This is a genomic window from Psychrobacter immobilis (assembly GCF_904846285.1).
In the GTDB taxonomy this organism is placed as follows: Bacteria; Pseudomonadota; Gammaproteobacteria; order Pseudomonadales; family Moraxellaceae; genus Psychrobacter; species Psychrobacter immobilis_D.
Window position 1 is genome coordinate 1 of sequence record NZ_CAJHAD010000022.1, and the last position, 44,940, is coordinate 44,940.

Below are 44,940 nucleotides of genomic sequence, written 5' to 3' on the forward strand. Positions count from 1 at the left end.
CTCATATATTATGTAAATATTTTAGAGAAAATAGGAGAATCATCATATTTATAGAGTAAATTGAGTGTTTTCTAGGTTTTTTAGTGAAAATTAGACGAATATAATAAAAAAAGAAATATTAGTAATTATTTAAACACTTCATCAATACAATATTAGAAAAATTTATTAGAATATGTTATTACAATAAAGCATTCTCGTCATAGCAATTTGTCTCCCTGAATAGATATATAATTGCGGATCAGATTGTATACATATATTTTAGTCAAGCTATAATCAGAAAACTAGTAATATAGATTAAAATATGTTCATTATTTTTATATATTAAATCGTAGCCTTAAATTATATCGACATTAATTTTACCAATTTTTGTCTTATAAAATTATTTTAATTTACATTTTAGTCAGTTTTTCTACTATGCTTTTATAGAATTTTTATGAATATAAGGATTTAGAAAACAAAAAAGCGCCCTAAGGCGCTTTTTTATATTGAAGTATTTAGTTTTAATTTGTCTATTGCTTCTCGGCACCAAAAGTACCTTGGAAGGTTGTGCCTTCACCTGGTTGACTACCCTTACCACCTTTTTCTAATGCTTGTTGATAGACACCGCCTAAGAAGTTGGCATCCTCGCCGTAGAATCCACCGGTAGTATCGATGTTATTTACATTACCAGCAAAGGTATTGCCGCTGATATCTGCATTGATATTAATTTCATTACCAGTAGGCATATACTGATAATCGCCATCTGCAAATGTCAATTTACCTTCTAGTTTACTATTAACAAAATCAACATCGAACTTAGAGGTACCATTAACTACCGGACCACCGCGAGCGCCTTCTTTTAGATGTAGGTTTTCCATATAGGTAGCGACACCAGCATAAGCTACCATGCCATCATTGATGTTGTTATCAATATTATACTGTGCCAAGTCTTTCATATACTGCATATCTTCAAGGTTTGTACCATTACCTTGTACATAGACAGTAGATACACGTGCTAAGTCTGTTGTACCTAACTTTGGATCTCCATATACATGTCCAATTTGCATCTGCGTTTTCATTTGTGTATCAAAGTTCTTATAAACAGATGAATAGTTGAGATCTAATGCTACAGGACCTTGAACTTTTGTGTTTTCAGTATGCAGACTAAATCCATTACCATAATCTGAATCGTCAGTTCCACTTATATTAACAAGAACCTTCTGTTTTACAGAGTCAGGCTTGGTCATGTCAGCACGAGCAAAGAATTTATCGTAACCAGTAAAGTTATCTCCTAATTGATTGTCTACAGGAACCTTAGATCCATCTACAGTCACAGTCTCTGTAAAGTCAGATTTGTCATTACGTATCTCTGCATAACCAATCGCATCTTCCGTAAGAGTTAAGAACTTTTTACTACTTAGCGTATTACTCTGGAAACCAGTAAGTTCAATATCTACTTTAGCATCTGGATTAACTGGCGGCGTTGGAGTCGGCGTTAAAACTGCATTTTTCTCTGCTCCATAAGTACCTTGAGCACCATTACCTTCATAGATACCACCTAGATATTCAGCACTACCACCATAGAATCCACCTTCGGTGTTATAGCCTGAATTGTCTACAGCTGCACCTGAGAACTTGTTGCCTGTGATAGCAGCAGTTAAGCTGATGTCATCAGCGTTAGCGAACGTTAAGTTACCCGTCAAGTTTTGGTTGACAAAATCAGCAGTAAATACGGATTGACCATATTCAATGCTCTGACCTGCGCCCAGTAGACGATAGGTTGCATCACCTTCATATTGTACATTACCTTCACTCGGTATGTTCTCAGCTAAGGTGGCGTTACCAACAACGCCAACTCCATCTACAGGGGCTGTTAATGGTCCAGCTCCTAGTCCAGAGGCATCTGCAACACCGTCAATGTGAGCAATGCGCATGCTATCACCAAAGTCTTTATAGACTGAGGTATAGGCTAATGGCAATACGCCTATGTTGGTTGTGATGTCAGTGTTGTCATCGTGAGATTTGAAGCCGTTTTGAGTATCACTATCGTTAGCGCCAGAAAGGTTGACTGGGACTACAGGTAATAAGCTATCTGAAGCTAAATCAGCACGAGCATCAATCTGTGAGCCGTCTGCGTTGACAGTAAAGTCACGTGTGGTAGTTGTAAATATAGCCTCTACTAGCTGATTAGCGTCAACATTGAGTGACTGCACACCTGTTTTATTAGCTTCAGGCTCTGGTGTTGGAGTCGGTGTTGGAGTCGGTGTTGGAGTCGGTGTTGGAGTCGGTGTTGGTGTTGGCGTTGGCGTTGGCGTAGGCGTTGGAGTCGGCGTTGGCGTTGGCGTAGGCGTAGGCGTAGGCGTTGGCGTAGGCGTAGGCGTAGGCGTAGGCGTTGGCGTAGGCGTTGGCGTTGGCGTTGGCGTTGGCGTTGGCGTTGGCGTTGGCGTTGGCGTTGGCGTAGGCGTAGGCGTAGGCGTTGGCGTTGGAGTCGGCGTAGGCGTAGGCGTAGGCGTAGGCGTTGGCGTTGGCGTTGGCGTTGGCGTTGGCGTTGGCGTAGGCGTAGGCGTTGGCGTTAAAGGAATGTATGGATAATCACCACTATCGCTACCACATGCTGATAACATAATAGCAGTGATTAACAATACACTTGCCTTTAAGGGGGTATTTAATTTTTTTGCTGTTGATACAGCTGAGATTGAATGACGGTTAGGTGACATTCGTCTTCCTCCATGAAGAGTTTATAATATTCCATTGGATAAGGCTTAAAACATAGTACTGCTATAGATAATCAAAATTGTCAAATAAAGTCAACTAAAATTAAGAAACTGCCTATTCACTTCAATTGATAGTAGATGATACATTTATATAGTTAATGGCAAGCGATATTACATGCGAGCAATAAAAAAGCGCTATAGAGCGCTTTTTTATTAATTTATATTATTATATAGCTTTATTTCTTTTCAGCTCCAAAGGTACCTTGTGCATTATTACCTGAGAATATACCTCCTATATATTTAGCATTATCACCATAAAAAGCACCTTCTGTAGCATAGCCGCCTTTCGCACCTGAAAACTCACTACCGCTGATAGTACCAGATATACCAATATTACCAACTTGACTGAAAGTTAAAGTACCATCAACTTTTTTGGCAGCGAAATCAGCTGTAAACACAGAACTACCATATTCTATAGCCTTACCCAAACCGATTGCTCGATAAGTTGCATCACCACCATACGATACACTGCCTTCTGTAGGTAAAGTGAGTGTTTTATTACCATATACTGCTACACCATTTACTGGAAGTTTAGCTTCTCCAAAATTAGCTGGGCCATCAATATGACCAATACGCATCTGAGTACCAAAATCTTTATATACTGAGCTATAATTCAGAGGTAGCTCACCTAATGATGTCGGGATTACAACGCTATCATCATGACGTTTAAAACCGTTTGAAGTACTGGAATCACTACCTCCTGACGTTGTAACTGTGACTTTAGGTAACAAACCTCCAGATGCTAAATCTGCTCTTGCTACTAAACTATTTGAGTTAATATCAAAATCACGAGTTGTTATTTTAAACACGGTCCCTGGTAACGCAGCAGAAGCATCGATATTCAGGGCCTGCGCACCTTTCTTAATAGTTTCAGAGCCAGATTGATAGGTTGGCGTTGGCGTAGGCGTTGGCGTTGGCGTTGGCGTTGGCGTTGGCGTTGGCGTTGGCGTTGGCGTTGGCGTTGGCGTTGGCGTAGGCGTTGGCGTAGGCGTAGGCGTTGGCGTAGGCGTTGGCGTTGGCGTTGGCGTAGGCGTAGGCGTTGGCGTTGGACTACCGTCAAATATATCGCCAAGATTATATGAATTATTGTTATCACTTCCACAGGCAGATAACATAATGGCGGTAATCAATACCACGCTAGCTTTTAGAGGGGTATTGAAAGATTTTAACGACAAATTATTAAGACTTGAATGATTATTAGGAAACATTCTTATTCCTCCATGAATATTTAAATGATATTTCTCTGTATAGCAGTAAAGAAAGTTATATAACTATATTTAAAACCGTTTATAACAATATATGAATATGATAATTAGTCTTATTAAAGATGATAACCATAAACAATACAGAGCTTTTACTTATTTCGATTTTAAAAGCTTATCCCGTTTATTAGATAAGCTTTTTAATTCTATCCAATATAATATTTATTAGAATAAGTTATTGACTCTGATATGAAAGCTTTACACCAGCGATGTAACCGTCATTGTCTTCAGCTTTACTAACGATACTACCATTAGGTAATTGTCCTGTGGCGTCACCAAATTTAAGATATTTGCCACCAACCGATACTGCCCATTCAGGTGTTACGTTATATTTGACACCGCCACCAATACTATAAAAACCTTCAATAGTACCCAGTGAGCTCACAGGGTCGCCCGCACCAGAATCATAACCAACAACGACTGAGCCAGCCAGCTTTTCATTAAAACGTTTGGCTAAGCCAACATCAACTTTCCATTGGTCTTTTTCGTAAGACAATAACGGAAGCCCTTCTGGCGCTGCAGCTTTAGAGTAGGCATTATAAAGAGGCGGTACAATACTAAAATCACTCCAAGGTACCCAGCGTACATCTAAGGTACCTAATAACTGATACTTTGCACTAAGACCAGTTTCGATATTTAAGTTCACTGATTCAGGCGTAGTAACAGTAGCTTCAGTGTTCGCATATTCACCAATAGACTGGCCAAGTGCAGAATTCGGATCAATTCCAAGCTTTCTTAATGCGACACCTTTTAGAGGTGAACCTAGCAACGGAACTCTTTCGCCTATATCAGTCTTATGTTCAATCTCAGAGCGATAAGTTAAGGCTGCTTTTAACGCTATTTCAGGTTTACTATAAGCAAGACCTGCTACCCAACCATAGTCCGTATCTGCATTGACATTCGCATCATATCCTGTGAGAGGACCATATGCTTGACCGCGCAGATGCACATCCGCTTTAGCTTTTTGCATAACGGGGCCACCATATACTTGGAACCCATTAGATTTGAAGCCCAATAAACCGGTCCAAGTTTCTGTATGAACGCTTACATTGGTGTTTTTATTATAGTCAGGATCTAAAACTGAGGAGTTAATCAATTCATTTGGAACAGAGGTCCCAGTAGACGAATCAGCGATTGTTTGTTTTCCTGCTTTAGATACAAACGTACTATCACCTGAGTACTCTACTTCTGCACCAAATGGTTCATCGTAGAATACACCAATACTGATATTGTCGTTGATATCAGTTTTGACACCGTAACGCATAAAGCTATAGGAATCTGGAGTAGCGTTTCCGGTTGATACGCCTTTTTCGTATGCCGCTTCCGTGGAAGTAATACCATTACGAATCTCTCCAGTTGGAGTGACGATAGCACCCGCATTATCATGAGCAGACACATCGGTATCGATATAAGCAAAATCAACTTCTGCATAAGTACCAGGATTAAAGAAACCTTTAATATCTTGACCCGAACGATCAAGACCAGCCGCTTGCGTAAGCGAGGCAGCAGATAAGGCAAATAAAGCTAAAGCAAGCTTAGAGATAGGGAATTTTTGAGACACTTAACATCCTCCATGAATAAAATAACTGGCAAATAGCTGAATTACTTAGGCAACCTATATAAGTAATCGAAGCTTATGCTGTGCAATCCTTTGCCAAACGACTTAAAAAATAAATGAGTGAATGTGACAATCGCTTACTCGATTTTACATTTCCTTATTATCAGACATTACCACTATGTAAGTTAAGGTAACCGACTTAAGTATCATAATTAAAGTTTAGCGCGATAGCAATACTCTTTTAAGATTATTTAGGAATAAGCTAAAGTTTACAAAATACACCTTAAATTTATACTCGGTATTTTAAAAATGGATACTTTTACAGCACTAACTTCTCTTCATTAGTGATTTTTTTACGGAAATTAGTTATAAAAAAGCAGCCTCTAGGGCTGCTTTATTTTAATAAACATTCATCTTTAATATTACCAATACAGCAATATCATTACTTACCTTGGTAAGAAAGTTTCACACCAACAATATATCCATCATTATCTTGGAAATCTCCGACAATTTGTTGTGTTGGCAACTGACCTTTAGCATCACCAAACCATAAGTATTTACCACCAGCTGATACAGCCCACTCAGGGGTGACATTATACTTAGCTCCTAGACCAACGCTATAATAGCCATCAATCGGACCTAATGATGTCGTTGGATCGCCTGAACCACTATCCCAACCAACCGTACCACTGACCGCCAAAGCAGGCATGATACGTTTAGCCAAACCAAGCTCTACCTGCCATTGATCATCACTATATTCTACTAAAGCTAAACCATCTGGACCGTATGCAGGGTTATTTTTACTAACGGCATTATATAATGGCGGTACGATAGAAAAATCACCCCAAGGTACCCAGCGTACTTTTGCTGTGGCTAATGTCGTAGGATTAATACCCGTTTGAAAATCAAAGTTTACTGATTTTGGCGTGGTGATTTCCATATTATTGGTTTGGGTAGCTGCCGCTGGATTACCCGCTAAAAGACCTGCTAATGGATACGTTTCAGTAATGTCCATGCTATGGTCAATCTCTGAGCGATACGTCAAAGCTGCTTTTAAAGCGATTTCAGGTTTACTATATGCTACACCCGCTAGCCAGCCGTAATCTTGGTCTGGGCTAATATGGGAAGTGTAGCCTGTAGCAGGTCCGTATGCACTACCACGTAGCTTTACATCAGCCTGAACGCGCTGAGCGACTGGACCACCGTAAATTTGGAAGTTTTTATTTGCACCAAGCTTCATACCTATTATGGCAGTGATATTTTCAGAGCGCACCTCAACTTTAGTACCTTCAGTGTTAGCAAGTTGACTAGCTGCATAGCCATTCAGCCCTTGTAAAGGAGCCAATTGTGCTTCCCCCGCTGCGATTTGTGCTTTCCCACCTACAATCTGTGGGCGTAAAGTAGCTTCAAGTGCTGGATTTGCGGCAATGGCTGCTTCAGCCTGTTTAACTTGTTCTCTACCAGCTGCGAGCTGTTGTTGAGCACCTTTAACATAGGTATCTAAACCTTGGGCAGTCGTAACTCCCGGTAACTTTCCAGCTAATTGTGAGGCAATCAATCCATCAATCGCTGCCGTTGGCGCACCGACAAAATTGCTATCACCATTATAAGCCGCAGCCGCACCAAAAGGTTCATCGTATAAGATACCGACACTAAAGGTATCATTGATATCAGTTTTTACACCATAACGGAAGAAATCGTAAGACTCAGCAACTTCCCCTGTACTCTTACCTTGAACATAACCGGCATCATCAGTGGCAACGCGTTGATTATCATAACCACTAACATCAGCATCGATATAGGTATAAACAGCTTCGGCATAAGTGCCATCTTGTAAGAATGCTGTGATATCTTGACCTGAACGATCAAGACCGGCCGCGCTAGACATGCTCGCGACAGAAAGAGTAGCTATCGCTACAGCAAGAGTTTTTAAATGAAAAGTAGCGCGCATTGTATATCTCCAAACATCCTCGTTGTTTAATCGTTGCAATAATTCCAATTTAGCATTGTTACGCAAAATATAAGATTATGTAAACGATGTCCTGAAAATGATAGTAATCACTTTTTGACACTAAAACAACACTTAAAACACCTTATTTGCTATTAATGACTGAATAGTACAAACAACTAAATTTCTTTCATAAACAATAGTTTAATTAAAATATTTATTAATGTTTTATAATTAGCATTATAATTAAACTTAAATCGGTAAATAAACATTATTACTCTTTGAGCAGAAGGTTTTTGGCATTTCATGTTTTATCATAAACATAAAAAAAACGACCTATTGAAGGTCGTTTTTTATTTATAAAATATAATTTATATAAATATTAGCAATTTCCAGTTTACTTAGCTTGATAAGACAGCTTCACACCAAGTGCAAAACCATCATTATCTTCAAAGTTACTAACGACGGCTTTAGTCGGAATTTGACCTTCTGCATCACCGAACCATAAGTATTTACCACCGGCAGAAATAGCCCAGTTTTCAGTGAAGTTATACTTTGCACCTAGACCAGCACTGTAATAACCTTCGATAGGACCTAAAGATGTAACTGGATTACCTGCACCGCTATCCCAACCGACAGTACCTGTCACTGCCAATGCGGGTGTCAAACGTTTAGCTAGACCTAATTCTACTAACCATTGGTCTTTATCATAGCTAACCAACGCTAAACCTTCATCATCTTTAGTTGAAATTTTACTAACGTCATTATACAGTGACGGTACGATGGCAAATTCACTCCAAGGTACCCAACGAACTTTAGCAGTAACTAATGTCGTTGGATTGACGCCAGTCTGAAAATCAAAGTTAACAGATTCTGGGGTGTTGATTTCTATGTCACCATCTCTGCTGGTCGGTAATGCTAATCCAGCAGTAGCACCGGCGGCAGTAGCAATTGGGAAAGTCTCAAAAGCTTTTGCATCATGTTTGATTTCAGAACGATAAGTCAATGCAGCTTTAAGCGCGATTTCTGGTTTGCTATACGCCATACCAGCGATCCAACCATAGTCTTGATCATTGCTGATATGTGTCGTATATCCAGTTGCTGAACTATACGCTGTACCACGCAGTTTCACATCTGCTGTGACACGCTGAGCTACTGGGCCGCCATATGCTTGAAATTCTTTGTTAGGACCGAACTTCGCACCAAGAATACCGGTAATGCTTTCAGTACGCACTTCTACTTGAGTCGCTTGACCTGCAGTCGCAGCCAAACCTTTTGCAGCTTCAAGACCGATAAGCTGACCTTTGGCTTGTTGTAATTGCTCAGCAGTCAAGTTGCCTGGGTTGCCTGGAGTAAGCGCACCCTTTAGTTGAGCGATACTTTTATCAACTAAAGCTTCATTTAAATTAGGATTCTTTGTAAAACCTTGAATAAGCGCATCTGCATTGCTATTAGTTATAAAGTCGTTTTTACCGGTGTAATCAGCGGCCGCACCAAAAGGCTCGTCATATAAGATACCAACGCTGAAAGTATCGTTGATATCCGCTTTTACGCCATAACGGAAAAAGTCATAAGACTCTGCAATATCATCAATTTCATTGCCTGAAATATCTTTGCCGCTCACATCAGCATCTAGATAAGTATAAACCGTTTCAGCATAGGTACCATCTTGCAAAAACGCCGTGATATCTTGACCTGAACGATCAAGACCTGCTGCACTAGCGAGACTAGCTGCAGAAAGAGCAGCCAAAGCTACCGTAAGAGTCTTTAGATTGAAATTTGCGCCCATTGTCTATCTCCAAACATCCACATTGTTTTACCGCTACACCGAACTTTGTTAGGTAGACAGTATCTAAGGTGAAGGATACTAATGTTTTTTTTACATTAAGACAACCTAAAAACACATTATTTCTCTAATATGACTGAATAGTCATCAGACAGTATATTTATACAAAAATGTGCATATAAATCTATAATGAATAGTGGTTATTATTTCTCGCTTGATGCCAAGTACTTTAATACTTAATAATGTGGTGGTCTATCTGCCATAACATCAAACGGCGCCACACCGCCCTCTGTATCTTGGCTTTGAACTTGCTTATAGATAAACTGCACTTGACGCTGCAGGGTCTGGATATCTTTGTCTTGGCGCGTAATAACCTCATCAAGCCGTTCTACCGTAACCTCAAGGTGAGAGAGGTTCATCTGTAATTCAATAACCTGTGCTTGTAAATCCACATAGATATCTGACAGCTCAGCTTGACGATTAGAGGCGTTTTTTTCTATCGAATTTGGTTCATTCATATTTTTCTCAATACTAGATAATATAGTTATGGTCTTTATCAAATATCAGACACAACCATTTAAAGTAGACTTTATAAAATAGTGTTTATAAAGGCATTTACGCATACTACAGTTAGGTGGCAGCATGTTATACTGCTGGGAATTTTGCAACAACCTCTATCTCACTATTATATAAGCTTAAGATACTCTATGGCACTGATACATTTAAAAGATATTCACCTCGCTTTTGGCGTCGCTCCTGTCCTTGACGGCATTGATTTTGCTATCGATGCAGGCGAGCGCGTGTGTTTAATAGGCCGCAATGGCGAAGGCAAATCTACTTTATTTAAACTGATTAATGGCACATTATTGCCTGATAGCGGCGAAGTCATTATTAATAACAGTGTGCGCGTCGCCATGCTCGAGCAGGACGTGCCCGAGACCAGCGGTAGGATTTTAGATATTGTCATGGGTGGCAGCAAACGTACTGCCGAACTGCTGATTAACTATAATGCACAAACTGATTTATGTGCCAACGGTGATATGGACGCCTGCGAGCGTATGGCGGACTTGCAGCATGATATTGATGCAGTGCATGGTTGGGATTTAGAGCGAGAAGCGACGCGCCTAATTACTACTATGGGATTGGATCCAGAAGATGACTTGTCTTCACTCTCTGGTGGTCGTAAGCGACGTGTTTTATTAGCGCGCTCTTTAGTGACTAAACCTGATGTATTACTCCTTGATGAGCCAACCAACCATTTAGACGTTGATAGTATTGAGTGGCTTGAGCGTTTCTTATTAGACTGGCAAGGTCTGACATTATTATTCGTCACCCATGATAGAGCGTTCGTTAATAAACTGTCCACTCGCATTATTGAGCTTGATCGTGGTCAATTGACCAGTTATGACGTCACTCAAGGCGAAGGTGGCTATGCCCGCTACCAAGAACTAAAAGAGCTACAGTTATTGGCAGAAGAAAAGAACAATGCCAATTTTGATAAAAAGCTAGCGCAAGAAGAAGTATGGATTCGCCAAGGTATCAAAGCACGCCGTACCCGTAATGAAGGTCGTGTCCGTGATCTAAAAGCATTGCGTGAAGAACGTGGCGAGCGACGTGAGCAAGTGGGTAACGTTAACATTACCATGGGTCAAGGCGAGAAAAGCGGCAAGCTGGTTTGTAAAGTTAAAAATCTACATCTGCAGTACGATGACCATGTATTGGTCGATAACTTTAGCACCACTATCATGCGCGGTGACAAGATCGGTATCGTTGGTCCGAATGGCGCGGGTAAAACCACGCTTATTAAAGCCCTACTCGATATGTCTGACGATGATGTCATCAAAACCGGCAGCGTTGAATTAGGGACTAACCTAAAAATTGCATTTTTTGATCAGCTGCGTGATCAGTTAGATCTTGAAGCCAGTGTGGCGCATAACGTCTCAGAAGGTTCAGACTTCGTTGAAGTCGGTGGCCGTAAAACGCACATTATGAGCTATCTGCAAGATTTCTTATTTGCGCCAGAACGTGCCCGTACGCCTGTTAAAGCGTTATCAGGTGGTGAACGTAATCGTGTACTTCTTGCTAAGCAGCTATTAAAACCTGCCAACATTCTGGTACTTGATGAGCCGACCAACGACTTGGATATGGCAACGCTTGAGCTACTAGAAGAATCAGTCGCAAGTTTTGGTGGTACGATTTTGCTCATTAGTCATGACCGCTCATTTATGGATAACGTCGTCACCTCTACTTGGGTGTTTGATACGGATGAAGATGGCAAAGGAACCGTCAGTGAGTATGTCGGTGGCTATCAAGAGTATTTGGTACAAAAAACTCGTGAAGAAGCTTCGAAAGCAGCTAAAACTTCTAGTAATAATACGGCTAATAGCAAATCTACTAATAAGTCAGCGACAGCTGTAAAACCTAATAATGCCGCTAAAAAGCTCAACTTTAACGACCAGCGCGAACTTGATAATTTACCCAAAGAAATCGCCGCGTTAGAAGCTGAGCAAACGCAACTACAAGAGAAGCTGGCTGACGGTTCGTGGTTTACAAAAGATATTGACGCCGCTACCGCTGCCAGTGAGCGTTTATTGGTCATCGAAGATGAGATGATGACTAAGCTTGAGCGCTGGCATACCCTTGAGAGTTAGTAGGTAGTATTTAAGAGCTGATATGAAACATAGGATTATTTATTACCCTTCTACTCTAGCGTATATAGAAATCGCTACCGTTAGAGTGGTAATAAATAGCTTATGCTTATTTACAAGGGTGTGATGTGCTGAAAGTTAGTGAACATTGTCTTGATTTCAAGTATCATTCCCTATTGCTGAATACCCTTATTTTTTATAAGGTCATCATTTATAACAGCCTTGCAAGTACAAAGACCCATGTTAAACATTGATAATTAAGGTGTTTTATACCTTTTATTTTGTTTAACCATCTGTCGTGCCCTATCAAGGTTGCTTTATTTTTAACACAATAATTTATTTTATGACCAAAATAGCTTAGAATAGCAACAATTAGCAAAATTAGGCACAGCTAACGTGGCTTGATAATTGTAATTTTTCTAAGCCACAAACCCAGTGTGGGATAATCCCATTTCATTCACCTGGAGGAAGTATTAATGAGCCATGCCGAAGGCGTTAATGTACAACGTCGTAGAGTTCTGATTGCCTCGACTGCCGTAATTGGTGCAGCTGGGGTAGCTGCTGTGGCAACACCTTTTGTCCGCTCTTGGACCCCAAGTGCTAAAGCTGAAGCTGCTGGTGCGGCGGTGACCCAAGATATTGGTTCTATCGAAGCAGGACAAATGATTGTCGTTAAATATCGCGGCAAACCTATCTTTGTGGTTAAGCGCACTGAAGAGATGCTCACGACACTTGATTCTGTAAAGTCGTTATTGTCTGACCCCGATTCTGATGCATCTTTACAACCTGAATATTGTAAAAATCCTGAGCGCTCTATCTCACCAGAAATACTGGTGGTAGAAGGCGTTTGTACGCATTTAGGCTGTGCACCAAACTATCGTCCTGATGTTGGCGCTGCTGACTTAGGTGGTAATGATTGGTATGGTGGATTTTTCTGCCCCTGTCATGGCTCTAAATATGACTTATCAGGTCGTGTTTATAGTGGTGTCCCTGCGCCGCTTAACTTACCCATCCCAGATTACAACATGGATGGTACCATCTTGACGATTGGGGAGGCTTAATATGAGCATGGGTAAAAAATTAATGCATTGGGTAGACGCGCGCTTTCCTGCGACCGAAACCTATGAATATCACATGTCAAAGTACTATGCACCAAAGAACTTTAACTTTTGGTACTTCTTTGGTGTGCTATCAATGGTGGTATTGGTCAACCAGTTAGTGACTGGTATTTGGCTGACGATGATGTATAACCCAAGTGCCGAAGGGGCATTTGCGTCTGTTGAATATATCATGCGTGATGTCAAAGGTGGCTGGCTCATCCGTTATATGCACTCGACTGGGGCGTCTGCGTTCTTCGTCGTCGTATATTTGCATATGTTCCGCGCCTTGCTATACGGTTCATACCAAAAACCACGTGAGCTTATTTGGCTCATCGGTATGGGTATTTACCTAGCATTGATGGCAGAAGGTTTCTTCGGTTACCTACTTCCTTGGGGCAACATGTCATTCTGGGGTGCACAGGTTATCTTAAACCTACCTGCTGCTCTACCTGTGATTGGCGATGGTCTTGCTGAATGGGTACGTGGTGATTATATTATCTCAGGTATTACCCTAAACCGCTTCTTTGCCTTGCATGTCGTCGCTATTCCACTAGTACTTGTGGGCTTAGTGTTTATGCATCTAGTCGCACTACATCATGTGGGTTCGAACAACCCTGATGGTATTGATATCAAGAAGCTAAAAGATAAAAACGGTGTGCCATTAGACGGTATTGAATTCCATCCGTACTACACTGTGCATGACATGGTTGGTATTGTTGTCTTCTTTATCTTGTTCTTTGCCGTGGTATTCTTCTTCCCAGAAGGCGGCGGCTTCTTCCTTGAGCCACCAAACTTTGAGACAGCGAACTCACTAAAAACACCTGCACATATTGCGCCAGTATGGTACTACACTCCTTTCTACGCCATTCTACGAGCCGTTCCTAATAAGCTTGGTGGTGTTATTGCAATGGGCGGTGCGATTGCATTCTTGTTCTTAATTCCATGGCTCGATAGATCACCTGTACGTTCTATACGTTATAAAGGTATTTTGTCGAAAATTGCATTGACTGTGTTTGCGATTAGCTTTGTGGTCTTGGGTTATTTGGGTGCGACACCGGCCTCACCAACAGCAACCATTATGGCGCGTATATTCACTGTATTGTATTTCTTGTTTTTCTTATTGATGCCGTTCTACACTGCTATTGAGAAGTGTAAACAGCCACCAGAACGCGTTACCGGAGGTCACTAATGAACACGCTAATTAAATCCCTAGCTGGTCTAGGCTTAGGCGCGGCATTGACCTTGACTGCTGGCACAGCAAGCGCATCAGGTGGTGGATGTGGTACTTTTACCAATGCAGATGGTGTGGTTGAACACTTAGCTTGTAGTACAGCTCCTATTGATTTTACCAATAAGGGTTCGCTACAAAACGGTGCGAAAATCTTCATGAACTACTGTGCTGGTTGCCATTCTGCACAGTACGTTCGTCACTCGCGCATTGCTAAAGATTTAGAGATACCACCTGAGTTGGTTGAAAAGTATTTGATGGTGACCACGGATCAAATCGGTGAGCACATCAATGCTGAGATTGACCCTGAAGTACAAGCATCATGGTTTGGCGCGGCACCTCCAGACTTGTCTCTTGAGACCCGTCTGCGCGGTGATGACTGGGTATACACTTACTTATTGTCGTTTTATGAAGATCCGAGTCGTCCTTGGGGCGCTAATAACCTAGTGCTTGCAAATGCTGCTATGCCGCACGTCTTGCATAATATGCAAGAAACCTTGAGTGAAGAAGAGTTTGAATCTGAGGTTGGTGACTTGGTTAACTTTATGGCGTGGATGGCTGAGCCTGTTCGTCATGACCGTAAAGTGATTGGTTTCTTTGTGATTTTATTCTTATTAGTACTACTAATTCCAGTTTATTTATTAAATAAAGAATTCTGGAAAGACGTAAAATAATTAAGCAATAAAAGCCAAGATTTTATCTAAAAAAAAGCACTACTTCGGTAGTGCTTTTTTATGTTTGAAAAGATTATCAAGCGGCAAATTAACTGTTAAGTGGTCGCCCTACGTGCAATGTTTACGTACGCTGCCTTGATAAACGGAGCGACATTGTTTACGATAACAGGCTTTACTAATACATTAGGCTTTCATGATTGATGCGAATGACATTCCAAGTAGTCAGCTGATTTTATACGCTGATGATGGCTACGACAGTCATGTGGTGCGCCTATTGCTTGAAGAAAAGAAGCTGGCTTATTACTTGTCACGTTTGCATTCTGAACGTCCCGAAGATTTAACAGAGCTTAATCCATATCATACTTTGCCAGTGCTACAGCAGCGTGAAATTGCGCTGTATGAGATTAACGTTATTTTTGAATATCTTGAAGAGCGTTATCATGCCAATAAGCTCTTACCCGATACGCCGCAAGAGCGTGCACAGTTTCGCCAGTTGGCCTGGCGTATCCAGCGCGATTGGCTGGTACTCGGTAAGCGTCTACTGATGCATCCAGACAGTTTTAATAAAGCCCAAGCTGCTATGGCAAAAAAACAGCTGAGCGATTCACTAATTACTATATCACCACTGTTTGCGCATAAGCCTTATTTTATGGCAGATGAATTTGGTTGGTGTGATGTGCTGTTAGCGCCTCTGCTATGGCGGTTGGAAGAAATGGGTATTGAGCTACCGCGTGCTATTAGCCGACCCCTATTTGACTATCAAAAACGTATCTTTGAGCGTGATAGCTTTCAAAAAAGTGTACGTTAATTAGACAACCGTCTACTGCTACCTTAGAATAGAAGAATGCTAAAATGTGAGCAATTATTCTATAAATCCCCCTTTGTCGCTAAAATTTTTTAATCATTATTTAATATCATGAGTATAGGAAACCAACGATGAGCGAAGAAACCACCTCTATTACCCCAACACGCCCTTATATGGTGCGCGCGCTATATCAATGGATAGAAGATAATGCACTGACACCTTATCTAATGGTGGACGCTACTGCCGACAACGTACAGATTCCTAGAGAACATGTACAGGATGGTCGTATTGTGCTCAATATTGCTAGCCGTGCAACCGGTAATATGAGTATGGAAAATGATTATATTCATTTTAGTGCGCGCTTTGGCGGCGTCTCCCAAGAGATTTGGGTACCATTGACGGCGGTAATGGGCATCTATGCCAAAGAAAATTCACAAGGTATGTTTTTTGATCCTAATGAATATGATGACTATGAACCTGAAGATGATGCCGTTGCGAGTAGCAGCTCTAAAACAAACATTGTAGTTCCTAAGCCTAAACGCGACAATAAAGCTGGCTTAAAAGTCTTAAAATAAGATCAGTATTAAAAATAGTACAAACAAAAAAGCTGGTCGTATTCAATACGACCAGCTTTCTTGTTTTTGGTCTACAAGGCTCTGCGTTTAAACTATTAAGTTCTTCGCGCTTACCTTCTCGTGATTAAGTCCGCGGTAAAGTTACGCCGCGCTGGCCTTGGTATTTACCACCGCGATCTTTGTAACTGGTCTCGCAGACATCATCAGCATCACTTTGGAAAAACAGCATTTGTGCCACGCCCTCGCCTGCATAAATACGTGCTGGTAAATTGGTGGTATTACTAAATTCTAACGTCACATGTCCCTCCCACTCAGGCTCAAGTGGTGTGACGTTGACGATGATACCGCAGCGCGCATAAGTTGATTTACCAAGGCAAATCGTCAATACATCACGTGGAATGCGGAAATATTCCATCGTACGCGCCAAGGCAAAAGAGTTTGGCGGAATGATGCATTCGTCACCGATAACATCAATAAAACTTTTTTCATCAAAGTTTTTAGGATCTACAATCACTGAATGTACGTTGGTAAAGACTTTAAATTCAGGCGCACAGCGTACGTCATAACCATAGCTTGAAGTACCGTAACTGACTAAACGTTCGCCGGCATCATTAAAGCGTACTTGACCCGCTTCGAATGGCTCAATCATGCCGTGTTCTTGAGCCATTTTACGAATCCAGCGGTCAGATTTGATAGACATTGTTATTCCTTAGCAGATATATAATAAAACTTATAATATGAATGGTATTTTGATAGCGACGATTATACGGAATTGAGCGCTCAATTTATAGGCTTGCCTACGTTTAAAATAAATCTCTAGTCAAAATGATACTCGCCTACCATTTAGCAAAATGATCTTCTGCCAATCCCATCACATTATCAAGCTTAATCACTTCATCTCCTAGCCGTATCTCACCACTATAAAAACCAAGCCATTGCTCAAAGATACTGGCAAGCACACCGAAGTTATCAGTCTTTTTATAGGCAGTAATTGGCGTAAAGGTTAAATCAATATTAACCTTGCTCCAGCCGAGGTTTTGATGATAAACACGCCAAGTATTCTGCGCGGATGCATCCAATTCTTGACGTATAAACATCACAGGCGGTAAATACACTATCCGGTCATCGAGCCAGCACGCATTTTCACTGGCTCCGGTTTCATTGACACCCATCGATAAGTTCAATGTGAAATGACGACCGTCTGGTAAATATGTGTTAATACATGTCCAGAACCAATTGGTCTTGTGGCGCATAAAACCAAGCGTCCAGTCTAGATTGGCAATAGTCGTATCAGTAAAGCCTATTTGCTTAGCTTGGACATCTAAAGTACTAAGAGCATCAGTACTAAATTTTGAATTGGTTTTAATGGTTAAATGACCTGTAACCGCTGTGAGCGGCTCTTTTTGTGTGAATGTCCAACCGCGCCTACCTGTCGGTGTACAGATAGCAAGTGGCTCTGATCGCCGCGCTAATGTCGCATCTATAGCAATATACTGACTGTCTAACATTACTTTGATTTGTGTAGGCGTAAAATCCAATGTCACTGTCAGCTTATCATGAGTAAATGCCATTTGACCTTGGTAGCAATCGCCTTCTAATAGCGTCTGCCGAGTGAAAGGCTGCAAGGCTTCGCAAACCTCTAGCTCATTAGTTTCATCATTATAAAGATAAACGAAGGCACTGGTCGCAAGCTTAATCGTCGCCAGTGCTAGGCAAACTCGATAAGGCGGCTGGATAATTTGGATAAAACAGAATTGGTTGGCTTTTAACTCTTTACGCCAATTTGGCAGCGCTTTTTGCGATATAAGATGACTATGATAGTCAAGATAGTTGATGCGCTTAACTTTACCAAATACGCCAAAGATAGGTTGACCGTTTGGAATAAGCTGGTCAATCTCAACTGTTCTAAAGTGATTAACAATAGGTTGATTATTATCATTTTGCTTCATTTTTACGGCATCCTAGCCAAAATTCATTACGAGACTACCTGCCCTTGGTAGCTAATTGTGATACTTATAGTTCTTCTCTTTGCTTGTCCTGATGCGGCCCAAACTGCTTCTCTAATGGCTTTAATCTCTATCATCGTCAAACCATCTACAAGCTCTTCTGTCATATTAACTATTGCAAAAGAGCTTATTCCAAATGGATACTTAGGAAATTTAAGCAATAAATCAGTGATGGCTTGTACTGCTAGCAAAAAATCAGCAATCACCATTCGGCGGTTGCTAAAACCCGCATTGACCTGATGGCGTTTGCTGCTACCATCTTTATAGTAGCAAACGGCGGTCACTTTATTGTTTGAAAGTTCAATCAAGTATATCGGCGGGCGCAATAACTTTAAGAATTGATACTGTTTGGGAATATTATCTAAATGACTTTGATAAATCGATAAGCTCACAATACTTCCTTTTTAAAAATCAAAGCCACTTAGAGTTTAAGAGTTTATATACTTAGGCTATTTTACTATCTCTAGAAGCCATTAAAAACCATTAAAAAATCCGCTTATCATCGACAGGTTTGGCAAACTTATTGATATTGGCTTCGATATTTTTAGCAATGCTTAAATAATACGGCGCAAATTCATCATCCGCCAACACGCTCGGCTCACCTTTATCTACTTGGGCACGAATACCGCTAGCAAGCGGCAACTGCCCTAATAGTGGCACATGGTATTGCTCAGCGATTTTTTCGCCGCCACCCGTACCAAAGATAGCTTCAGTATGGTTACAGTTGCTACACGTATGCAGCGCCATATTTTCAACCACCCCAAGTACCGGAATATTGGTCTTGTTGAACATCTCGATGCCTTTTTGCGCATCAAGTAAGGCAATATGCTGCGGCGTCGTCACAATCACCGCGCCGGTCACCGGAATGCGCTGCGCTAAGGTCAGCTGAATATCGCCAGTTCCAGGCGGCATATCAATTACTAAATAATCTAGCTGCGGCCAATTGGTCTGGTTATAAAGCTGCATCAAGGCACCAGTGGCTTTTGGTCCGCGCCATGCCACAGGTGTATTATCGCCATCGAGCAAGCTACCAATCGATAGCATTGCCAAACCATGTGCATCGATAGGAACAAACTGCTCATTTTCCAGCTCAGGTTTCACCTTATCCACGCCCAGCATCGTCGGCATACTCGGGCCATAGATATCAGCGTCTAGCACGCCAACACGATTGCCTAACTTCTGTAATGCTAAGGCGATATTAACGGTGGTGGTTGATTTACCAACGCCGCCTTTACCCGAAGCGACGACGATAATGTGGCGAATATGAGGATGTGGCGGGAGCGATGCTTGTGTTGGCGCCGCCTTAGTGATAGGTGGTTCTGCATTTGGACTGGGCTTCGATGTTGCTTTGCCATTATTACCCATGGCATCGATGGTTTTAGGCATCTGCTTTGGCAAGGTTTTAGAATCCCCTTTAGCTGGAGCAGATAGTCGCACATTCATATGAATCGTCTGGATACCATGCGGCTGCAGTAGCTGACCAAGTTCTTGTTGAACCGTTTCGGGATCGCTGTCATGCGGTAAACGCAAATCTAAGGTGAGTTGATCGCCATCACGATTCAGCCCAGTTACCATTTGGGCAATACTCGTATTACCAACATGATAACCTAGCAATACCTTGTCAACAGCGCTATCACGTGCGGCTTGTTGCTGTGGAGTTTCGGATTTCGAAGATGCTCTTTTTTTTATAAAATTAAACATAGCTACCTCTACTACCTATATCGATGGTTAAATTTGGCAAAAACGGCTAATCTTTTTTAAATAATAATTGTTTGAAAAAGATTCTTAGCTAAAACGTTAGCTCATAAAGCTTTTGCCAAATGCTTTTATATAGACACAGTGTAGCTCAATAGGCGCTATAAAAAAACCACACTGTCAGTAGGTATGAAGGCCGTATGAAGGTCAAAGGCGATAAGGCATTTTTACTTAAGCCGCACTTCATTACATAGACTAACCAATCGGTAGAAATTTAGAAGCGATGAATAAATAAATCAGCACGCCAGACGCATCACTTATCGAAGTAATTAAAGGCGCACTGGCGGTCGCAGGGTCAAAACCGAGCTTATTAAGTACAAAAGGCAGACTCATGCCAATCACACTACCAATCATAACGACGCACAGCATACTCAGTGCCAGCACCAAAGAGACGATCGCATCACCGCGCACATAGCCAATAAGTGCAATGGCAACTGCCATCGTGCCACCTAACATCAATGCAACCAAGGCTTCGCGGCCAAGTAGCGAAAACCAATCACGCATCACGACATCACCAGTCGCTAAAGCCCGTACCATCAAAGTCGCTGATTGCGAGCCAGCGTTACCGCCACTATCAACCAGCAAAGGCAAGAAAAACACCAATACTAAGTTTGCCGCAATGACGTCTTCAAAGTTGGCAATACTCAGCCCCGACAGCAAGTTGCCAAATACTAAAAATACCAGCCAAAAAACCCGCTTACGATAGAGGACGGTAATACTGACATCTTTTAAGCGCCCGACCATGGTCGAGACACCGCCCGACTTATGGAAATCGTCGGTGGCCTCATCACTGGCGACATCCATGGCGTCATCATGGGTGACGATACCGACTAAAGCTCCACTGGCATCAGTAATTGGCAAGGCAATTAAGTCATAGCGAGCAACGGTTTTGGCGACATCTTCTTGATCGTCGTTTACATCAGAAGAGATAACCGAGCTGACCATAATATCCTTAATCAGCTGCTCAGGTGACGCTAAAATAAGCACTCTTAATGACACGACACCTAACAGCTTACGGACATCATCGATGACGTAAGCATGGTAAATGGTCTCGGCATCGGGTGCTTCTAGTCTAAGAGCGTCTAAGGCTTCAGCAACAGTCATCTCGGCAGCTAATGTCGCATAATCGGACGTCATCAACGCGCCAGCAGTACGTTCTTCATATGCAGACAATCTGCGAATATCTTCACGTTTTGCCTGTGCAAGTGCGGGTAGCAATGCATCGCGCTGTTCCTGATTCAAGCGCTTATATAAGTCGGTACGCTCATCAGACGGCATCTCCCCGACTATCTTCGCTAAAACAGCTCGTGGAAATACGTAAGCGAGTGCAACCTGAATATCCGCGTCTAAATAAGCAAATATCGTCGAGCGATTGGGCAGATGCTCTAGTAGCTGCCAAGCAAGTTTGGGTTCAATCATCGCCAGCACATCAGCAACATCGATAGGTCGTAGCGCTTTCACCTCATCAATCGCTTGCTCAAACTGCTGCTGCTCGATAGCACGGCTTAATTTTGCAGCAAAGGTCAACGCTAAGTCTTCATTATTCATTATTTTTACTCCGTGCAGCGCAACATTATGCAACAGGCGCTCATAAAAAAGAGCAAATATAATTGGCTCAAGTTAACATAGAATCGAATCCTAATGGATTGGTCTTTTATTAGCAAGCTAATGATTCTTAAACCAATCAAACAACCAGCAGACCAGTTAATTCATAAACCAACCATGACTGGCAACGATAGATTGACCGGTGAATACATTACTTGGGAACGCTGCTAAGAATAATGCCAATTGGGCAATATCATCAACGGTCGTAAATTCTTTGTCAACTGTATTAACCAACATGATGTCATTCACTACCGATTCTTCACTGATGCCTTTTTCAGCTGCTTGTTGCGGGATTTGTTTTTCGACCAACGGGGTTTTGACAAATCCTGGGCAAATCACATGCGCGCGTACATTATGCTCAGCGCCTTCTTTTGCCAACACACGGCACAGTCCAAGTAACCCGTGTTTGGCGGTCACATAAGGCGCTTTGTAAAGTGACGCTTCATGCGAATGTACCGAGCCCATATAGATGACGGTACCACCTTTATCGCCTTTATACATATGTTTTACAGCAGCTTTGGTGGTCAAAAATGCCCCATCTAAATGGATAGCGAGCATTTTCTTCCAGTCATCAAATGCCATCTTATGAATCGGGTCAATGATTTGAATACCGGCATTGGAGACAAGAATATCTATACCGCCAAAGGTATCCACTAACTGCTGCACGCCATCGTTTACGGCATCCTCTGAGGTCACATCCATAGCAATTGCAAGTGCGCGTCCGCCAGCGGCTTCGATAGCATCCACCGTTTGCTGTGCAGCTGCAAGATTAATATCAGCAATACCAACTGCAGCGCCTGCCTTGGCATAAGTCTCAGCGATGTCACGTCCAATGCCACTGGCAGCGCCAGTGACTAACGCCACCTTGCCGGTCAAATCTTGTTGTAATGTGGTTGCCATATTTTATAGTCCATTATAAATAGGTTTTTTTGGATGCCTGTCTCAAACAGTCTTATCTATTAAACAGGTTTACTGAGCAATGTTCACTGGCATCTTTTCTTGTAGCTCATCAAAGCTAACGCCATCTGCCAGCTCAACCAGTTTCAATCCATTGTCTGTGACATCTAATACGGCAAGTTCGGTGATTATACGATCAACCACCCCTTTACCCGTTAATGGCAGCTCGCAGTTGGGCAGGATTTTTGGCTCGCCGTGTTTATTGACTTGTTCCATGAGCACAATCACCCGTTGCACGCCCGCAACCAAGTCCATAGCGCCGCCCATGCCTTTAACCATTTTTTTGGGAATCATCCAGTTGGCCAAATCCCCTTTTTCTGACACTTCCATCGCGCCTAGTATCGCTAAATTTACATGACCGCCACGAATCATCGCAAATGACTCTGAGCTACTAAAGTAACTGGCGCCCGGCTCTGCGGTTACGGTTTGCTTGCCAGCATTAATCAAATCAGCGTCGACATTATCTGCGGTTGGAAACTCGCCAATACCTAATAAACCATTTTCTGATTGCAACCAAACATCCACATCTTCAGGAATATAGTTGGCGACTAAGGTTGGTAGACCAATGCCTAGGTTGACATAATAACCGTCTTGTAGCTCTTGTGCGGCACGCTGTGCCATCTGTTCTCTTGTCCATGCCATGGTGATTTCCTTATTGTCACGATATTTTATTTTTAAATACTTTATTATCATTGCCCTAAGTATTTAATCATTATGTTGATAAGCTCTTTATCTAACCACCTTCAACGGCTTTAGTGGTTGTCTTCTCAATACGCTTTTCAGGATTGCTATTTAAGACGATACGCTGCACAAAGATACCCGGCAGATGCACTTCATCCGGATCGAAGGTGCCCGTTTCTACGATTTCTTCAACTTCGACAATGGTAATCTTGCCTGCCATAGCGCAATCTGGGTTGAAGTTACGCGCCGTCTTGTTAAATATTAAGTTACCCGCTTTGTCTGCTTTTTGCGCTTTGATTAATGCCACATCAGCACGTAATGAGTGCTCAAGTACATAGGTGCGTCCATCAAAATCACGCGTCTCTTTACCCTCAGCCACTTGCGTGCCGACGCCCGTCGCCGTATAAAACGCTGGAATACCTGCACCACCTGACCGTAGCTTTTCTGCCAATGTCCCTTGCGGCGTCAGCTCAACTTCTAACTCACCTGCTAAATATTGACGTTCAAACTCTTTGTTTTCACCGACATACGATGAGATCATTTTTTTAATTTGGCGGGTTTGTAATAGCAGACCTAAACCAAACTCATCAACGCCTGCGTTGTTACTTATGCAAGTCAAATCCTTGACCCCACTATCACGTAAAGCTTCGATGAGCGCTTCAGGGATACCGCACAGACCAAAACCGCCGATAGCGAGTGTTTGTCCGTCACTAACGATATCTTTTAACGCATCTTCGGCACTGCTATATACTTTTGAACGACTCATGCTTATCTCCTTGCAAGTCTGGTTTTTGTTATTAATACCCATCATCAAGTGAAATTATAATAATACATTTTCTATCGATATATTAGGTATAGCTCTTATACTAACTTAACATATTATTCTGATAGCGAGAAGAGAATAACCGTAAGAACTTACCAGCCAGCGCAGTATCTCAGTACATACTAAATCGATACGGCATTAGTCTAGATTTATGTTTAATAAAACCTTATCCCTCCTATATTTTGATTAATTTTATTGACCCATGTCAATATGCCCTGCATACTCGGGGCTTGAACTTTGCCAAGGAGGGCGATCATGATGAGCACATTTGCTATTGTCATCACTTTGTTACTATTGATGTTTTTTGCTTATCGCGGCTATTCGGTGCTGATTTTAGCACCGATTATGGCGATATTAGCCGTATTACTTTCAGGTGATTTTTTAAGCAGTATTCCCGCCTACACCGATGTATTTATGGGCGCGCTAAGTGGATTTTTACTGAAGTTCTTCCCTATTTTCTTATTGGGCGCGCTATTTGGGCGCTTGATGGCGGACTCTGGCGCAGCGACAGCGATTGCCAAAACGGTGGTCGAAAAGCTTGGTGCTAGTAAAGCCGTTTTAGCGGTTATCTTGGTTTGTGCTATCTTAACTTATGGTGGCGTTTCGTTATTTGTGGTGGCATTTGCTATCTATCCAATTGCCAAAGATTTGTTTAAAGCCGCGGATATTCCTAAGCGCTTGATTCCAGCAGCGATTGCGTTGGGTTCATTCACCTTTACGATGACAGCGCTACCGGGCACCCCTGCCATTCAGAATGCTATTCCCATTCCTTATTACAATACCAACGTATTTGCCGCGCCTATCTTGGGTCTTATTGGCGGTGCGATTATGTTTGTCTGTGGTTGGTTGTGGCTACAGTCACGTGCCAGAAAAGCCAGTGCTGCGGGCGAAGGTTATGGTCTGCATGATGAAAGCGATGTAGGCGGCGTTGGTGGAGGAGTGGCAGAGACCAATTTGCTCAGCACTCATCACACCTCATTTACCGTTGCGATGATTCCATTATTTTTGGTCATCGGATTGAACGCTTTATTAACTTACGTTATCTTCCCATCAATGGATTTTAGTGGTTTGCAAACTCAATTTCCTGACTTAAATATCGCAGGCTCACTTGGTCTATGGTCAATTATCATCTCATTGGTCGTTGCTTGTACCGTGCTCATTGTGCTGCGTATTGGCCATTGGAAAAATCTACAAAAAACCATTAACCGTGGCACTTACGATTCGATGTTACCGATTTTCAATACCGCATCAGAAGTTGGTTATGGGGCGGTTATTGCCTCGCTGGCAGGCTTTCTTATCATTCGTGACAGTATCTTAAACCTAACACCAGGTAATCCACTCATCTCAGAAGCCGTCGCGATGACCACGCTGGCGGGTATCACTGGCTCATCGTCTGGTGGTTTGAGTATTGCGCTATCGACGTTGGGTGAAGACTATTTAAGAATGGCCGTCGCCGCTGGTATTGATCCAGAACTGATGCACCGTGTTGCCGTAATGGCAGCAGGTGGTTTAGATACCTTGCCACACAGTGGTGCGGTCATTACCTTACTCGCGATTTGTGGTTTGACCCATAAGCAGTCGTATCTAAACATCGCCATGGTCACAATAATCATTCCACTCATCGCTGTGGTCGCCGTTATTATCTTAGGCACGATGTTTGGTTCTTTTTAAGAAATATCTAGGTGTTCAAGAAAGACTCTGGCTATCAAATAAACATACCTTTTATCAAACCCACTTAGCCAATCGCTTGGTGGGTTTTTTATGGTCACATTATTATCAACCTATCTAAATAAAATCAATTATTTATACCTAATGAGTGAATAACAATCTATATGTGATATAGAGTTAATTACCATATGAGTTATCGTATTAATTACTGAGGAATGTCACAAAATTGGCCGAATTACGGTATCATAGGCACACTTTTTTAATTTTTCGCTTTCTTATAAGTTTTTAGACGTTTTTAGCATTGATAATCTAATGTTGATAATATCGCGCCTGCTCATCATAAAGCGCTTGAGACGTTTGATAACCAACCCGTTTATATAAAAATATAGGTGATTTTGTGCGTGAGATTCTAGTAACCAGTGCGCTGCCCTACGCCAATGGCCATATCCATTTGGGGCATCTTGTAGAATACATTCAAACCGACATTTGGGTACGCGCTATGAAAGCGCAAGGTCATCAGGTTACCTATGTTTGCGCAGATGACGCTCATGGTACTGCGATTATGCTCAAAGCAGAAGCCAATGGCGTTACCCCAGAAGAGCAAATCGCCTCGGTAAAAGCCTCACATGAAGCTGACTTTGCCAAATTTTTGATTAACTTTGATAATTATCATTCAACGCATTCAGAAGAAAACAGGCATTTCTCTGAGCTGATTTATCGCAGGCTGAGCAGTGCTGGACATATCTCAACCCGCGACGTCAAACAACTTTTCGACCCTGAAAAGCAGCTGTTTTTAGCCGATCGTTTTGTTAAAGGAACTTGCCCTGAGTGTGATTCCCCTGACCAATACGGTGATAACTGCGAAGTTTGCGGTACCACCTATGATGCGACCGATCTTAAAGACCCGCACTCAACGTTATCTGATGCCACGCCAATTCTGAAAACTTCAAAGCATTATTTCTTTGATTTGCCTGAGTTTGAGCAATTCTTAAAAGATTGGACGCGTAGTGACAATCGCTTGCAAGTATCGGTTGCCAATAAACTCCAAGAATGGTTCGACGCTGGCTTAACTAGCTGGGATATCTCGCGTGATGCGCCTTATTTTGGCTTTCAGATTCCAGATACCCCAAGCGATGAGCCAGACAAATACTTCTATGTATGGCTAGATGCGCCAGTCGGTTATATGGCAAGCTTTAAAAACCTATGCGATAAGCGTGAAGGTACAGACCAAGCGCTCGATTTCGACCGTTATTGGCTGCAAGAAAACGAGAACAAGACCGAGGTTTATCACTTCATCGGTAAAGACATCGTTTACTTCCATGCGCTGTTTTGGCCAGCCATGCTAGCCGGTAGTGAATTCCGTACGCCAACGGGTGTCTTCGCGCATGGATTCTTGATGGTCAATGGCGAGAAAATGAGTAAGTCACGAGGCACCTTTATTAAGGCCGAAACTTACGCTGAGCATTTGCATCCTGAATACTTACGTTATTACTTCGCCAGTAAACTGTCTGACAAAGTCGAGGACATCAACCTTGATTTAGAAGACTTTATGCAAAAAGTCAATTCTGACTTGGTTGGTAAAGTGGTCAATATCGCCAGTCGCAGTGCGGGTTTCTTAGTGAAGAAATACGACGGTATGCTGTCAGACGTTTGCGTAGAGTCAGAATTATTAGAAGATATTACTAAGACTGGTGATGAAATTGCAGCCGCTTATGAGAATCGTGAGTTCTCGCGTGCGATGCGCTTGATCATGCAATGTGCTGACAAGGCCAACGAATATATCGATGGTAAAAAACCTTGGTCGCTGGCTAAACAAGAAGGTACTGAGCAAGAAGTTCAAGACGTCTGCTCGGTCGCCATTAACATCTTCCGCCAATTAATGGTCTATCTTGCGCCCGTATTGCCTGAGCTAACGGCCAATGCCAAAGAATTCTTAAACATTGAAGATTTGAGTTTTGCTAGCCGTAATGAGTGGTTGCTTGGACATAAAATCAATAAATTCAAACCTTTGATGCAGCGTATCGAAGAAAAAGACGTTGCAGCAATGGTTGAAGACTCAAAAGCTTCATTGACGCAAGCAGATGCTCCTACTGCTAATACCGATAGCAAATCAGATGATAAAACAGCGGCAGCAAACACTCAGCAAGCAGAAAAGGCTGATACTGATACAAATGCTGAGCAAACTGACTATATCGGCATCGAAGACTTTGCTAAAGTTGAGATGAAAGTCGCTCACGTCTTAGCCTGCAATTATGTCGAAGGTGCGGACAAGCTATTACAATTTACCTTGGACGTTGGCGAAGAAAAACCACGTAATGTATTTAGTGGTATCCGTAAGTTTTATGAGCCTGAGCAATTACTGGATAAAAAAGTGATTTGCGTCACCAATCTGGCGCCACGCAAGATGAAATTTGGTGTCTCAGAAGGGATGGTGTTATCAACGGGCAATCCAAAAACCCAGCTGACGGTGGTTACTCTACCTGATAACTGCGTCATTGGTGATGTGCTCGCTTAAGACAGATGATTGCTTATTAACCAATAAAAAAGATGTCCTTCGTGGCATCTTTTTTATTCCCTAAAATTCATTGCCGATTAGATATAAAAGACACAATAATAAAGTCATTTATCCAACAAAAATTTATTTAAACCCTCCTTTCTAAAGCCAATGACAAACGCGTTTTATTTTCTTATTGCCATAAGTTACATTACTGTCATAATATGGACGTAATGATCAATGGATTGATTACCTTAATGTTAGCCCGTTATCTCAGCATGCACATAACATTGACTCGGGTAACCTGCACTTTTTAACCTATGAGCCAAAATAAAATGACCTTTGCCACTACTTTACGCCTTAGCTTGTGTGGCGCTGCTATCAGCGCTGCGCTTGGATTAACCGCCTGCTCTAACGCTACTGACCCTGCAGTCAGTACTGATGACAGCGCGACTAACGATAAGCCTGCCAAAACCTTGGCCATCACTCAGATTGTCGAACATCCTTCTTTAGACGAGATGCGCCGTGGCATTATTGATGAACTGGCGGACAACGGCTACGTAGAAGGGCAAAACCTAACCGTTAATTTTCAAAGTGCGCAAGGTAATACCGCAACTGCAGGGCAAATTGCCAAACAGTTCGCCGGTGACAATCCAGATGCCATCGTCGCCATCTCAACACCTTCTGCGCAATCAATCGTTGCGTCGACCAAAACCGTGCCTGTGATTTATACCGCCATCTCAGACCCTGTGGCCGCGAAGCTGATTGACGAAAATGATGTGCCTATCCAAACCAACGTGACTGGTTTGTCGAGCGAATTACCCATCGAGCCGCAGTTAGACAACATCCAAAAAATTGTGCCTAATGTAAAAACCATTGGTTATGTTTACAGTCCAGGCGAAGCCAATTCTGTGGTGGTACTTAAACAACTGGAAAAAGCGGCACCAGCGCGCGGGCTTAAGATATTGGGCGTCACCGCTAATCGTCCTACTGATGTTGCGATGGCGACTCGTAGTCTTGCAGGGAAGGTAGAGGTTATTTATACCTCACTGGACAATAACGTGGTCTCTGCTTTTGAAGCCATGGCAAGTGCGGCTAATGAGCTTGATATCCCAGTTATTGCCTCAGATGAATTTAGTGTCAGACGCGGTGCGACTGCTGCGCTTGGGGTTAATGATTATGACTTTGGTCGTACAACGGGCAAAATGGTTTATCGGGTATTAAACGGTGAAGCAACCAAAGATATCACACCGCAAGTAATGAACACCTTAACGCTATACGTCAGCCCAAAACACGCCGCTGAACAAGGTACCAGCCTATCAGCAGATCTACTTAAAAACGCCATCAATGTCGATAAAGAAGCACAAAAGAACAGTAAATAGTTGATACTAAATAGCAATGAATAAACTGACAGTCATTAACAATCAGCTAGGATAGCGGCTGACAGCGCTACCTTTTATTTATCTTTTATATAATGTACGGACACATTATTATTTTCAGGAGTCAGACCCATGTTGTATCAAAATCGTTTTGCCAAAGCTTTACTATGGGGCGGTGTTTGCACCGCTATCTTGACCGGCTGTAATCAGCCAGCACAAGATGCCAACACCACTGACGGCGCTGCAACGAGTGGCGATGCCAAAGCTGCCATGAAAACGGTCGCTATTACCGCTATCGTTGAACATCCAGCACTCGATGACGTGCGTAAAGGCGTTATCGATGAATTAAATGACGCCGGCTTTAAAGAAGGCGAGAATTTAACCATAAATTTCCAAAGCGCCCAAGGTAATACTGCGACTGCCGGTCAGATTGCCAAGCAATTCGTCGCTGATGCACCAGACGTCATCGTTGCCATTGCAACGCCATCAGCTCAGTCTGTGGCTGCCTCTACCAGCACCATTCCTATGGTGTTCTCAGCAGTGACAGACCCTGTAGCGGCCAAACTGGTCTCTAAGCTTGATGGTTCTGGCACCAACGTCACGGGCGCCTCTGATGCCCTGCCTTATGCGCCGCAAATCGATTTGATGCGTCAAATTATCCCAAGCTTAAAGAACGTCGGTTATGTTTATAGCCCAGGCGAGGTTAACTCAACCATCGTTTTAAAAGCGCTGAAAGATAATCTAACCCCGCTTGGTATCAAGGTACATGAAGCGCCGGCTCAACGTAGTAACGATATCGCGATGGCTGCTCGTAGTCTTGAAGGTAAGGTCGATATGATTTATACCTCAACCGATAATAACGTTGTCTCAGCTTATGAGTCGCTGTACCAAATCGCTAAAGAAAGCAAGATTCCATTGATTGCCTCTGATACCAGCTCTGTTGAGCGCGGTGCCGTTGCAGCATTAGGGGTAAACTATTACGATTTAGGCCGCGAAACAGGTAAACTTGTCACGCGTATCTTAAACGGCGAAAAAGCGGGTGCTATTCCTGTATATACGCCGCAATCACTTGATTTATATGTCAGTCCAAAAAATGCGAAAGCTGAAGGCATTACTTTGCCACAAGCGGTTATCGATAAAGCAAAAGTAGTGGTAGAATAACTGCCGCTTCTGCTATCTAATCCCTAGACGGTAGTTTTTATCAATTATCGTTTAGGTTAATTTGATGTAGCTATGTATTTAGCGCAGACAAACCCAGCTATCAGTCAGTAGGCTGGGCTTGTTTTTTAAAGGTTTTAAATGAGCAAAACTTACAGTTATCCATAGTAGCGATAAGTTTTGCTTTACCCTAGCTGCAGATAATCCAATCTGTTAAATTCACCGCTTCGTCGTTTGGTTAAAATGGCTACTAGATAACGTGATATGCCTACATTGCGACCTTGGTATATTGGTAACAGTGAATGCCGCCCGTCTCTTTCACTCACTTATCTTGCTATGATTGATTAAACGCTTAGTTATGACTTACTGATCTCTTATGTCTTTAATTGCTTTTTTTGGTGCGCTTGAAAGTGGTCTAATTTATGGCCTAGTGGCGCTCGGCGTCCTAATCTCATTTCGTACCCTCGACTTTCCAGATTTGACCGCTGACGGTAGCTTTCCGTTGGGTGGCGCTGTCGCTGGTATTTCTATCATTGCTGGTATTAATCCTTGGCTTGCTTGCGCCTTTGGTATGCTAGCAGGGTCAGTCGCCGGTATTGTCACCGCATGGCTACACGTCAAACTGGGCATTTTGCAATTACTTGCCAGTATTCTTGTGATGGTGGCCTTATATTCTGTCAATCTGCGGATTATGGGTGCGCCAAACTTGCCGCTATTGGGTGAAACGACAGTGTTTAGTACCTTGGTCAATGATGGCAATGGTTACTGGATGCGCTGCCTAATTATTGGTGTCGTCGTGCTATTGGCCATGTTATTTTTAAACTGGTTTTATAGTACTGAGACGGGTTTATCGATGCGGGCAACTGGTTCTAACCTACGTATGGCACAAGCGCAAGGTATCAACACCTCATGGATGACCATCATTGGTATGGCGATTTCTAACGGCTTGATTGCGTTAGCGGGTGCATTATTTGTGCAGACGCAAGGTGGCGCTGATATTTCGATCGGTATCGGTACGATTGTCATTGGTTTGGCAGCGGTCATCATCGGTGAAACTATCATTCCGGCCAAACGTATTTGGCTGATTACCTTTGCGGTGGTCGTCGGTGCGGTGTTGTACAAGCTATTTATTCAGGTTGCTTTGTCGAGCGACACGCTGCGTAGTATTGGTTTTGGTCCACAAGATTTAAACTTGATTACAGCGCTGCTCGTGGTATTGGCCTTGGTATTGCCCAAAGCTAAAAATAAATTCTTAAGTCGTAAAGTTCGGGCTTAATTTCAATGTGCAACCATAAGGAATCATAATTATGATGCAAGCTACAGATTTGCGATTGACCTTTAATCCTGGAACGCCCATTGAAAACCCTGCCCTTCGTGGTATCAATCTAAATATCGCTGATGGTGAATTTGTCACTGTTATCGGTACCAATGGCGCGGGTAAATCGACCTTTTTAAATGCGGTCAGCGGCACCACACGCGTCGATAGCGGTTCAATCTTGCTAAACGGTATCGATGTCACTAAAAAAACCGCGCACCAACGCGCTCATTGGGTCGCTCGTGTATTCCAAGACCCAATGGCGGGAACTTGTGAAGCATTAACCATCGAAGAAAATATGGCGCTTGCCTATAAGCGCGGCGGCAAACGTGGTTTAAAATTTGCCCTAAATCAGAATAATCGTGACTTATTTCGCGAGAAACTGTCGGTTTTAAAATTGGGTCTAGAAAACCGTTTAACCGACCGTATGGGATTATTATCGGGTGGTCAGCGTCAAGCAGTTAGTCTGCTGATGGCATCATTGCAGCCGTCTAAGATTCTACTGCTTGATGAGCATACGGCTGCCCTTGATCCTAAAACGGCGGCGTTTGTTTTAGAGTTAACCGATAAAATCGTAACAGAAAATCAGCTTACAACGATGATGGTCACGCATTCGATGCAGCAAGCGTTAGCCCATGGCACGCGTACTGTGATGCTTCATCAAGGGCAAGTGGTATTAGACGTATCTGGCGATATTCGTAAAGGCATGAATGTGCATGATTTACTTGATATGTTTGAGCAAACCCGCGGTGAAAAAGTCGAAGATGATAGTTTGATATTAAGCTAAATCATTTAGCAAAATACTTTGAATTTTAAAAGATAAAACGCCTCTTTAATAGCAGGCGTTTTTTTATGATTATGGTAATAATTCCACACTCTAGACTTCAAGCAACATCAATTTTTGCACCAGTTCACTGACATGCTGCGATTGCATTTTTTTCATCACTTGTGAACGATGCACTTCGATCGTTCGTACGGACACATCTAAATGATCGGCGATATTTTTATTCAGATTTCCTTCTAATAACTCATTAGCGACCTGTTTTTCTTTATCGGTCAGCTGCGCATAAAGTTTTTTGATACTATAAAGCTGAGCACGTTTGAGTGTTAATGCTTGAGCGCGCGCAATCGCTTCTTGTAGACGGTAACTATTAATCGGTTTTTCGAGATAATCAGCCGCGCCTTGTTTGAGCATATTGACGGCATCAGCAATCTCACCCTTGCCGGTCAATGCAATAAGTGCTATCGGACTGTCATGTTGATTGAGATGTGCTTGCAGTGCCTGACCGCTCATTTCTGGCATCATCAAATCACTAACCACTACTGCTGGGTGATAGATATCGACTTGCTGCAAAAACATCAGCGCACTCGGCCATACTTGGGTTTGTAGCCCTAAACTGCCAATCAAAAAATCACACGATATACGCACGCTTTCTTCATCGTCGATGATATGAATCAGCAGAGGTTCACTACTGTTATCAACTGGCGTTTGCCATTCTGAGTGTTTATCTGAATTATGCTGAGCATTCATACTTAACCTTATGATTAAATTAATTTGTAAATTTTATAAACACTTGGTTTCTCATAACTCTCTCTTGCTCACTTTCGCTTTTGCTTACTGTCTCTTTTAATCGCTTTATTTCTCCGCATTATCAGCCAAATGTAACGGCAGATAAAAAGACACTTGCGCGCCTACCCTATTTACTAATGGATAAATGTTATCAGTTTTCATCAAGCGCACTTGACCATTTAATGACCGCTTAAAAAGTTGCTGATAACCGTCTAACGCTTGTATGGTGTTTAGCTCCTGCTGCACTTCGATATTGCTAAGCTGCATCATACCGCCAAGTGACTCACAAAGCCGCTGGCATATCATCAAACCCAAGCCTAAACCATTTTCTTTGGTTGATTTGGTGGCGTAATGATTAGTTAGACGCTGCTGTGATTGTCTCTCAACTAGCTGCTTATTACCAACTAACTGTTTATGATCAAGCAACTGCATATCATTAAAACCGCCTGCATCATCGGTTATATGCAATACCACATACGACTTGCCATTATAATCCTCTACCTGACAACGTAACATTATTTGCGTCGCCCCTTGCTGCTCGGCATTTACCATGCTGTTAATCAATAACTGGTCAAGAACTAGGCTTGGTAAATGCAACGATCGATAGTCACTCGCTAGCCAAAAACCAATACCTGAAGCCTTTTCACCGAGTAGCAACACACACTGCTCATAAGTCGTTACGATATCTACCCTCACTTCATCCGGCTGAGAGCGCCCTGCCCAGCGCCGAATATTACTGATGACAGCCGCGACCCGTTCGGTTTCGTTGACAATTTGCTGCAATGCACTTTCTGTCGCTTGTTTGTCTGTTGCTTGTTTATCAGTCAGGGACTTTGCTAGCGCAGTCAAATTATTTACAGCGTCTGTATTCGACCCTATATCATCTTGACTGCTTTGATTGCTTTGACTGCGAATAAGTAAGCCTTGAGCATAGTTTTGAATGGTCGCCAGCGGCTGATTGATTTCATGGGCAATTGAACCACTCATCTCACCGATAACAGCGAAGCGTTCTGATTGACGTAGCTGCCGGTCATAATCGCGAATCAGTTGATTTTGCAGAGTGATTTTTTGCCGTCGTCGCCATGCCAGCCAGCTCATCCACGCATAATTCACCGTTGATATCAGTATAATTAAAACAATAACGGCCATCCACAATCGATGCGCCTTGACCCAGTCGACCATATGCGCGCCAAGCTGCTTTTGGGCCGGATGACGATTCATATCATAAAGGATACGTTCAGCATCGCTACTCGATTCAGGTGGTAGCCAGCGCTGTCCTATTCCTAACAATGCTTGCTCTGATTGACTCGTACCAAATAAATTTTGATTAATTTGCTGAATTAAGGCAGCAGGTGCCTGCTCGGTCGCCGCCAATGTCCAATTTGGATATATCGGCGTGGAAGATTGGCAGCTAGAAGCGGTCGCCACAGGGTGAATAAGACGGTATTGTTTCTCACTAATCTTCCCTTGCCGTGCCATCTCTTCCATCAAGCAAAGCGGCGCTATTGCCGCATCGACGCTGCCACTCGCCAATGCATGTAAGGTGCGCTCAATAGGATAGCCGACGAACTGGGTCTGATAACGGTTGGACGGTACGCCGTTTTGTTGTAATAAATGCCCGACCAGTAGATAACCGCCAAAAGCCTCGGCATCGACGGCAGCGATTTTGCGCTGCTGCAAATCTTGCAACTGATAAATACCGCTGTCCGCCTTTACCCAAAGCGCACTAGCGACTTCTTCCATGGCGCTGGGTTCTTTTAATGGACTATCCTGACTGAGCTTATTAAATTCATTGGCTAAGTTAACCGTTGCGGAAAGCTGCTTATCAGTGGCGTTGGTTTTAAAGCGTTTTTTATTACTCTCTTTATCATTTTTATTGGTAAGCGTCTCAGTCTCAGCTTGCAAGGTCGCAAGCCAGCGCCAATGAGTGGTATTCATTTTAATCAGTTGTACTTGCGGGCCAAGCACTAGAGCAAACTGCTGCGCTTCGATTTCCTGCTGCCAATTTTCTAACGCCAGCGGCACCAAGACCACTGTGTCCTCTTGCAGTTGCTCATTAAGCTGATTAAGCCACGGTTGCCAACGCTCTTGCGCCACCGTTTCACCTTGCGGTGCCAGCACGCCCAAATAGTAGGTTTGTGCATTGGCGCTGCCTAGCATTAACCAAGCCAAGGACGCTACAACGATAATAAAATAAGCATTCAAGGTAGCCCAGACTTTAGACTTTTTATCCATAAACCTAGCCTTAGATTTGAGCTATCAAACATTAATTATAAATGAAAACCTTAATTATAATGTGGTTTTCCACAATATCGCAATGTTACCCGCCACTTTATACTAGATGACAATCGTGTAACTTTTAATTCGCTAAGCTTAAATCCCAAATATTTAATTTCAATATGAATATCTCATAGTCCTCATAAAATAGTGATGATAAATGAGAAGCTTAGTAAAAATATCTTATGGAGGGCAGGCTTATGAAAAAGTGGCCATTAATCATTATTATGGCAGCCATTGTCGGGCTGATTTTAGCGTTTGTCATTGGGCAAATACTGCCTAATATGCGCACGACTAGCAGTGACATTGAAGTTAATATTACTGACCCTGCTCTTATTAAACAAGGGGAATACGTCGCGCGTACCGCTGACTGTGTCGCCTGCCATACGACGCTTGACGGTGAAACTTATGCCGGCGGCCTGCCTATGCTGACGCCACTGGGTGCCATTTATTCAACCAATATTACCCCTGATAAAGAAACCGGTATTGGTCAGTATACATTTACTGACTTTAAAAATGCCGTCAAGCATGGCGTGCGTCGTGATAATAAAGCCCTTTACCCTGCGATGCCCTACCCGTCTTATCAGCTCATGCCAGATGAAGATTTGGCCGCGATGTACGCTTTTCTTATGTCTGATGTCAAACCTGTCAAGCAAGCCAACTTAAAAAGTGAGTTACCACCGGTGGCAAATTGGCGCTGGCCTCTAGCTTACTGGCAAGCAATATTTGATCCAAAACGTGACTTTGTCGCTGAAAGTGATGATGCAATATTGACCCGTGGACAGTATTTAATTGAAGGTCCTGGCCACTGTGGCTCTTGTCATACTGGGCGCGGTATCGGTTTCCAAGAAATCGCCTTAAACAATGCCGACTCAGAAGAATACTTGAGCGGTGCGGTCATTGATGGCTGGCGCGCCAAAAGTATTCGCGGCGAGCATCGCGGTTTGGCTACGTGGACCGTCGCAGAATTAAATAATTTCTTTAAAACCGGTCGTACTGATACCACAGCTGCCTTTGGCGCCATGGCCGAAGTGGTCGAGCACAGCACGCAATATATGACAGACTATGATATGAACGCCATGTCATCTTATCTAAAAACACTGTCTCCTGCGCCAAATAAAGAAACAACCTTGCCAGCGAAAAAAGATATTACCACGCAAAAACTGCTTGATGGCAACTACGATTCGCGCGGCTCAATTCTGTACGCCGAGTATTGCCAAGTTTGTCACCGTGCCGATGGTAAAGGTGTGGCGCGTATTTTCCCTGCCCTTGATGGCAATAGTGCGGTATATGCTAAAAATGCTGATTCGGTACTACAAATTACCTTGAGCGGTGGCCGGATGCCCGAAACTCCGCACGACCGCATGGCCTTTACCATGCCTGAATTTATCAACCTGAGTGATGCGGATGTGGCAGAAGTGGTCAACTATGTACGTAATAGCTGGACCAACCAAGCGCCTGAAATTGGTGTTGATGATGTGGTAAAAATGCGCGCTTTCCTCGCCAAAAAACCAAAAACCAGTACCGATATTGCCCCAGACTTAAGTATTGATACGCAAACAAAAGGAGCAAAATAATGAAAAACTCTCCACTCAACTTGCCTACTATTGCTCGCGTTATCTCTGGAAAAAAAACAATGGGTAATTTCACCACCACTATCCTGACTGCTTCAGCGCTTAGTATCGCTGCTATCAGTAGTGGCTGCTCACAACCCGAGCCAGTCGAGCAAAACGCGCCTCAATATGGCTTAGTCACCGCTGATGATGCCAACGAAGACATTGGCACTTATGTGTTGCCGCAAGACACCTCTATTTTAGATGAGCCGAATGCTGATGAGATCTTTTATGGTAAGCGCTTATTAAACGAAACCAAGCGCTTACTGCCCGAGCATGTTGGCGCGCAAATGAACTGTAATAGCTGTCATATCTCGCAAGGTAAAATCCCCCTTGGCGACCCCTATATCAACAGTTATAACTTCTATCCGCGCGTAATGCCTCGTGCTGGTAAAGAAGTCGATTTAACCAAACGTATCAATGGCTGTTTCCAGCGCTCCATGAATGGCAAACCATTAAAACCTGAATCCCCTGAAATGCTGGCAATATTGGCCTATATGAAATGGCTATCACAAAACACGCCAAAAGAGCAAAGGGTCGATATTCAAAATGCCGGTAAAGTGGATGAGTCTTTGGTCGGTAATCCTGTACGCGGTGAGAAAATCTACCAAGTACAATGTGCCACTTGTCATGGTGACAATGGCGAAGGCATGAAAGACAGTCGCGGTGATATTGTTTTCCCGCCATTATGGGGCGATGAGTCCTTTAACATTGGCGCTGGGTTGGCACGTACTTATAAAGCCGCAGCTTTTGTTAAGTACAATATGCCGATGGGTATTCAAACCAAAGGTTTATGGGGTCATGGCAACGTGCTCAGCGACCAAGACGCCATTGATGTCGCTGAATTTTTCACCCATCAACCACGTCCCGACTTTGCTGGCAAAGTAAACGACTGGCCTAATGGTAAAAAACCCAAAGACGCCCGTTATTAAATGACGTAGCACACTAACACAACATTAATGCCAATTTTATTTATAGAAAAAACCTCAAACGCATGAATTGCTTTGAGGTTTTTTGTTATCTATAGTTAATGGTACTAAAAAATTTTGGCTAGCCACTATATAGTAGGGCTTAATGCAATTACTTTTATTATAGCCATACTTACTTATCGCCATTCGCTTATGAGGTCCGTCATGCGCAAAATTCCTGTTTATGCCCACCCTGCCGCTGGTTGGCCAGCTTTGGTTGCTTCTACTCGTAAGCTAATGGATTACAAAGCATTTATGCGCGGTAGTGTCAGCGTCTTACATAGCAATCAGCCTAAGGGCGGCTTCGACTGTCCGGGCTGTGCGTGGCCTGATCATAAGACCCATAAAGTTATCGATGTCTGTGAAAACGGTATCAAAGTCATTGCCAGTGAAACCATGAACCAACGTGCAGATGCGGCGTTTTTTGCCAGACATAGCGTGACCGAACTGCAAAGTTGGTCAGGCTATGAGCTTGAGCATAGCGGACGCTTATCAGAGCCGTTATATTATGATGCAGCGCAAGATCGTTACGTCGCTATTTCTTGGCAAGCGGCTTATGAGCGTATCGCTGATGTCTTAAAAAATCTTGATTCACCAGATGAAGCCTTATTTTATACTTCAGGACGCGTGACAAACGAGCCAGCTTTTATGTTTCAGCTGTTTGTACGCTGTTTTGGCACCAATAATTTGCCCGATTGCTCCAATATGTGTCACGAGCCAACATCAGTGATGCTCGGTAAACAATTAGGCGTCGGTAAAGCCACCGTAGTTTTGGAAGATTTTGAGCAGGCGAAATTGATTATGCTGTTTGGGCAAAATCCTGCGACCAATCATCCGCGTATGCTTGAGATGCTAGCGCACGCGCATAAGCAAGGCTGCCGTATTATCTCTATCAATCCGATGCGCGAGCAAGGTTTGAGCAAGTTTAGAAATCCGCAAAAACCAACTCATATGGCTGCAGGACAAAGCGATGAGATGGTCGATGAAGTCATTCAAATTCAAATCGGTGGTGATGTCGCGCTCTTGACTGGTTTGGCCAAATGGCTGACCAAAAACGGTAAAATCAACAATGATTTTATCGAGCAGCACACATCAGGTTATGACGCGTTTGATACTTGGTTACGTCAGCAGTCTTGGACAGATGTAAAGCTTGGCTGCGGTATTAGTAAAGCAGACATTATTAAACTTGCCAAACTTGTTGCTGATAGCCCAGCGACCATTTGCACCTGGGGCATGGGCATTACCCAACATGTCCAAGGTGAAGATAATGTTGCCATGATTACCAATTTACTGCTACTGATGGGTATGATTGGTGTCGATGGTGCAGGCGCCTCACCGGTTCGAGGTCACTCCAACGTACAGGGTGACCGTACTATGGGAATCCATGAGCGTCCTAAACAAAGCCTACTTGATAGCCTTGAGCGCGTGTTTAAGCGCCCTATGCCGCAAGAAGATGGGCTTGATGTCATCGCTGGGGCGAAAGCATTGATGCAGGGTAAGCTCAAAGCTTTTATCAGTATGGGCGGTAATTACGCCGTGGCCGCACCTGATAAAAGTGCGATTCAAACTGCCTTAACCACTACCCAGCTTAATGTTTTTATCGGCACCAAACTTAATGAAACCATGCTGTATCCGGGTGCAAACAACCTTATCTTGCCATGTATAGGACGCACTGAACGCCTGATAACCGCTAAAGGTGAGCAGTTTGCGACGATTGAAGACTCTATGTGCCAGGTTGTGCCCACGCAAGGGCGTCTGAAGCCTATCAGTGATGATTTAAAATCTGAGGCGCAAATTGTGGCCGATATGGCAACCCACGTACTTGGCTCTGATTCGTCAATTCCATGGCAGACCATGAGTAGCGACTTTGATATCATCCGTAATTATATCGCCCAAGCTATTGAAGGCTTTGAGAACTTTAACGATCGTATTCGCGAAAACGAGCGCGGCTTTCATTTGTACCATCCTGCACGTCATCGCGTTTGGAATACCGATAGTGGCAAAGCCCAATTTGAAGTACCTCAATATCCCATTACTTATATCGCAGCACAAATGGCAGAAACCACGTACAGCTATCAAAGCAATATTAAAAATAATGCTTCTAAAGATAGCAATTTTGAAGCCAATAGTTTTGAAAACAGCAATCTTAAAAATAGCAACGTAGAAGAAATTGCCGAGCAAAAAGTATGGCAGCTAACCAGTGTTCGCAGTCATGATCAATTTAATACCATGATTTTTGGCCATCAAGACCGCTATCGTCAAACCAACCGCCGCGATGTGTTATTTATGCATCCCGATGAAATCAAGCGTTTAGGTTGGCAAAAAGGCGATAGTGTCATGGTATCGCGGCAAGACAGTCAAGATGAACGGCGCACCTTAGGCCCTTTAATACTTACTGAGATGGATATCGCCGCCAACGCGGTGGCAACCTATTATCCTGAATGTAATGACCTTATCGACTTAGACAGTCATGCGCCCGACTCAAGGACACCCGCTTATAAGTCCGTCACCGTTGTCTTGCAGCGCGTTAATGAAAGCAAACTAGCAGCCAGCGCTTAATAAGGATGGTTTGATTAAAGTAATGGTTAAAAATAATGGTCAGTAAAAATAACTTAGCTACCGTAGAGGCTTTGGTAAATCGCTCAGCGGTTGGTTTAGAAAACAATGCTACTAACACTGCTGAGCCAATAATAGATACGCAGACAGTACCATTATCGCGTCTACATTTGGCACAAAAACATGCTTATTTATCTACATCAGATCTGTCTTATGAAACTCGAGAAATGGAGATTGATGATAAATCAGCGATGCTAGCAGTAGAAGCAGCCGTTGCGATTGTCATTAATGGCATCCATTACGCTATATTGATGGCAAGCCCCTATCAGCTTGAATACCTTGCCATTGGTTTTCTATATAGCGAAGGATTGATTCATCATAGTCATGAATTATTAGATTGGGAGGTAACGCAACTGACCGATGTTGCCAGTTATCAAAGATTTACCCATGATTTAACGGATGACTTGCTTAACGAAAAAACTGGATCTGAACAATTTTCAGCACAGTTGCAAGACTACGATGTGTATGTAGTAGAATTGGTCTTAAATCAGCGCTGTCATCAGCGTATTCAAGCGCAAAGACGTCAGCTGGCAGGACGTACAGGCTGCGGTATGTGCGGTATTACAGGGCTTTCGCAAGCCCTTCCCGATTTAAGTAATTATTTATCATCAAGCTTAGCACAAGACAGAAAACCAGTACAATTAGCTATTCCTAATCTGAATTATTTATTACAAGTACGACAAAATATTGACGCTGCGCAACATACCCATCAATTGACTGGTGCGGTACATGCCGCAGCCACCATGCAAGGCAATGATTTATATTTATTTGAGGACGTTGGGCGCCATAACGCGCTTGATAAACTCATCGGTTGGCAATTGCGTAATAAAGCAGAGCTGACATGCGTGGTGATGACCTCGCGGCTGTCTATTGAGCTGGTACAAAAATCCATTCGTAGCCGCATTCCTTGGTTAGTAGGAATGTCGGCACCGACCAGTACTGCGGTACGCGTCGCTGAACGCTATGGCTTGGGGCTAGCGGGGTTTTTACGTGATGACCGAGTCACTTACTATACAGGCTACTAAATCCTTTAAGACGCCAATCTATGCGTTTTCTATGCCTGGCAGTATATTCTTTAATCACTTAATCAATATTGCCTTTATCTTAGCAATAACGCATTAATACTTTAATAACGACTAATTTATAGCCAAATACCGAAAAATTAGTAAATAAGATGCCTTTAACTAAAAAATGACTTGTAATTTAAATTATTTTTGCTAATATAGGCATCCTTGATTGGCTGGGTGGCAGAGTGGTCATGCAGCGGACTGCAACTCCGTTAACGCCGGTTCGATTCCGACCTCAGCCTCCAATTATTTAGGTTAAAATTTATTAGTATTACGTTAATTTTAGCTTGCTTTATTAACGAAAATGCTTATAATAGCGACCACTATCTAACAAGTAGAAAGCTTACTTTTAGATAATACAAGTTTTGCCCGGGTGGTGAAATTGGTAGACACAAGGGATTTAAAATCCCTCGCTAGTAATAGCGTGCCGGTTCAAGTCCGGCTCCGGGTACCATTATATAGTCCTATACTATCTTATAGAATAGCTAAAGCCCCTGATATCAGGGGCTTTGTTGTATCTGGCGTTCTATACTGTCCTGCTCTATCTATCCTAATCCATGCACTTTGAGTATACTGTCAAGTATACCGAGTTTTGAGTCTACTCATGGAGATCTAGGATATGGAACGGAAAGCGATCAGTTCAGACCGAAGCATCAGCAGCCATAAGCCTGAAAATAAAAAGTACTTCGTTGCTGTAAAAAACCATCCTAAACTATTCTTAATGGTACGTCCTACTGAGACTAAGTCATGGATGTATCGCTACTACCCGCCTTCAAATCCTAAACAAAGCATTATCTCCATCGGTATATATCCAAGTATCTCGTATGCTCGTGCCTGTGAAGTTTGGCGTGAATATGAAGATTTGCTAAGCAAAGGCATTGACCCAAAACACTATCGTGAAGAAATTAAGAAAAGTATTTTTAGTAAAACTAAAAACTCTTTTAATCACTTTGCATGGGAATACTTTGACGGTCTAGACCAGACTCAAAAAAGTAATACTCTCATTCGTAAGAAAAGTCGTCTTGATCTTATATGCAAATATATTGGTGACGAGCCAATCAGCGAGATCACCTCTCCTAAAATGCTTGAAGTCCTGTTAGACATTCAAGCCAACTCATTAAACAAGGATGGTAAGCCCACAGATAAGGCTGAACGCTGTGCTGGCATTGCCAGTGATGTGTTTATCTATGCTGGGGCTCGAGGCTTCTGTACGAGCAATCCTGCGGCGCTCATCAAAAGCCAGTTGGCTAAGTCAAGTTACGGTCATCGTCCTGCGGTTACTAAACCGAAGGACTTGGCTAAATTACTTAAAGCTATCGAGACAATAGAAGGTGACCCAAACACAATCAATTCCCTTAGGCTATTAGCCCTTCTCTTTGTTCGTAATGGTGACCTAAGACGTATGCGCTGGGCTGATCTAGACCTAGAGGCTGGTAGGTGGCGGTTAAAGCCATTGAAGGGACAAGGCAAGGTAAATATGGTCAAGGACATGGTCGTTCCCCTACCTTATCAAGTAGTAGCTATATTGCGTGAACAGCATAGAGTAAATGGACATACTGAATATGTCTTTTTTAGCCAGACGGCAAAAAAGCATCAGATCATATCTGAAAATACGGCAAACAAACGCCTCAAAGATTTAGGCTATCAAAACATACATTGTGCTCATGGCTTTAGAGCGACAGCGAAGACCATCCTACAAGAGCAGTTAAAGTACTCTCTGGTGCTCGTAGAGATGGCATTGGGCCATACGACTAAAGATCCTAATGGCGGTGCTTACGGACGATTTGATTACATTGATGATCGTGCGGAGATGATGCAGAAGTGGGCAGACTATTTAGACGCTTTAAGAGAAGGCAGAGATACGGCAGAGTTTAGAGCGGATGCGCAAACAAAAAATGATCCTTCCGTGCAGCTGCAAGCGCTCATTGATCAGCTGGGTGAAGACAAGGTACTAGAGCTATTGGGAAATAAGAAATAGCCTTTTATTCTTAAATTAATTCAACAATATACTATTTACTAAAAAAGCTAAATGACGGCTTTAGATAATACTTAGATTTATTGAAAATCATAGATCTAATTCACTAGTGTAAAAAGCGTTAGATAAGTATGTTATTTTAGAGATTCAAAAGAGCGAGTATTTAAGGAAAGGAACTTTCTTACAAATAACTTTACTATTGTATCTTCATTCATCATAAGACCCGTTATAGGAATAATCGGGGGTTTTGGATAAGAACTTAAACCTTTTAAAATTTCAATTAACCTGTTCGAGCTTTAACTCATTTACCGTAGTCTTTACAAAGCACAAATTTATAGAAATAACCTTAAACCTTACCTAAAAACAATGACATCCTCTTACTATGGCGGTACACTCTCACCAGCCACACATAAGTTCATAAAAATAGTCTTATCATGACTTTATCGATCTATCATCAGCTTACGCTTTACCTCTGAATACAACAAAAGGATATCCCCATGCGCACCATTGGCATCCAAACCCCCTTTGGTCGCGACTTGGCCTTTGTCGAACTAAAGGGAGTTGAGGGGTTATCCACGCTCTATGAATACCGTCTAATCCTCACCAGTAAAAACCCCAATCTTGCCGCCACCGACATCATCGGACAAACCATATTCGTTACCATTGATACCAAAGG

33 protein-coding genes and 2 tRNA genes are annotated in these 44,940 nt (G+C 42.8%); 19 read left to right on the forward strand and 16 right to left on the reverse strand.

Features of this window, described 5'->3' with window-relative positions:
* Positions 1-509: 509 nt before the first annotated feature.
* The 6 genes from JMX13_RS11385 to JMX13_RS11410 form a co-directional block, all read right to left on the reverse strand.
* A complete protein-coding gene (locus tag JMX13_RS11385) occupies positions 510-2,696 on the reverse strand; it encodes a transferrin-binding protein-like solute binding protein (protein ID WP_201612723.1) in 2,187 nt (728 codons plus the stop codon).
* Positions 2,697-2,929: 233 nt separating this feature from the next.
* Positions 2,930-3,961, reverse strand: a complete 1,032-nt coding sequence (locus JMX13_RS13785) for a transferrin-binding protein-like solute binding protein (protein ID WP_201612726.1) — start codon at positions 3,959-3,961, stop codon at positions 2,930-2,932.
* A 229-nt stretch (positions 3,962-4,190) separates the two neighbouring features.
* Positions 4,191-5,576 carry a hypothetical protein gene (locus JMX13_RS11395; protein ID WP_201612728.1) on the reverse strand — a complete coding sequence of 462 codons (1,386 nt, stop codon included), beginning with the start codon at positions 5,574-5,576 and terminating at the stop codon, positions 4,191-4,193.
* Between the two features lie 439 nt (positions 5,577-6,015).
* The gene (locus JMX13_RS11400; RefSeq protein ID WP_201612730.1) at positions 6,016-7,524 is read right to left on the reverse strand and encodes an outer membrane protein transport protein; all 1,509 of its coding nucleotides are present in this window, start codon (positions 7,522-7,524) and stop codon (positions 6,016-6,018) included.
* A 394-nt stretch (positions 7,525-7,918) separates the two neighbouring features.
* Positions 7,919-9,310, reverse strand: a complete 1,392-nt coding sequence (locus JMX13_RS11405; protein WP_201612732.1) for an outer membrane protein transport protein — start codon at positions 9,308-9,310, stop codon at positions 7,919-7,921.
* Between the two features lie 233 nt (positions 9,311-9,543).
* On the reverse strand, positions 9,544-9,825 hold the full coding sequence (locus tag JMX13_RS11410) for a SlyX family protein (protein WP_201612734.1): 282 nt from the start codon (positions 9,823-9,825) through the stop codon (positions 9,544-9,546).
* Positions 9,826-10,014: 189 nt separating this feature from the next.
* On the opposite strand from JMX13_RS11410, the gene JMX13_RS11415 reads away from it, so the two are divergent.
* From JMX13_RS11415 to JMX13_RS11440, 6 genes are all read left to right on the forward strand, one after another.
* Positions 10,015-11,958 (forward strand): ATP-binding cassette domain-containing protein, encoded by a 1,944-nt coding sequence (locus JMX13_RS11415; RefSeq protein ID WP_201543229.1) that lies wholly within the window; start codon positions 10,015-10,017, stop codon positions 11,956-11,958.
* A gap of 473 nt (positions 11,959-12,431) precedes the next feature.
* Positions 12,432-13,016 carry a ubiquinol-cytochrome c reductase iron-sulfur subunit gene (gene petA, locus JMX13_RS11420; protein WP_201543231.1) on the forward strand — a complete coding sequence of 195 codons (585 nt, stop codon included), beginning with the start codon at positions 12,432-12,434 and terminating at the stop codon, positions 13,014-13,016.
* Between the two features lie 7 nt (positions 13,017-13,023).
* The gene (locus JMX13_RS11425; protein WP_413786212.1) at positions 13,024-14,244 is read left to right on the forward strand and encodes a cytochrome b; all 1,221 of its coding nucleotides are present in this window, start codon (positions 13,024-13,026) and stop codon (positions 14,242-14,244) included.
* Positions 14,244-14,957 (forward strand): cytochrome c1, encoded by a 714-nt coding sequence (locus tag JMX13_RS11430; RefSeq protein ID WP_201612736.1) that lies wholly within the window; start codon positions 14,244-14,246, stop codon positions 14,955-14,957. The genes JMX13_RS11425 and JMX13_RS11430 overlap by 1 nt, the downstream gene beginning before the upstream one ends.
* A gap of 193 nt (positions 14,958-15,150) precedes the next feature.
* Positions 15,151-15,765, forward strand: a complete 615-nt coding sequence (locus JMX13_RS11435; RefSeq protein ID WP_201612738.1) for a glutathione S-transferase N-terminal domain-containing protein — start codon at positions 15,151-15,153, stop codon at positions 15,763-15,765.
* Between the two features lie 128 nt (positions 15,766-15,893).
* Complete coding sequence (locus JMX13_RS11440) at positions 15,894-16,337, forward strand: ClpXP protease specificity-enhancing factor (RefSeq protein WP_201543237.1); 444 nt, start codon at positions 15,894-15,896, stop codon at positions 16,335-16,337.
* Between the two features lie 124 nt (positions 16,338-16,461).
* Here JMX13_RS11440 and dcd read toward each other — a convergent pair whose 3' ends face one another.
* From dcd to JMX13_RS11480, 8 genes are all read right to left on the reverse strand, one after another.
* Positions 16,462-17,037 (reverse strand): dCTP deaminase, encoded by a 576-nt coding sequence (gene dcd, locus JMX13_RS11445; RefSeq protein ID WP_020443725.1) that lies wholly within the window; start codon positions 17,035-17,037, stop codon positions 16,462-16,464.
* A gap of 136 nt (positions 17,038-17,173) precedes the next feature.
* Positions 17,174-18,286 (reverse strand): DUF2804 domain-containing protein, encoded by a 1,113-nt coding sequence (locus JMX13_RS11450; RefSeq protein WP_201612740.1) that lies wholly within the window; start codon positions 18,284-18,286, stop codon positions 17,174-17,176.
* Positions 18,287-18,312: 26 nt separating this feature from the next.
* The gene (locus JMX13_RS11455; RefSeq protein WP_201612742.1) at positions 18,313-18,735 is read right to left on the reverse strand and encodes a hypothetical protein; all 423 of its coding nucleotides are present in this window, start codon (positions 18,733-18,735) and stop codon (positions 18,313-18,315) included.
* A 91-nt stretch (positions 18,736-18,826) separates the two neighbouring features.
* A complete protein-coding gene (gene apbC, locus JMX13_RS11460) occupies positions 18,827-20,044 on the reverse strand; it encodes an iron-sulfur cluster carrier protein ApbC (RefSeq protein WP_201612744.1) in 1,218 nt (405 codons plus the stop codon).
* A gap of 249 nt (positions 20,045-20,293) precedes the next feature.
* Complete coding sequence (gene mgtE, locus JMX13_RS11465) at positions 20,294-21,646, reverse strand: magnesium transporter (RefSeq protein WP_201612746.1); 1,353 nt, start codon at positions 21,644-21,646, stop codon at positions 20,294-20,296.
* Positions 21,647-21,802: 156 nt separating this feature from the next.
* The gene (locus JMX13_RS11470) at positions 21,803-22,603 is read right to left on the reverse strand and encodes a 3-hydroxybutyrate dehydrogenase (protein ID WP_201612748.1); all 801 of its coding nucleotides are present in this window, start codon (positions 22,601-22,603) and stop codon (positions 21,803-21,805) included.
* A gap of 69 nt (positions 22,604-22,672) precedes the next feature.
* Entirely contained in the window at positions 22,673-23,302 is a 630-nt protein-coding gene (locus JMX13_RS11475; RefSeq protein ID WP_201612750.1) for a CoA transferase subunit B, read from the reverse strand.
* A 91-nt stretch (positions 23,303-23,393) separates the two neighbouring features.
* The gene (locus tag JMX13_RS11480) at positions 23,394-24,107 is read right to left on the reverse strand and encodes a CoA transferase subunit A (protein ID WP_201612752.1); all 714 of its coding nucleotides are present in this window, start codon (positions 24,105-24,107) and stop codon (positions 23,394-23,396) included.
* Between the two features lie 312 nt (positions 24,108-24,419).
* Between JMX13_RS11480 and JMX13_RS11485 the strand changes: the two genes are divergently transcribed.
* From JMX13_RS11485 to JMX13_RS11510, 6 genes are all read left to right on the forward strand, one after another.
* Positions 24,420-25,835 carry a GntP family permease gene (locus tag JMX13_RS11485; RefSeq protein WP_201612754.1) on the forward strand — a complete coding sequence of 472 codons (1,416 nt, stop codon included), beginning with the start codon at positions 24,420-24,422 and terminating at the stop codon, positions 25,833-25,835.
* Positions 25,836-26,229: 394 nt separating this feature from the next.
* Positions 26,230-28,347 carry a methionine--tRNA ligase gene (gene metG, locus JMX13_RS11490; RefSeq protein WP_201612756.1) on the forward strand — a complete coding sequence of 706 codons (2,118 nt, stop codon included), beginning with the start codon at positions 26,230-26,232 and terminating at the stop codon, positions 28,345-28,347.
* A 314-nt stretch (positions 28,348-28,661) separates the two neighbouring features.
* Positions 28,662-29,708 (forward strand): ABC transporter substrate-binding protein, encoded by a 1,047-nt coding sequence (locus JMX13_RS11495; protein WP_201612778.1) that lies wholly within the window; start codon positions 28,662-28,664, stop codon positions 29,706-29,708.
* Between the two features lie 129 nt (positions 29,709-29,837).
* Complete coding sequence (locus JMX13_RS11500; protein WP_201612758.1) at positions 29,838-30,866, forward strand: ABC transporter substrate-binding protein; 1,029 nt, start codon at positions 29,838-29,840, stop codon at positions 30,864-30,866.
* 373 nt (positions 30,867-31,239) lie between these two features.
* Positions 31,240-32,139 carry an ABC transporter permease gene (locus tag JMX13_RS11505; RefSeq protein WP_201612760.1) on the forward strand — a complete coding sequence of 300 codons (900 nt, stop codon included), beginning with the start codon at positions 31,240-31,242 and terminating at the stop codon, positions 32,137-32,139.
* A 31-nt stretch (positions 32,140-32,170) separates the two neighbouring features.
* Positions 32,171-32,965, forward strand: coding sequence for an ABC transporter ATP-binding protein (locus tag JMX13_RS11510; protein ID WP_201612762.1), 795 nt, complete (start codon positions 32,171-32,173; stop codon positions 32,963-32,965).
* Between the two features lie 90 nt (positions 32,966-33,055).
* Here JMX13_RS11510 and JMX13_RS11515 read toward each other — a convergent pair whose 3' ends face one another.
* Positions 33,056-33,709, reverse strand: coding sequence for a response regulator transcription factor (locus JMX13_RS11515; RefSeq protein ID WP_201612764.1), 654 nt, complete (start codon positions 33,707-33,709; stop codon positions 33,056-33,058).
* Positions 33,710-33,814: 105 nt separating this feature from the next.
* Positions 33,815-35,983, reverse strand: coding sequence for a PhnD/SsuA/transferrin family substrate-binding protein (locus JMX13_RS11520; RefSeq protein ID WP_201612766.1), 2,169 nt, complete (start codon positions 35,981-35,983; stop codon positions 33,815-33,817).
* A 242-nt stretch (positions 35,984-36,225) separates the two neighbouring features.
* Here JMX13_RS11520 and JMX13_RS11525 point away from each other — a divergent pair, with 242 nt between their 5' ends.
* The 7 genes from JMX13_RS11525 (at position 36,226) to JMX13_RS11555 (ending at position 44,267) form a co-directional block, all read left to right on the forward strand.
* Positions 36,226-37,602 (forward strand): cytochrome c, encoded by a 1,377-nt coding sequence (locus JMX13_RS11525; RefSeq protein WP_227686303.1) that lies wholly within the window; start codon positions 36,226-36,228, stop codon positions 37,600-37,602.
* On the forward strand, positions 37,602-38,570 hold the full coding sequence (locus JMX13_RS11530) for a c-type cytochrome (RefSeq protein WP_265088414.1): 969 nt from the start codon (positions 37,602-37,604) through the stop codon (positions 38,568-38,570). Before JMX13_RS11525 ends, JMX13_RS11530 begins: the two co-directional genes overlap by 1 nt.
* A 201-nt stretch (positions 38,571-38,771) precedes the next feature.
* A complete protein-coding gene (locus JMX13_RS11535; RefSeq protein WP_201612770.1) occupies positions 38,772-41,165 on the forward strand; it encodes an FdhF/YdeP family oxidoreductase in 2,394 nt (797 codons plus the stop codon).
* A 35-nt stretch (positions 41,166-41,200) separates the two neighbouring features.
* A complete protein-coding gene (fdhD, locus tag JMX13_RS11540; protein ID WP_201612772.1) occupies positions 41,201-42,247 on the forward strand; it encodes a formate dehydrogenase accessory sulfurtransferase FdhD in 1,047 nt (348 codons plus the stop codon).
* A 213-nt stretch (positions 42,248-42,460) separates the two neighbouring features.
* A tRNA-Cys gene (locus JMX13_RS11545) sits at positions 42,461-42,534 on the forward strand.
* 122 nt (positions 42,535-42,656) lie between these two features.
* Positions 42,657-42,743 (forward strand) — tRNA-Leu (locus JMX13_RS11550).
* A gap of 165 nt (positions 42,744-42,908) precedes the next feature.
* Positions 42,909-44,267, forward strand: a complete 1,359-nt coding sequence (locus tag JMX13_RS11555) for a tyrosine-type recombinase/integrase (RefSeq protein WP_201612774.1) — start codon at positions 42,909-42,911, stop codon at positions 44,265-44,267.
* Positions 44,268-44,940: the final 673 nt, after the last annotated feature.

What these genes read in the sequence shown, in the direction of transcription:
- JMX13_RS11435 (WP_201612738.1), top strand. Translation starts at nt 15,151, where the DNA reads ATGATTGATGCGAATGACATTCCAAGTAGTCAGCTGATTTTATACGCT.
- JMX13_RS11520 (WP_201612766.1), bottom strand. Translation starts at nt 35,983, where the DNA reads ATGGATAAAAAGTCTAAAGTCTGGGCTACCTTGAATGCTTATTTTATT.
- JMX13_RS11515 (WP_201612764.1), bottom strand. Translation starts at nt 33,709, where the DNA reads ATGAATGCTCAGCATAATTCAGATAAACACTCAGAATGGCAAACGCCA.
- JMX13_RS11505 (WP_201612760.1), top strand. Translation starts at nt 31,240, where the DNA reads ATGTCTTTAATTGCTTTTTTTGGTGCGCTTGAAAGTGGTCTAATTTAT.
- JMX13_RS11425 (WP_413786212.1), top strand. Translation starts at nt 13,024, where the DNA reads ATGGGTAAAAAATTAATGCATTGGGTAGACGCGCGCTTTCCTGCGACC.
- JMX13_RS11400 (WP_201612730.1), bottom strand. Translation starts at nt 7,524, where the DNA reads ATGCGCGCTACTTTTCATTTAAAAACTCTTGCTGTAGCGATAGCTACT.
- JMX13_RS11440 (WP_201543237.1), top strand. Translation starts at nt 15,894, where the DNA reads ATGAGCGAAGAAACCACCTCTATTACCCCAACACGCCCTTATATGGTG.
- JMX13_RS11405 (WP_201612732.1), bottom strand. Translation starts at nt 9,310, where the DNA reads ATGGGCGCAAATTTCAATCTAAAGACTCTTACGGTAGCTTTGGCTGCT.
- JMX13_RS11500 (WP_201612758.1), top strand. Translation starts at nt 29,838, where the DNA reads ATGTTGTATCAAAATCGTTTTGCCAAAGCTTTACTATGGGGCGGTGTT.
- JMX13_RS11450 (WP_201612740.1), bottom strand. Translation starts at nt 18,286, where the DNA reads ATGAAGCAAAATGATAATAATCAACCTATTGTTAATCACTTTAGAACA.
- JMX13_RS11525 (WP_227686303.1), top strand. Translation starts at nt 36,226, where the DNA reads ATGAAAAAGTGGCCATTAATCATTATTATGGCAGCCATTGTCGGGCTG.
- JMX13_RS11415 (WP_201543229.1), top strand. Translation starts at nt 10,015, where the DNA reads ATGGCACTGATACATTTAAAAGATATTCACCTCGCTTTTGGCGTCGCT.
- JMX13_RS11385 (WP_201612723.1), bottom strand. Translation starts at nt 2,696, where the DNA reads ATGTCACCTAACCGTCATTCAATCTCAGCTGTATCAACAGCAAAAAAA.
- mgtE (WP_201612746.1), bottom strand. Translation starts at nt 21,646, where the DNA reads ATGAATAATGAAGACTTAGCGTTGACCTTTGCTGCAAAATTAAGCCGT.
- apbC (WP_201612744.1), bottom strand. Translation starts at nt 20,044, where the DNA reads ATGTTTAATTTTATAAAAAAAAGAGCATCTTCGAAATCCGAAACTCCA.
- petA (WP_201543231.1), top strand. Translation starts at nt 12,432, where the DNA reads ATGAGCCATGCCGAAGGCGTTAATGTACAACGTCGTAGAGTTCTGATT.
- JMX13_RS11530 (WP_265088414.1), top strand. Translation starts at nt 37,602, where the DNA reads ATGAAAAACTCTCCACTCAACTTGCCTACTATTGCTCGCGTTATCTCT.
- JMX13_RS11510 (WP_201612762.1), top strand. Translation starts at nt 32,171, where the DNA reads ATGATGCAAGCTACAGATTTGCGATTGACCTTTAATCCTGGAACGCCC.
- fdhD (WP_201612772.1), top strand. Translation starts at nt 41,201, where the DNA reads ATGGTCAGTAAAAATAACTTAGCTACCGTAGAGGCTTTGGTAAATCGC.
- JMX13_RS11495 (WP_201612778.1), top strand. Translation starts at nt 28,662, where the DNA reads ATGACCTTTGCCACTACTTTACGCCTTAGCTTGTGTGGCGCTGCTATC.
- JMX13_RS11485 (WP_201612754.1), top strand. Translation starts at nt 24,420, where the DNA reads ATGATGAGCACATTTGCTATTGTCATCACTTTGTTACTATTGATGTTT.
- JMX13_RS11430 (WP_201612736.1), top strand. Translation starts at nt 14,244, where the DNA reads ATGAACACGCTAATTAAATCCCTAGCTGGTCTAGGCTTAGGCGCGGCA.
- JMX13_RS13785 (WP_201612726.1), bottom strand. Translation starts at nt 3,961, where the DNA reads ATGTTTCCTAATAATCATTCAAGTCTTAATAATTTGTCGTTAAAATCT.
- JMX13_RS11535 (WP_201612770.1), top strand. Translation starts at nt 38,772, where the DNA reads ATGCGCAAAATTCCTGTTTATGCCCACCCTGCCGCTGGTTGGCCAGCT.
- JMX13_RS11475 (WP_201612750.1), bottom strand. Translation starts at nt 23,302, where the DNA reads ATGGCATGGACAAGAGAACAGATGGCACAGCGTGCCGCACAAGAGCTA.
- JMX13_RS11470 (WP_201612748.1), bottom strand. Translation starts at nt 22,603, where the DNA reads ATGGCAACCACATTACAACAAGATTTGACCGGCAAGGTGGCGTTAGTC.
- JMX13_RS11410 (WP_201612734.1), bottom strand. Translation starts at nt 9,825, where the DNA reads ATGAATGAACCAAATTCGATAGAAAAAAACGCCTCTAATCGTCAAGCT.
- JMX13_RS11555 (WP_201612774.1), top strand. Translation starts at nt 42,909, where the DNA reads ATGGAACGGAAAGCGATCAGTTCAGACCGAAGCATCAGCAGCCATAAG.
- dcd (WP_020443725.1), bottom strand. Translation starts at nt 17,037, where the DNA reads ATGTCTATCAAATCTGACCGCTGGATTCGTAAAATGGCTCAAGAACAC.
- JMX13_RS11480 (WP_201612752.1), bottom strand. Translation starts at nt 24,107, where the DNA reads ATGAGTCGTTCAAAAGTATATAGCAGTGCCGAAGATGCGTTAAAAGAT.